Source organism: Halorhodospira sp. 9621 (genome assembly GCF_022228055.1).
Taxonomy (GTDB): domain Bacteria; phylum Pseudomonadota; class Gammaproteobacteria; order Nitrococcales; family Halorhodospiraceae; genus Halorhodospira; species Halorhodospira halophila_A.
Genome location: NZ_JAJNRD010000016.1, coordinates 1 through 56,434, shown reverse-complemented (window position 1 = coordinate 56,434; position 56,434 = coordinate 1). Strand labels below are relative to the sequence as shown.

The following is a 56,434-nucleotide window of genomic DNA, read 5'->3' as shown; positions in this document are numbered from 1 at the left end:
CGTCGCCCCGGCCGACGGCGACTCGGGCATCGGCAGCGGCAGCCACAACCTTGGTCTCGGCTTGCACCTGAGCGACGACCTGGGCGCCACGCGGCTGCACAGCAGTGTGGCGGTGGAGCGGGCCGATGTGGCGGAGATCGACGGTCAGCCCGGCTACCGCGCCGTCAACCGGCTGCGCTACGGGGCCCGCGCCGAGCACCGCGTGGCCGCGTCCCTCGATCTCACCCTGGAGGCGGCCGCCGTCTACGGGGTCAGCGGCGACGAGGTGCAGAACCAATTCGGGCTCGCCCTGCGCCCCGGGGTGCGCCTCCACCTTGGTCCCACCATCGATCTTGCCCTCAGCGCCGGGCGTGATCTGCCGGACAGCGGGGTCGAGCCCACGAATACCGTGACGGCCCAGCTTACCCACCGCCCGCAGCCGGCGCCGTCGCGGCGCGAGCTGGCGGCACGGGTCGAGCACCTGGAAGCCGCCCACGCCAGCACCCGGGCCCGGGCCGCCATGGAGGCCGGCCGGGCCGACGAGCAGCGCGAGCGGATCGAGCTGCTGCGCCGCCGCGCCGGGCAGCTCGACGTCGAGGTCATCAACGCCTCCGGCGAGGTGGGAATGGGTCGGGCCATGGCGGATCGCGTACGGGAGGAAGGGCACTACGTGGTGCGCGTCCAGGACTCGGCGCACGGCCGTGATGGCCAGCAGACCACGCACATCCGCTACCGTCCCGGCCACGGTGAGCAGGCCGTCGCCCTGGGCGAGTCCCTAGAGCGGATTCAGGAGGTGACCGAAGGGGATCTGCCCCGCGGGGCCGATGTCCGCATCCTGGTGGGCCGGGATCAGCGCGAACCCCTGGGGCACGGTGCAGAGGAGGATGGATCGTGAGCCGCCGTCGCAGTCTGTATCTGGCCGGCGCCCTGGCGGTGGCCGCCGCGCCCGCCGCGGCGCTGGCGGCGGCCCCCGGCGCCGCGGTGAGCCCGGGGTTCACCCTGGGTGCCACCAGCCATCCCCACGCCTTGGGCAGTCTCGCCAACCCGGCCGGCGCCGCCGCCCGACCCGGGCAGCGGCACGTGGGGCTCGGCTCGGTGAGCGCCGGGGCGGAGCTGGGTCCGGTGGACGGTTTCATCGACCGACTGGACGATGCCCTAGCGGCGGATCTTGACGATGAGGACGAGTTCCTTGAGTTCATCGATTTCTTCGAGGCGGCCGTGGAGGACGGTTACCTCAAGCTCGGCGGCGCCGCCCAGCTCCCGCTGACGCCGGTGGTCGTTCCGCTGAGCGGGGAGCGCGGCGACGCCCTCACCGTGGAGGCCCGCGGCTCCGGGCAGGCGCGGCTGGGGCTGCTCTTCGACGACGGCGGTTTCCCGGACGCCAATTGGGATTCGGACGACGCCGAGGTGGCCTTCCAGATCCAGGATGCCACGATCCGGGAGCTACGCTTGGGGTATGCGCGCCCGCTGGTCGTCCGCGAGCAGGGGCGACTGGTGGGCGGTGCCCGGCTGAACATGATCCAGGGCGAGCTCTCCCAGGCGGTCATCCCCTTCGACGAGGTGGAGGATGACGACACCGCCGATGTCCTCGATGACGCCCTGCGCGACGACACCGAGGCCACCACGCGGCTCGGCGTCGACCTTGGCGCGCTGTGGGTGGCCGAGCGCTGGCAGGCCGGGGCGACGTTGCGCAACGTCAACGAGCCGAGCCTCGACTACCGGCGCATCGGCACGGACTGCGATGACTACGATACGGACAGCACCGCCCGGTCGCGCTGTGATGCCGCCGCGCAGTTCATCGACAGCGGTGAGCTGGAGGCCCGCCCGGACTACACCCTGGAGCGGCAGCTCGGTCTCGAGGGCGCCGTCTACACCCCGGACCGGAGCTGGGTGGTGGCCGGCTCGCTGGACGCCAACGGCGTGGAGGACGCCTTTGGCGACGACCACCAGTGGGCCACGGTGAGTGTTTCGGCCGCCCCGCCCCAGGGCTGGCTGCCCGGTGTGCGCTTCGGCTACCGCAAGAATCTCACCGGCTCCGAGCTCGAGTACATCACCACCGGCCTGACGCTGTTCTCGGTCATCGACCTGGACCTGGCCTACGCCCGGGATTCGGTGGAGCACGACGACGAGTCCTACCCGCGCTCACTGATGTTCAGCGTTGGTGCCGGGGTGACCTTCTGAGCCGGTGTTGCGGCGGGGGGTTCCTTGACACGCAGCGCTTCCGGGGCCAGATTGTGCAGTGCGACACGGCGCCCGCGGGCGCCGCGAGCGGCCCGTTGGCAACGTCGAGGAAGCCCCACCATGGTCCACCCCCTGATGCCCGAGTTCGAGGAAGGTGAGCGCGAAGCGCTGACCGTTGATCGCCTGTTCCACGCCGGCCTGGGCCGGATGACCCTCGGGCTGTCGCCGGCGGCGTTGTCGCTGGCCACCTTCGACTGGGCCGTGCATCTGGCCAGCCACCCGGGCAAGCAGTTCGCGCTCATGGACGAGGCGATGCGCAACACCCTGCGCTACAACGCCTACGTCTTTAGTCGCCTGACCGGCACCTGCCCGGAGCCCTGCACCAAGCCGTGGTCCGGGGACGACCGTTTCAGCGCCGAGCAGTGGCACCGTTTCCCCTACGACGTCCTCGAGCAGGGCTTCCTGCTGACCCAGCAGTGGTGGCACAGCGCCACGACGGGCATTCGTGGGGTGAGCCAGCACCACGAGGACGTGGTCAACTTCATGGGCCGGCAGGTGCTCGACTTCTACTCGCCGTCCAACTTCCTGCCCACCAACCCCGAGGTCCTCGACGAGACCCTCAGCCAGGGCGGTGCCAACCTGGTACAGGGCTTCGCCAACCTGCTCGAGGACAGCGAGCGCACGATCAGCGGCCGCGCGCCGGTGGGCGCCGAGCAGTGGAAGGTGGGCGAGAACCTGGCGGTGACACCGGGCAAGGTGGTTTACCGCAACCGGATCATGGAGCTGATCCAGTACGAACCCACCACCAAGACCGTCTACCCGGAGCCGATCCTCATCTGCCCGGCGTGGATCATGAAGTACTACATCCTCGATCTGCGTCCGGGCAAGTCGCTCATCGAGTACCTGGTGGGCAAGGGCCACACGGTCTTCGTCATCTCCTGGAAGAATCCGGGGCGCGAAGATCGCGACCTGGGCATGGACACCTACCGCCGGGACGGTGTCATGGACGCCCTGGATGCGGTCTCGACCATCGTGCCGGAGCGCCAGATCCACGCCGTCGGCTACTGTCTGGGGGGCACGCTGCTGATGCTGGCCGCGGCCACCATGGCCCGCGACGGTGACGACCGCCTAGCCACGATGACCCTGCTCGCCGCCCAGGCCGACTTCACCGAGCCGGGCGAGCTGGACCTATTCATCGACGAGAGCCAGGTCACCTTCCTCGAGGACATGATGTGGGAGGAGGGCTATCTAGACGGCGCCAAGATGGCCGGTGCGTTCCAGCTGCTGCGCTCCAAGGACCTGATCTACTCGCGGCTGATCCACGACTACCTCATGGGCCAGCGCAGCCCGGTCATCGACCTGATGGCCTGGAACGCCGATACCACCCGGCTGCCGTACCGCATGCACAGCGAGTACTTGCGGGATCTGTTCCTGAACAACGACTTCGTCGAGGATCGCTACGACGTCGGTGGTCAGCCGATCCACATCGGCGATATCCAGGTGCCGACCTTTGCCGTAGGCACCGAAAAGGACCACATCGCGCCCTGGCGCTCGGTCTACAAGATCAACCGCTTCCTGCCGCGCGCCGATGTCACCTTTGCCCTCACCCAGGGCGGGCACAACGCCGGCATCGTCACGCCGCCGGGGCATCCCCGCCGCATCTACCGCAGCTTGGCGCGGCGGGTCGGTGATCCCTACGTGCCTTCCCATGTCTTTCTCGAGAAGGCGACGGAGCAGCAGGGCTCGTGGTGGCCGGAGTGGGAGCAGTGGCTGCGCGAGCGTTCGGGCAACCGTGTGGCGCCGCCCGGCGTGGGGCAGAGCGAGGGCTCGTACCAGCCGCTGACCGACGCCCCCGGCACCTACGTGCTGCAGCAGTGAGCCGGGGTGTCTCGATGACGGTGCAGAATTTCCTCTTCGACGAGCTCCACCCCGGCCAGCAGGTGGAGACCACCAGCCGACTCAATCACCAGGATGTGCGCACCCTCGGCGAGGGCCTGTGGCCGGGGACGATGCTGGTCAACGCGGTTTGTACAGAGTTGCCTGGCCCCGGCACCCAGCCGGTGGCCCAGGATCTGATCTACCAGGGCAGTGTCGCCATCGGCGACGTGGTCACCATCACCCTGGAAGTGGTCGAGAAGGATGCCGAGACCGGGCAGGCGGTGATCGCCGCCCGCGCGGTCAAGGACACCGGCGACCCGGTGATCAGCGGACAGATCACCGTGCGCGTGCCCACTGAGCGCATCAACGGCGAGCCGGGCAGCCTGGCCGGGACCAGCAAGGGGCGGCGTCGGCAACTCCACCGCCTGCTGCGCATGGCCGACGACCTGACGGCGATGAGCGTCGCCGTGGTCCACCCGGTGGACGCCCTGGCTCTACAGGGCGCCATGCAGGCGGCAGAGCACGATCTGATGACGCTCACCCTGGTCGGGCCCGAGCACAAGATCCGCACCGCCGCCGACGAGGCGGGGCTGGAGCTGGGGGCAACGCCGATCATCGACGTCGAGCACTCCCACCACGCCGCCGAGACGGCGGTCGATCTGGCCCGCCGCGGCGAGGTCGAGGGGTTGATGAAGGGCTCGCTGCACACCGACGAGCTGATGGGCGCGGTCGTCAGCCGGCAGAAGGGGCTGCGCACCGAGCGGCGCATCAGCCACGTCTACGCCATGGATGTGCCCACCTATCCGCGCCCGCTGCTGATCTCCGACGCGGCCATCAACATCGCCCCCAACCTGGCCTGCAAGCGGGATATCTGCCAGAACGCCATCGAGCTGGCCCACGCCCTCGGCGTGGCCGAGCCCAAGGTGGCCATCCTCTCGGCCACCGAGTCGGTGAACCCGGAGATCCCCTCGACCCTCGACGCCGCGGCGCTGTGCAAGATGGCCGACCGGGGGCAGATCACCGGCGGTCTGCTCGACGGCCCGCTGGCCTTCGACAACGCCATCTCCGAGAGCGCGGCGCGGACCAAGCGCATCCACTCGCGGGTGGCCGGCAACCCGGATATCCTTATCGCGCCCGATCTCGAGTCCGGCAACATGATGGCCAAGCAGCTCTACTACCTGGCTGATGCCGAGGCGGCGGGGATCGTTCTCGGCGCCCGGGTGCCCATCGTGCTCACCTCCCGGGCCGATGACGTCATCGCCCGGCTGGCCTCCTGCGCCATTGCGCTGCTGGTGGCTGACCGCCAGCGCCGCGGTCTGGCTCACCTCTAGCCGGAGGCGGCCCGATGCCCGACGACGCCATCCTCGTCCTCAACGCCGGCTCTTCCAGCGTCAAGTACGCGGTCTACCGGCACGGGGATGAAGACGCCCTGACCCTGCACCTGCGTGGCCAGGTGGAGGGGATCGGGGCCGCGGCACGGCTGCACGTGGATGATCTGCAGGGGGCGGTCGCCACCCGCGAGCTGCGGGCCGGTGCCGACCACGATGCGGCGCTGTCGGCCGTGCTCGACGCGGTTCGCGCCCATCTGGGCGAGCTGAATCTGGTGGCCGCCGGGCACCGCATCGTCCACGGTGGCCAGGCGCACAGCGCGCCGGTGGTCATCGACGCGGCGGTGCTCGAGGCCCTGCACCAGCTCGAGCCCCTGGCGCCGCTGCACCAGCCGCACAACCTGGCCGCTGTCGAAGCGGTGCGCCGGGTGGCGCCAGAACTGCCCCAGGTGGCCTGCTTCGATACCGCCTTCCACCGCACCCAGCCGGCGGTCGCCCAGCGCTTCGCCCTGCCGCGTGCCTACGAGCAGCGTGGCGTGGTCCGCTACGGCTTCCACGGCCTCTCCTACGAGTACATCGCCGCCCGCCTGCCGGAATACGATCCGGCCGCCGCGGCAGGGCGCACCGTGGTCGCCCACCTGGGCGCCGGCGCCAGCCTCTGCGCCCTGGCCGGCGGGCGCAGCGTGGCCACGACGATGGGCTTTACCGCCTTGGACGGTCTGCCCATGGGGCAGCGCTGCGGCAACATCGACCCCGGGGTGATCCTGCACCTGCTCCAGCAGGAGGGGATGACGGCGGCGGAGGTCGAGCGCCTGCTCTACCGCGAGTCCGGGCTGCTGGGCGTCTCCGGGCTCTCCGCCGACATGCGCGTGCTCCTCGACAGCGACGACCCGGCCGCCGAAGAGGCGGTGGATCTCTTCTGCCACCGTACGCTGCGCGAGATCGGTGGCCTGGCTGCGGTCCTCGGCGGGCTGGACGCTGTGGTCTTCACCGCCGGGATCGGCGAGCACGCCACGCCGGTGCGCCGGCGCATCCTCGAGGGGCTGGCCTGGCTCGGCCTGGAGCTCGACGGCGCCGCCAACGAGGCCGGTGGACCCCGGCTGACCGCGGCGGGCAGCGCCCTTCGCGCCTGGGTTATCCCCACCGACGAGGAGCGGGTCATCGCCGCCCACACCGCCCGCCTGGCCGCCTGAGGCGGCGCTCGCCGCCGCCGGGTCGGGGGATGTACAATGGCCCGACGCGAAGAAAGGCAGGGCCGATGAGCGATCGCTACCCGGAGACGCTCCACCGCAGCACCGTTGCCCGCTCGCGGCTGTTTCGCATCGAGTCGGTGGGGCTGCGCTTTCGTAACGGCGTCGAGGTGGAGTACGAGCGACTGGGGGGCAGCGCAGCCGGGGCGGTGCTGGTGGTCCCGGTGAACACCCGTGGCGAGGTGCTGCTCATCCGCGAGTACGCCGCCGGCACCGAGTGCTACGAGCTGGGGCTGCCCAAAGGCCGCGTGGAGCCCGAGGAGGACCCGCTGCGCGCTGCCAACCGCGAGCTCATGGAGGAGGTCGGCTACGGCGCCGAGCGGCTCACCGTGCTGCGCAGCGTCACCCTGGCGCCCGCCTACTTCAGTCACCGCACGCAGCTCATCCTCGCCGAGGGGCTCTACGAGCATCCCCTGCCCGGTGATGAGCCGGAGCCGATCGAGGTGGTGCCCTGGCCGCTGGAAGAGCTGGAACGGCTCCTCGGGCAGGCCGATCTGACCGAGGCGCGCTCGATTACCGCGCTGTTCCTGGCGCGGGATCACCTGGCGGCGCGCACGGCGTAATGCGCGCCCGAACGACACGGAAGGGATGATGGCAGAGCAACAGTGGCAGCGCTGGCTGGCGCCGGTGCAGGAGATCGCCGAGCAGGCCGGTGAGCGCATCATGGCGGTGTACCGCACCGCCGACTTCGAGGTGGAGGCCAAGGCGGACGACAGCCCGTTGACCCGGGCCGACCAGGCGGCCCACGACGCCATCCGGGCCGGGTTGGGCGGCCTGACCCCCGATCTGCCGCAGCTTTCGGAGGAGGGCGAGGACATCGAGCCGGCCGAGCGCGCGGCGTGGGGGCAGTACTGGCTGATCGACCCGCTGGACGGCACCCGGGAGTTCATCAAGCGCAACGGTGAGTTCACCGTGAACATCGCGCTGGTCGACGGCGGTCGCCCGGTGCTCGGCGTGGTGCACGCCCCGGATCTGGGGGTGACGTGGGCGGCTGCGGCAGGCGCCGGTGCCTGGCGCGAGGCCGGCGGAGAGCGGCGCGGCATCCGCACCCGGGCGGCCGAGCCGCCGCTGACCGCCGTGGTCAGCCGCTCCCACCGCGAGGCGGCGGTGTCCGATATCCTCGCCCGGCTGGGCGATTACCGCGAACTCTCGGTGGGAAGCTCGCTGAAGATCTGCCGCATTGCCGAGGGCGAGGCCGACCTGTACCCGCGCTTCGGGCCCACCTGCGAGTGGGACACCGGTGCGGCGCAGTGCGTGCTGGAGGCCGCCGGCGGTCGCCTGATGGACGTCGGCGGGGACCCGCTGCGTTACAACACCGGGGCGTCGCTGCTCAATCCCGATTTCATCGCCGTGGGCGACCCGGCCTACGACTGGGCGCGCATTACCGACGGCCTGCCCTGGGAGGCGCGACGCTAGGCCGCCAGCGGGGTACTTGTGATTGTGGAGTCTCACCCGCATCATTAGAGGATCATAGCCTGTCCCGTAGCGGAGGTAACCGGAATTGGCCGAGTCCATGGCCCCCTTGGAAGAGGTGGAAGCGCAGCTGACCCGTATCAGCCACTGCGTCGCCGAGGCGGTGGCGGCGGTCTGCAGCGACCCGGGCGCCTCGCCGGTGCTGCGGGCGGTGTTCGAGGAGCTGCTGCGCAAGAGTGAGGCGACACTCAACTGCGTCGAGTGTCAGCGCTTGTGCTGTTTCCGCGCCCGGGTGATCGAACTCGAGCAGGCGGCGGATTCGGCACGCGCCGCAGCCATCGCCGACGAAGGCGCCGGCGAGCAGACCCAGGAGCGGATCCTCGCCGCCCACGACGCCCTGCGCGACCTCAAACAGGTGGCAGAGCGTGGTCTGCGCTGCTGCGAAGCGCTCGGCGCCTGCCAGCGCAGTTGACACGCTGGCCGAGGGCCGCTATTTTCCGTCCTACTACAACCGCGCGTCGCGCACCGGCTCTTTTGGCAGCGCAGCGCCCAATCCCGCATTCGGCCCCCTTGTCGGGATCCTCGGTTCCAATCAGCGAGCGGTTTCCAATTTTCCGAGCCTCGCGCAGCGGCTCCGCCCATATCGACGCAATCGAACCTGGAGGTCTTCTACCGTGAGCGACGCAATCGTGCACGCCACCGACCAGAATTTCGAGCAGGAAGTGCTTCAAGCCAGCGTGCCGGTGCTGGTGGATTACTGGGCCGAGTGGTGTGGCCCGTGCAAAATGATCGGCCCCATTCTCGAAGAGATCGCTGCCGATTACGGCGACCGCCTCAAGGTGGTCAAGCTGAACATCGACGAGAACCCGGAAACGCCGCCGAAGTACGGCATCCGCGGGATCCCCACGCTGATGCTGTTCAAGGGCGGGAACGTCGAGGCCACCAAGGTCGGCGCCCTGTCCAAGTCCCAGCTGACCGCGTTCATCGACAGCAACCTGTAGCGAAACCGCCGCGGCGCCGCCCCCGGATGCAGTCCCGCGCTACCGCGCCCCTGCGGACCTCCGGCGGGACGGCGCCCCCGTGACCCTCCCCACGCCGAAGCGAACCATGAATCTCACCGAGCTCAAGAGAAAGCCAGCCACCGAACTCCTGGAGATCGCCCAGTCCATGGGCATTGAGGGCACTGCCCGCTCCCGGAAGCAGGACATCATCTTTGCCATCCTCAAGGCCCACGCCAAGAACGGCGACTCCATCTACGGCGACGGCGTCCTCGAGATCCTCCAGGACGGCTTCGGCTTCCTGCGCTCCGCCGATGCCTCGTACATGGCCGGGCCCGACGATATCTACGTCTCGCCCAGCCAGATCCGGCGTTTTGCGCTGCGTACCGGGGACACCATCACCGGCAAGATCCGCCCGCCCAAGGATGGCGAGCGCTACTTCGCGCTGCTCAAGGTTGACCAGATCAACTTCGAGCCGCCGGAGGCGGCCAAGAACAAGGTCCTCTTCGAGAACCTGACGCCGCTCTTTACCCGCGACCGCATGCGCATGGAGCGGGGCAACGGCTCCACCGAGGACCTCACCGCCCGCGTCATCGATCTGGTCGCCCCCATCGGCAAGGGCCAGCGTGGCCTGATCGTCTCGCCGCCGAAGGCCGGCAAGACGATGATGCTCCAGAATGTCGCCCAGAGCATCACCTACAACTACCCCGAGTGCTACCTCATCGTCCTGCTCATCGACGAGCGGCCCGAGGAGGTCACCGAGTTCGCCCGCTCGGTGCTCAGCGCCGAGACCGTCTCCTCCACCTTCGACGAGCCGGCCTCGCGCCACGTCCAGGTCGCCGAGATGGTCATCGAGAAGGCCAAGCGCCTGGTCGAGCATAAGAAGGACGTGGTCATCCTGCTCGACTCCGTCACCCGCCTGGCGCGCGCCTATAATACGGTAGTGCCGTCCTCCGGCAAGGTGCTCACCGGCGGTGTCGACGCCAACGCCCTGCACCGGCCCAAGCGCTTCTTCGGCGCGGCGCGCAATGTCGAGGAGGGCGGCAGCCTGACCATCCTCGCCACCGCGCTGGTGGAGACCGGCTCGCGCATGGACGAGGTGATCTACGAGGAGTTCAAGGGCACCGGCAACATGGAGCTGCACATGGACCGGAAGATCGCCGAGAAGCGCATCTACCCGGCCATCCACCTCAACCGCTCCGGGACCCGCCGCGAGGAACTGCTGATGACGCCGGAGGAGCTGCAGAAGACCTGGATCCTGCGCAAGCTCCTGAACAACATGGACGAAGTCGCCGCCATCGAGTTCCTCCTCGACAAGCTCAAGGACACCAAGACCAACACCGAGTTCTTCGAGGCCATGAAGCGCACATGACCCTGCCGCGCCGCCGCGTCCGTGCCCCGCTGATCGCCGCCGTGGTGATGGCGGTGGCCGGCCCGGCGTCGGCGCACGGCTACCAGGGTGAGCGCGGATACGACGTGGATCTGCGCATCAGCGGTGCCCACGCCCAGACCGACCTCGACTACGGCAATCGCACCGTCGAGCACCGCACCAGCGGCGTCGGCTTCCAGCTCTTCGAGGTTGGCAACCCGCAGATCCAGCCCGGCCTGTTCGGCGGCTGGATGCGCTCCCGGGTGGACGACCCCGGCAGCCAGGTGGCCGATTCCACCCGCCTCAGCGGCTACTACATCGGCGCCGGCGTGCGCTCGCACCTGTTCCACCGCGAGCCGGTGAGCCTGCTCGGCGAGGTCCGCTACACCTGGCACGACGTCGACGGCAGCAGCAACGGCCGCGAGGTCGAGCGCGAGTGGACCGAGCTGCAGGCGCGGCTCGGGCCGGTGGTGCGCGTCGGCCCGGTGCGCTGGAGCGTGGGCGGCTACCTCAGTGCCATCGATGGCGATCAGTACGTGAATGGTGTACGCGACGGCTTCGAGCAGGAGCGGCTCACCGGCGCCTACACCCAGCTCGATCTGATGGTCGATCGCACCGGCTACGTCGGCCTGCACGCGGACACCGGCGGCAGCGCCGGCGTGCACATGGTCTTCGGCCGCATCTTCTAGCCTGGATACCCGGCGCGCAGCAGGGGTGATTGGGCTATAGTAGGGACTGGTGGAGACCATCCACGAAGCGGCTTTCACCCCGGAGGATCCATGCCCCTGAACCGTTTCCCCGCCCTGCTGGCGGCCAGCGCCTTGGCCGCGACCCTGATCGGTTGCGGCACCACCCCCGACGAGCCGCCCGAGACCGAGCCCGAGGCCGAGGAGCGCCTGGGGCTGCCCGGCTGGTACGTGCAGCGCGAGACGCCGGAGGAGTCCATGGTGGTCTACGGCTTCGGCGTCTCCCAGGCCGAGCCGGACTATCCGGATCAGATGCGCCGCCAGGCGCGCACCAACGCCGCCGCCGAGATCGCCGAGCAGCTGACCCAGACCATCCAGGCGCTCAACAGCGAATACTTCGACCGTCAGGACCTGGGCCGTGACGAGGAGGGCGCGCGCACCCGGCAGCAGCTGCAGCAGAGCACCGAGCAGTGGATCGACCAGACCCTGGTCGGCGTGCAGGTCAAACGCACCGACGTCACCGAGGACGGCCGCTGGGTGGTGATGTCGCAGTACGATCTGGAGCAGGACTTCGACGCCTACTTCCGCGCCATCGGCGCCGAGGACGACGATGGGCTGCGTTCGGATCTGCGCGGCGCCGCCGAGAACCACCTGGACCGGCTGCGCGAGCGGGTCAACCAGTAGGGGGCACCATGCGCCGTGGCCGGACGTTGTTGATCCCGCTGCTCGGCGCGCTGCTGCTCGGCGGCTGTGCCGAGCGGGTTGAGCGCAGCGCCAGCGAGCGGGCCGCCGAGCGCGCCCTGGAGGAGGCCGAGACCCGCGAGGAGCGGGAGCAGGCCGAGCAGGATCTGGAACGGGCCCGGGACGAGCATCGCGACCGCATGCAGCAGCGGTGACGGGGGCTCCCGTGCCGGGCCGCCTGCCACGTTTCGCCGCCGTCCTGCTGCTGGTTGGCGGGATGGTGCTCGGCGGCGGGTGTGCCTGGCTCGGCGATCGCCACCCCGATGCTGCGGAGTTGCGCGAGCAGGGGCGGGCGGCGGCGGAGCCGGGTTACACCTACGGGCACGGCACCGGCGAGACCCCCGAGGAGGCACGCCAGTCGGCCCTCTACGAGATCGCCGGTGAGGTGGTCACCGCCGTGCGCGGCGAGCAGCGCGAGGTCTTCCGCAGCCTGCAACGCCGGGGTGAGGTCGCCGGGGACGAGGTGGAGCGGGACACCGAGCTGGAACTTACCGCCACCGTGGCCTCGGTGAGCCACGTCGCCCTGGAGGGTGCAAGCGTAGTGGCCGAGCAGCGGGTGGCCGAAGGGTGGTACGTCCGGGTTCGCCTGCCCGATGGGCGCATGGATCGGCTGCGCGCCCAGGCCCGGCGCAACGCCCCGGCCATGGCGCAGTTCGAGCTCACCGAGGCGGTGCCCGAGGACCGCCCCGGGCAGCGCTTCGCCCGCGCGGCGCGGGGCCACCAGACGGTGGTGCGCACCGGCGTGGGCGATGAGCGACTCTACAGCCCCCGCCTGGGCGAGACCACCTTCGCCGCCTACTTCGAGGAGACCGCCCGGGAGGCCGCCGCGCAACTGCAGGTGATCCCGGTGGTGACCGACGGCGAGGTCCGCTTCGTGGCCGTGGACCGCCACTCCCTGCGCCCACAGCCCAACCTCAAGCTGCGCATCGGCGGCATGACCCTGCTCACCGACGACAACGGCCGGACAGCGGCGCGCAGTCTGCGCGGTCTCGGTGGCGAGATCCGCGTCCAGGTCCTCGGTGCCCCGGATCAGCCCGCCGGACTGCCCGCCCAATTCTGTTGCCTGGTGGCGTTGCAGCCGGAGGCGTGGGCGGACGCCGAGCAAGCCACCCTCTACCTGCACACCCAGCCCGCCGGGGCGGTGGTGCGCATCGACGGGCGCGACTACGTCACCCCGGCGCGGGTGCCGGTGCGTCCAGGGCAGCGCTACCGCATCCGGGTGCTGGACACCGCCGAGTACCGCGGCGAGACGGCCACGGTGGAAGTCGGAGAGCGGAGTCCGGCGGCCTACTTCTCGGCCCGCCTGACCGAGCGCCAGTACGGCCACCTGGACCTGCGTGCCGCCGGCCGGCACAGCGTCATCCGCCTGGACAGCCACGACCACCAGGAGCCCGGTGCCATCCGCCGCCCCGCCGAGGCGGGGGCGTACACGGTGCGCGTCACCCGGAATGACCCCGACTACCAGGACGTCGTCGATGAGCTGGTGCTGCGCCCGGACCAGCGCATCGAGCGCCGTTACAAGGAGCCGCGCTACCGCCACCCCTACCACTACGGCTGGCGCTGGGGCGTGAGCGTGGGCAGCCTTGGCGGCGAGCCCTACGACAGCTACCGCCTGCCGGGCAGCGACGGCGGGGTCGATTACAGCGACCGCCCGGACGGCTTCGATGGGCTTACCCGGGTGGAGCGCGACGGCGAACTCAACGTCCACTTCGGCGTTCAGGGGCAGTACTTCGCCGATCGCCTGCCGGTTACCGCCAGCGGCAGTCTCGGTCTGCGCAGTGTGAGCTACCGGGTCGAGGACGTTGCCGGTCAGCGTGCTGATGTCGATCTGGACACCGTGCAGCTGACCATCGGCGCCGGGTTGTGGCGGCCCCTGGGCGAGACGGGCGTGGGCTGGCTCACCGCCAACCAGGCGTGGGAACGCAGTCGCTGGGACGACGACGAGAGCGCGGTCCCCATGCCCGGCGGGCGCAGCTCCAATCGCTACCCCTTCCTCGAGCTGGGCGGGCAGTGGGGACCGTGGCTGGTCAGCGCGCGCATCGCCGCCGGCGGCGAGGGCCTGCGCCCGCTGCTGCTCGTCGGTCTGGGCGGCACGGCCATGGAGCGCGGCTACCGCCTGCCCGCCGAGGTCGAGGCGCGCCCCGGCACCCACTTCGATTAGCAGCCCGATCTCGAGACAAAAAAAGGGCGCCCGAGGGCGCCCTGGAGTCAGACAAGGCCCCGGTTGCACCCGGGGCTTCTTGTTGTGCGGGTGAGGACCGCTTTAGAAGTGGTGATGGACACCGAAGGAGGTTACCGTACCGTCCTCGCCAAGCCCCACATCGGTAGTCGTCGCACTAGTGGCGTAGGAGTGCGGCGCCACATTAGCTTGGTCGTCGTTGTCGAACCAAACCAGGTTGGCGTAGAGCTTGGTCTGCTCGGCCAGCTGGAAGTCGTACCCGACGGCCATCATCAGGGTGTCGGAATCACTTGCATCGGCCAGGTGCTGGGCCAGCTGCGCCTTGACGGTGCCGCGGTTGGTTACATCCATGTCGCCGCCAAGCCACACCGCGTTGTTGTCTTGGTCGTCGGCATCGTTGCTTGCGGCCAACCCGCCGCCGCCAATCCGCATGCCACCAAAGTCGTACTCAGCGCTTCCGACGAGGGCACTCATATCGTCGTCTGCGGTGTAGTGCCACTGGAAGAAGGTGGCCTGCACGGACAGCGGCCCCTCGTTGTAGGTGCCGATAGCCATGAAGTTGTGTTCCTGGTCACCGGCATCGTTGATGTGCGATGGGTGGACGGTGAGGCTTGCACCGAAGGCGCCCAGATCCGGCGTGGTGTATTGCACCGCATCTTGGGTGTCGTTTACTGCATTATCTGGGTTGGCTTCATCGGTCTCGTATTCGGTAAAACCTGCGCGGCCAGGGTTGGCCGGGAAGCCATCTCCTGCCACAGGGTTCACAGCCGCGGAAATCACGTTGCCCGGATCACCCGCCTGCAACGGGAAGAAGTTACCCGGACCGTAGACCACGTTGTTCAGCCACGGCAGGCGACCGTAGCGGAGTTCGCCCAGCTGCTCGTCTCGGAGGCCGACAAAGGTGTCACGGAGGCCACGATCCGCATCGAGGATATCCTCTTGCAGGCTTTGGAAGTCGTGCCAATGGATCGCCTGCTCGAGTTGATAAAACGCCTCGACGCCGGTATCGAGCCCTTTCTCGCCCCGGATGCCGATCCGCGAACTGTGGTCGTGGAGGGTCAGGCTGCCGCTGTCGCCGTCCACGTTGTCGTAGCCCTCGTTGTCCAGCGAGGTGTGAACCTGGCCGTAGAGGTCGAACCAGCCCATGCCGTCGTCGTGGCTGTCGGCAAGGACGGCCACCGGGGCGGCCATGGCGGTGGCCGTCGCCAGGGTGATGAGTTGCTTCTTCATAGGGGGTGCTCCTCGTCTTCTTCTGAGCTTCTGCTTTTGTCGTTCTGTCAGCCGGGGCCGCCGTTTCCGCGAGCCGGTCCCTCACCAATCGTTGTCGGCCGGTGCCGGCGATGCTTGAGTGCCCCCGCGTCACGGGCTCCGTTGAGCCTTCTCAAGCGGCTCAGCGGATACGCCACCTTTTACACGATGGCCGAGGATCGGCGCAATACGTCCGGTGGGGAGTGGCGCAACATTTTCAATAAGTTTCGCAGGCCTCTTGCAGTAGTGGTTGAAGGCGTGCGCGGCTTCGCGGCACCCAAGTCCCTGACGTCACTCCGCCTCGCCCCGGGCGGCGCGGTCCGTGGCCTGGTAGAACACCCCGCGCTCCTGCACCACGGCGGTGATTTGCCCCTCTGCCTCCAGGGTGGCCAGGCGTGCGGTCACCTCGTCGGTGGGGAGGCCGAGCAGGTGCGCCAGGTCGTCGGCGGTGCAGGGGCGGCGGGCCAGGGTCGCGAGTACGGTGTTGGAGCCGCCATCGCTGCGGTAGCCCGCCTCGTTGCCGGGGTCCGGGGCGGCGCCGACTACGTGGACGTTCCCCAGCCCCCATTCGGCGGCGATTCGCTCCAACTGCTCGCGCGGGGCGGGCTGTAGGTCGGTCTCGGTGCCGGGGCGGTCAAGGGTATTGAGCTGGATGCGGTCGGCGCGGATGCGCACCAGGGCCTCGCGCAGGGCGGCCAGGTCCTCGGGGTGGTCGTTGTGGCCGGGGAGGATCACCACCTCCAGCCAGATGGCCCCGCTGAAGCGGTCGCGGAAGGCCACCAGGCCGTCGAGCAGTGGCTGCAGGCGCACCCGCGGCGAGGGGCGGTCCATGCGCCGGAAGGTTCGCTCGGTGGCGGCATCCAGCGACGGCATGACGACATCGGCGGCGGCCAGCTCGGCGCGCACCTGCGGGTCGTCGATCAGGCTGGCGTTGGTGATCACCGCCGTGCGCGCCTGCGGCGCGCGCTCGCGGATGAAGGCCAGCACCTCGCCCAGGTGGCTGTTGAGGGTGGGTTCACCGGCGCCGGAGAAGGTGAAGAAATCCGGCGGGCGGTGGTGGGCCAGGTAGTGCTCGAGCTCGGCGGTCACCGCCGCCAGCGGCACGTAGGCGTCGCGGGCGACGGTCAGCCGGGTGGTGCGGCCGCACTCGCAGTAGACGCAGTTGAAGCTGCACACCTTGTGCGGGACCAGATCCACGCCCAAGGACATGCCCAGACGGCGGGAGGGGACGGGGCCGAACAGGTACTGGTACACGGCGCCTCCGGGTGTTAGCCGTCGCGGCGGGTCAGGGTGCGGAAGGTCAGGCGGTAGCCGTCTTCCTCGGCCTCGTCCCGGGCGGTCTCCCGCCAGTCGTCGCCCAGCGCCGGGAAGGTGGTGTCGCCGGGCGGGGCGTCATCCACCTCGGTCAGCTCCACCCGGTGGGCGCGGGGCAGGAAGAGCCGGTAGACCGCGCCGCCGCCGAGGATCATCACCTGCTCGCCGCCGGCCGCCGCCTGGGCGCGGGCCAGGGCGGTCTCGGCGTCGGCGGCCACCTCCACGCCTTCGGCGACGAAGGCCGGGTCGCGGCTGAGGATGATGTTGGTCCGCTGCGGCAGCGGGCGGCCGATGGCGGCGAAGGTGCGCCGGCCCATGATCACCGGGTGGCCGCGGGTGATCGCCTTGAAGTGCTGCAGGTCACAGCGGAAGTGCCACGGCTGGTCGCCGTCGGCGCCGATGACGCCGTTGCGGCCGACGATGGCGACAAGGACGATTTCCATGAATCCGTTCCCCGGTGGAAGAGGGTTAATGGTCGTGCAGGCCGAGTGCTCGCCCGAACACGTGCAGGTCGTTGCGGAAGGCGGTTAGTGCGTCGAGTGCGTCGCCTCCGGCCCGGCGCGTTTTCCGCCAGTCGAGTTCAGCGCCGTAGCCCTGGCGGGAGCGATGTCTGAAACCGCGTAGATCGTGGAGCCGCTCGGCGGTCTCCGATGAGAGCAATGGCGGCCGTTGGCTGTCGGCGCCTTCGTGGGCAAGGCGGTCAATCAGGCGCCGGTGCCAGTCGCGGCCGGCGGGCGCTTCTCCATCGCAGTGCTCGGCAACGATGTTCAGGACTCGTTCCATCCCGGTGTAGAGGGACTCAACGGCATCGGAGAGCGCCTTCTTATCCCGCCATTCAACATAAGAGTCCGACGGCGGGTCTTCGGGCATTTCCTGGAGCAAGCGTTGCGTGAACCCTTCCTCGCGCTCGAGACGTTCAAGTTCAATCTCGATATCACGCCAGATTGCTTCGGTCACGGGCGGCCTCAAGGAATCGTCGGCGGAGTTCGGGATGACTGACCTCATCGAGATAGACGACATCAAACGGGATGCCGGCCATCGTCTCCTCGATGACGCGCTCCAGCCGATACCGCAGCTCCTCGTCGGGCAATCGGATGATCAGGAAGTCGACATCCGAGCGCTCGTGGAATGTGCCCCGTGCCAGCGATCCCGTCACGCGGGCTTCCACTCCAAGCTTCTGAAGGCGTCCCAATGCCTCATGAGCAAGAGGGAGTACGCGATCCCGCGCAGCCTGCGCTCGCTGAGTGCGCAGTCGCCGGTAGTTGGAAGTGTGCTGCGGCTTCGCGGGTGTCTCGGCCATGCTGGCATCCTGAGGTCGCCGTGGGTCGCGCTTAAAACTGCGTCATATCACGCCTCATGATGGCATATCGGAGTTATTGGCTGCAGATTCACACCGCCACCGGGGCGGTCAGCTTGGGGTGGGGGTCGTAGCCCGTCAGCTGCAGGTGCTCGAAGCGCACCGCAAAGAGGTCGGTGACCGCCGGGTCGATGTGCAGGGTGGGCAGTGGCCGCGGCTCGCGGCCGAGCTGCTCGCGAGCCTGTTCCAGGTGGTTGAGGTAGAGGTGGCAGTCGCCGCCGGTCCAGATGAACTCGCCCACGTCCAGGCCCACGTGGCGGGCCACCAGGTGGGTGAGCAGGCTGTACGAGGCGATGTTGAACGGCACGCCCAGGAACAGGTCGGCGCTGCGCTGATAGAGCTGGCAGGAGAGCCGCCCGTCGGCCACATAGAACTGGAAGAGCAGGTGGCAGGGCGGCAGGTTCATGCGCTCAAGCTCGCCCACGTTCCAGGCGCTGACCAGGTGCCGGCGGGAGTCGGGGCGCTCGCGCAGCTGCTCGAGCACCTGGCGGAGCTGATCGATCTCGCCGCCGTCCGCCGCGCGCCAGCTGCGCCACTGGGCACCGTAGACCGGTCCCAGCTCGCCGTCCGGGTCGGCCCACGGCGACCAGATCCGCACCCCGCGCTCCTCCAGCTCGCGGGCGTTGGTGCTGCCGCGGATGAACCACAGCAGCTCTTCGGCCACGCCGCGCCAGAAGACCCGTTTGGTGGTCACCAGGGGGAAGCCGGCCTGCAGGTCGAAGCGCATCTGGTGGCCGAAGATCGACAGCGTGCCGGTGCCGGTCCGGTCGGCCTTGCGGTGGCCGTGCTCCATGACGTGGCGGACGAGATCGAGATAGGCGCGCATCAGCCCGAAGCACTCCTCAGGTTTGGCGGATCACGGAATGTCCCGGACCAGGACCTTCGAGCCCCGGGTCCGGTCGTAGAGCGCCCGCCGCGTGGCCGGTAGGGCCTCCGGGGCGGCGGGCTCGAAGCCGCGTTCGCGGAACCAGTGCTCGGCCCGGGTGGTGAGCACGAACAGCCGGTGCAGCCCGTGGCCGCGGGCCTGCTGCTCCAGGCGGCGGACCAGGGCGTCGGCGCGCCCGGCGCCGCGGTAGTCCGGGTCCACGGCCAGGCAGGCGATCTCGCCGGCATCCTCGGCCGGCCACGGCAGCAGGGCGCCCGTGGCGACTACGGCGCCGTCGCGCTCGGCCACGGTGAAGGCGCTGATCTGCTCTTCGAGCAGCTCCTGGGGGCGGTAGACCAGCGCGCCGCTCTCCTCCAGCGGGCGGATGAGGCCGAGGATGCCGGGGATGTCGTCGAGCCCGGCGGTGCGCAGGGACTCGAAGGGCTCCGGGGCGATCAGCGTGCCCACGCCGTCCCGGGTGAAGAGCTCCAGCAGTAGAGCACCGTCCTGGGTGCGGTCGAGCAGGTGGACCCGGCCGACGCCGCCCAGGCAGGCCTGGTGCGCGCTGTGCAGCAGGCGCCGGGCGTCGTCGGCGAGCCCGCCGGCGTCCAGGCGGGCCCGCGCCTCGCGCGGGGTCAGTTCGCGCACCGGGGCGCCGTCGGCATCGCGCAGCGGCGCGTGGCGGGTCAGGTGGATGAGTTTGTCCGCCGCCAGCGCCTCGCCCACGGCCCGGGCCACGGACTCGGCCGAGAGGTTGAACGCCTCGCCGGTGGGCGAGTAGCCCAGGGGCGAGACGAGGGCGACGTCGCCGTCGTCCAGGCGTCGGCGCAGCGCCTCGGCGTCCACCCGGCGTACCTCGCCGGTGTAGAGGTGATCGATGCCGTCGCGCACCCCCACCGGGCGGGCGGTAATGACGTTGCCCGAGGCTACGCGTAGGCGCAGGCCGGCCATCGGTGAGGTGGCCACGCCGGTGGAAAGGCGCGCCTCGAGCCGGGTGCGCACCTCGCCGATGGCATCGCGCACGCACTCCAGGGCGTCGCCGTCGGTGATGCGCAGGCCGGTGCTGCCCTGGGCGTAGCGCGGTTCCAGGCCGCGGCGGCGCAGGCGCTGCTCCACCTGGGGGCGGGCGCCGGGGACCAGCACCAGGCGCACGCCCAGGCTGGCCAGCACCGCCAGGTCGTGGACCAGGCCGTCGATGCGCGGGCCCTCGACGGCGGCGCCGGGGAAGGCGACGACGAAGGTTCGCCCGCGGTGGGCGTTGATGTACGGCGCCGCGTGGCGGAACCACTCCACGAACTGCTGCGGATCGAGGTCGGCGAGACGCATGGGGGCTCCGCGGCCTACAGGCAGAAGCGGTGGATGAAGCGGCGCAGCAGCGCCACGGTGGGCGCCAGACGCTCGATGGCGATGGACTCGTCGGGCTGGTGGGCCTGCTCGATCTCGCCGGGGCCGAGGACCACCACGTCCATGCCCAGCCGGGCCAGGTAGGGCGCCTCGGTGGCGAAGGCCACGGCACCGGCCGGGTGGCCGGTGACCGACTCGGCGAAGCGCACCACCTCGGCGTCCGCTGGCGTGGCCATGGGCGGATGGGCCGGGAACAGGGGGCGGCGGGTTAGGTGTACGGCGTCGTCGCCGAGGGCCTCGGCCAGGCGCCGGTCGAGTTCCTGCTGCAGTGCCGCCGGATCCATGCCGGGCAGGGGGCGCAGGTCGATGTGCAGCTCCGCCTCGCCGCAGATGCGGTTGGGGTTGTCGCCGCCGCGGATGTGCCCGAGGTTGAGGGTCGGGTGGGCCACGGCGAAGCGCTCGTCCCGGTGGGTGGCGGCCAGTTCCTCGCGCCAGGCGATCAGGGCGTTGAGCACCCGGGTCATGGCGTCCAGGGCGTTGCGCCCCAGGCGCGGGTCGCTGGAGTGCCCGGCCCGCCCCTCGATGTGGAGCGCCTCCATCATCATGCCCTTGTGCACGTGCACCGGGTGGTTGCGGGTCGGCTCGCCGACCACTGCATGGCGTGGGCCCAGGCCCTCCGGGTGGGCGTCGAGCAGGGCGCGCACGCCGTCCATGCCGCTCTCCTCGTCCGCCGTGAACAGCAGGGTCAGCGGTGCCTGTAGCTGCGCCGGGTTCACCTCGCGGGCCGCCTCGACGGCCAGGGCCAGGAACGCCTTCATGTCGGTCACGCCCAGCCCGTAGAGGCGGCCGTCCACCTCGCGCAGGCGCCACGGGTCGCCGGACCAGCGCTGCGGATCGCAGGGGACGGTGTCGGTGTGCCCGCACAGGGCCAGTCCGCCCCGCTCCGGTGCCCGCGCTGGGGCCAGGGTGGCGGTGAGGTTGGTCTTCTCCGGACGGCCGGGCAGGGCCTCGATGCGGCAGTCGAAGCCCAGATCCTCGAGCCAGCCGGCCAGCCGCTCGGTGATGCCACGGTTGCCCTGGTCGTGCTCCGCCTCGACGCTGCTCACCGACGGCTCGGCGACCAGCTCGGCGATCATCTCGTGCAGGGCCGGCAGCGGGGCGGTCACGGCGTTACAGCCCGCCGCCCCAGCTGTCCCGGCGGCGCGGGCGCAGGTGCGGCAGGATCAGTCCGAGGATCAGCCCGCCCACCAGCACGCCGGCGCCGGCCAGGAACCACTCCTGGCGGCTGCGCTCGGCGAGGGCGGAGTTCTGCTCCTCCAGCTGCTCGTTGCGCTCGAGCAGCCGCTCCACCCGCTCCTGGAGCTGTTCGTTGGCCTCGACCAGCTCGTAGCCGTCGCTGGCGGCCTCCAGGTCGGCCTCCAGCTCCTCGATGCGCGCCTCGGCCTCGGCCAGCTCCTCGCTCAGGGCGTCCTTCTCTTCCGCCTGCCCGGTCAGTTCGTCCTCCAGCTCTGCGATCCGCTCCAGGGCGGCGTCGCGCTCTTCCTCAACCCGGCCGATGCGCACCCGGGCCGGCGCCTCGGCCATCAGGAAGCGCTCCTGCACCCAGCCCTCGTCGCCGCGGTTGTCGCGGACGTAGATCCAGTCCTCCAGGGCCGCCTCGCCGAAGCGCTCCTCGGCATCCTCGGGGGGGTCGAGGACCTCCAGGGGGGCGCCAGTGCTCAGGAAGCGCTCGATGGCGTACTGCGAGCCGGCACCGGTGCGGAAGGAGATGCTGATCTCGTCGCCGACATAGGCGGTCTGCGCCGTGACGGAGGTCGCCGGCAGGGCGGTGACCAGCGCGGCGGAGAGGATGACGACGGGGGCGGACTTGATGCGCACGGATGTCGCTCCAGCTTGGCCAATACGATGGCGTCAGTTTAACAAGAAGCAATCGCCGGATGGTGATGGGCATCGGCGCCGCTCCGGACCGGGTGCGATTGCGTGCCGCGCGACAGCACCGCAGAATACCGGGCTTCCTTTCAGGAGGCCCCATGGAGCAGCGACCCGTACTGCGCCTGAAATCCGGCGAGGAGCGGCGGCTGCGCGCCGGTCATCTGTGGATCTTCAGCAACGAGGTAGACACCCACCGTACCCCCGTGCGCGGCTTCGCCCCCGGCGAGCAGGTGGTGGTGGAGGATGCCCGCGGCAAGGCCCTCGGCTGCGCCTACGTCAATCCCAACTCGCTGATCTGCGCCCGGCTGGTCAGCCGCGACGCCAAGGTGTCGCTGGATCGTTCCACCCTGGTCCACCGCCTGCAGGTGGCCCTGTCCATGCGCCAGCGCCTCTTCGCCGAGCCGTGGTATCGGCTGGTCCACGGCGAGGCCGACGGCCTGCCCGGGCTGGTCGTCGATCGCTTCGGCGACTGTTGCGTGGTTCAGCCCAACACCGCGGGCATCGAGCGGCTCCAGGCCGAGGTCCTGGATGCCCTGGCGAAGGTGGTCGGCCCGACGCATGTGCTCTGGCGGGCGGATAACAACGTGCGCGAGCGCGAGGGGCTCGACCGGCGGGTGGAGTGGCTCGGCGCGCCCGGTCCGGAGGAGCTGGAGGTCCGCGAGGCGGGCCTGCGTTTCCAGGTGCCGGCGGTGAGCGGGCAGAAGACCGGCTGGTTCTACGATCAGCGGGGCAATCGCCAGCGCCTGGCGGCCTATGCCGAAGACGCCCGGGTGCTGGACGCCTATGCCTACGCCGGCGGCTTCGCCATCGCCGCCGCTGTGGCCGGGGCGCGCGAGGCGGTGGCCGTGGAGCGCTCCGCCGAGGCCTGTGATCGGATCGCCACCAACGCCGAGCGCAACGGCGTCGCCGACCGGGTGACGGTGGTCGAGGGCGAGGTGAACGACTACCTGGCGGTGGCCCGGCAGGAGGGGGAGCGCTACGACGTGGCGGTGGTGGACCCACCGGCGTTCATCAAGCGCCGCCGCGACCGCAAGGCCGGCGAGCGCGGCTACCGCAGCGTCAACGAGGCCGCGCTGCGTCTGCTCGGCCGCGACGGCGTACTGCTCAGTTGCTCCTGCTCGGCCCACCTGCCCGAGGAGCGGCTGTCGGGGATCCTGCTGGCCGCCGGGCGGCATCTGGATCGCTCGGTGCGCATCCTCGAGCGCGGCGGGCTCCCCGCCGACCACCCGATCCATCCGGCCATCCCCGAAACCGACTACCTCAAGGCGCTGTTCCTGCGCGCCGTGATCGCCACCAGCTTGCCCTGACCCCGGGTACGCTGCACCCTGTGAATCGTGCCCACGGAACCCTGATCAAGCATGCCCATCCCGCTCCCTCCCCGTGAAACCATCCGTGACGACGTCGCCCGCGCCCTGGCCGAGGACGTCGGCGGCGGTGATCTCACCGCCGCCCTGGTGCCGGCCAGCCGGCAGGCCGAAGGCCACGTCGTCGCCCGCGAGGCGGCGGTGCTATGCGGCAGCGCCTGGTTCGATGAGGTCTTCCGGCAGCTCGACCGGGCCGTGGGGGTGCGCTGGCTTCACGGCGACGGCGATTGGCTGGAGCCGGGCACCGAGGTCTGCCGGATCCAGGGGCCGAGCCGGGCGGTGCTCACCGGCGAGCGCACGGCGCTGAACTTCCTGCAGTTCCTCTCCGGGACCGCCACCACGGCGCGGCGCTACGCCGATGCCCTGGCCGGCACCGGGGCGCGGGTGCTCGATACCCGCAAGACGGTGCCCGGGTTGCGAGCCGCTCAGAAGTACGCCGTGCGCGCCGGCGGGGCCGACAATCACCGCTTCGGGCTGTTCGACGCCTACCTGATCAAGGAGAACCACATCGCCGCCTGCGGCGGGCTCACCCCGGCCGTTGAGGTGGCGCGCCTGCGCGCCGCGGGGACGCCGATCACCGTAGAGATCGAGGACCTGGCGCAGCTCGACGAGGCCATCGCCGCCGGCGCCGACGTGGTGATGCTCGATAATTTCGATGCCGACGGCATCCGTCAGGCGGTGGAGCAGGCCGCCGGGCGGGTGGCCCTGGAGGTCTCCGGCGGGGTGGATCTGGACGCCGTGCGCGGTCTGGCCGCCACCGGCGTGGACCGTATCTCCGTCGGTGCCCTGACCAAGCACGTCCACGCCCTGGATCTTTCGCTGCGTCTCGACGCGGCCGGCTGAGCGGGCGCCCGCGGCGTCACCGGGGTGCCCCGGCGTGCGGTTTTCTGTCCGTTGAGCGTATTCCGGCCCGTTGCTAACCTGCGATTAACGGCGGTGCGCAGGAGGCGCGCCCGTGTTCCCGGGGACGTCCTTGATAAGGAGATCCCATGTCGTCGATCCCGGCCTTGAATCCCTCCTGTCTGACCCGATCCCCGGCGGGCCGCCATGCGGCTATCCGAGCGCACTGCGGCCGCGCGCCTCTGCACCCCTATTCCGCGCTGGCGCCCGCCCGGGCTGCGCCCGATCCGGCAGGCGGCGGCGCCTTCCGGCAACAACACCTTTGAGCAAGGAGGTCTACATGCGCAAAGCTTCCCCACGCATTATCGGCGGCTGTGCCCTGGTCGCCGCCGGCGCCCTGGCAGCGAGCCCGGCGGTGGCCGAGCACGGCTTCTTCTTCAACTACAGCCATACGCCGGTCTACACCGCGCTCGACTCGGACGTGGAGGACAGCGATCTCTCCGCCAACGCCTTCGAGTTCGGCACCAGTGTGACCGACGAGCTGCGCGCCGGCGTCTACCACGAGCGCCTGGATGGTGAGGGCGGTAACACCGCCAACATCCAGGGCATCAGTGCCGAATACGGCATGCTCGAGACCGGCGATTTCATGGGCAGTGTCGGCTTCATGGTCGGCAATGGCCGCTCCGACAACGGCAACAGCCTGGTGGCGGACATCTACGGCCGCGCGGCGCTGCTGGCCAACGACCACGCCAACCTGAACGCCAAGCTGGCGTATCGCACCGTGCCGGACAGCGATTTTGCTCAGGATTTCGACGGTGTACCAGCGGGCGACGCCAGTGACATGCACGGCTTCACGCTGAGTGTCGGCTTCGGCGTCCACTTCTAAGACGATCGCCCAAACGCCGCCCCCGAACCGCGGGGCGCGGGTGCGAATGCAGCAGCACAGGCAACAGGGGAGGTTGACCATGCACAAGCATGCCAGGCACACCATCGCCGGCGTGGCCCTGCTCTCGGCCACGGCCTTCGCCGCCTCGGCCAGCGCCGAGACGTTCTTCTTCAAGTACGGCCACACGCCGGTCTACACCGCCTTCGACTCCGACGTCGAGGACAGTGATATCTCCGCCAACACCTTCGACTTCGGCGTCCATCTCAACGAAGACTTCCGCATGGGCGTCTACTACGAGCGGCTGGATGGCGAAGGGGCCGCCAATGAGGATATTCGTGGTCTGACCGCCGAGTACGATCTGGTTGGTGGTGTGGGCTTCGCCACCAGCGTCGGCATGATGTTCGGCCAGGCAGCGGCCGACGCCACGGCTACCGACATCTACGGCCGCTTCGCGCTCGACACCGGCGACACCTCGGAAATGTTCGCCAAGGTCGCCTACCGGGGGACCAATGCCGGCGGCTGGGATGATTTCGGCGACGACGCCGGCGACGACCCGGACGACCTGGACGGCCTCTACTTGAATGTTGGCTTCGGCTTCGGCTTCTGAGGTCGCCCGTGGGTGCTCCACTTCCTTCGCGCTGATTCGGGCGCGCTGATCCCGTGGCCCTGCGGCCACCCCGGCTGCGGGGCCACGGGATCCTTTCTCGCTTCCTGGCTGTCTGCCTGCTTGGCCCGCTTCCTACCGCGGATGTCGGCGCCGCGCTTGCCTTGCCGCGTCGCTCTCCACTAGTCTCCGCCCATGCTCGTCTATCCCGATATCGACCCGGTCGCCATCCAGCTCGGGCCGGTGGCCATCCACTGGTACGGCCTGATGTACGTCGTCGGCTTCCTCGCCGCCTGGGGGCTGGGGCGCTGGCGGGCGCGTCGGCCGGACAGCCCGGTGACCGGGCAGCAGGTGGACGACTTGGTCTTCTTCGGCGCCCTGGGGGTGATTGTCGGCGCCAAGCTCGGCTACCACCTCTTCTACAACCTGGATGGCCTCGCCGCCGACCCGCTCGCCTTGCTGAGGCTCTGGGAAGGCGGCATGTCCTTCCACGGCGGGCTCCTCGGGGTCACCGCCGCGCTGGGGGTCTACGCCTGGCGCTACCGGATCCCGCTGCTGGGTCTGACCGATTTCGCCGCGCCGCTGGTGCCCATCGGCCTCGGCGCCGGGCGGCTGGGCAACTTCATCAACGGCGAGCTGTGGGGCCGGCCCTCCGAGGTCCCCTGGGCCATGGTCTATCCGCCCCTGGGCGACGAGGCGCGCCACCCCTCGCAGCTCTATCAGATGGGGCTGGAGGGGATCGCCCTGTTCGTGCTGCTTTGGTGGTTCTCCGCCCGACCGCGGGCCCGCGGGGCGGTCACCGGTCTCTTCCTGACGGCGTACGGGGGCTTCCGCGCCTTCGTCGAGTTCTTCCGCATGCCGGATGCGCACATCGGCTACCTCGCCTTTGGCTGGCTGACCCTGGGCCAGGTCCTCACCCTGCCCATGATCCTCGGCGGGGTGGCGCTGCTGCTCTGGGCCTGGCGGCGCCCGGGCGCGGCCGCCTGATCCGCCGCCCAGCGCCGGGTTACAATCCCGCCCGGTTGCAACCATCGGTTCCGGCGCGCCGGAGGGGCGCACGGCGCCGGTCCCTACCAACGGTCTTCAAGGAGCACTGCATGGGAGTGATCCGCACGGGGCGTCGGCGCCCCGCATTCGGCTGGCGTCTGCTCGCCGCGCTGCCCCTGCTGGCGCCGGCGGCGCCGTGTATCGCCGGCAATCCGGTGGCGGCCGCAGAGATCGATTGGTCGGTCTACGGCCGTGCCGACGTCAGCGTTGATTACTACAGCGGCGGCGGTTACGCCGCCGGCGACTTGGCTAGCAACTCCTCCCGGTTGGGGCTGCGCGTTGGTCACACCCTGGAGACCGGACTGACGGTCTACGGCCGCCTGGAGCGCACCCTGGACTACAATCGCGGCGACGGCGCCGACCTGGCTCCCCGGGATACCTACTTGGGGCTGACCGGGGCGTGGGGGACGCTGCGGCTGGGCTACATGGACACGGCGGTTAAGGACATCCGCAGCCGCGTGGATCTCTTCGGCAGTCAGTTGGGCAATGCCCGCAACGTGCTGCGCGCTGGCCATAGGCCCCACTTTGATCAGCGCTTTCCCAATGCGGTCCGCTACAGCTCGCCGGAGCAGCCCGGCTGGGGCGTCGACCTGCAGGGGAGCTTCGATTGGGACGAAGAAGAAGACGACGATGAGGCCTTCCCGGCGGACGACAACGAACGCACCGCCGTCAGCAGTGCCCTGCGCTACAGCGGCGAGCGCGTCTGGGTCGCGGTGGGCTACGAGCGGGTGGCCGGCCGCGCGGGAGCGGTGCGCAGTGCTGATGCCCTCCGGCTGGGTCTGGATTGGCAGGCCACCGAGGCCCTGCGGGTGACCGCGCTGGGGCAGGCGACCCGGGATGCCTACGCGGTTGATGACGCTGATTACAGTGACGCCGCTGCCTACGGCGCGGGGCTGCTCTATGCCCTTGAGGACGACCTGGACCTGCGCCTGCAGTACTACACCCTGGACGTGGATGCCTCCGGTCACGGGGCCCGACTGGTCTCCGTCGGCCCGATTTTCCACGCAAGCGAGCGGCTGCGCCTCTACGCCACCGCTACCTATCTGAGCAACGACGACGACTCGCGGTTGGTTCCCTGGGAGGTCGGCCGGACCGCCGGCCCTAGCGGCGAGGATGCGAAAATCGGATCAGGCCGCTCGGCTTGGGCGGTGGGCTCCGGCGTACGCATGGATTTCTAGAGCGGGTCCCGTGGCGGAGCCGCCGCGCGAGGCCAAGCCGCCGGCCCCAACTAGTGTTCGCCGTTGGCCGGTGTCCGCCCGAGCAGGGGCAGCCCCGCCCGATCGGCGATCCGTTTGCGCGCCTCGTCGGCCAGCTGCCGGCGGTCCCGCTGCGCGGCCGGGATGGGGTCCAGGAAGTGGATGTGGACCTCCACCCCGTGTCCGGCCGCCCACCAGGCGCTGTCCAGCATGCGACGCTCCGGCACCAGTTCCCCCAGATCGTCACCGCGGTGGCGCGGACGGTAGCCGATGGCCACCGGCTGCACTGCGGAGTCGGCCTCGTGGGCGGCACGGAACAGCCGCGGGCGGAACGGCTGGATGCCGAATTCGGTGCTGATCCGGCCCTCGGGGAAGAAGATCACGGCATCGCCCCGGCGCAGCCGCTCGGCCATCTCGCCGGCGGCCCGCTGCGCTGCGCCGCTGTGGCCGCGGCCGATGAACAGGGTGCCGAGGTTGCGGGCCACGCGGCCGACAATCGGCCAGTCGCGCAGCTCCGCCTTGCTCAGGAAGGTGTCCGGCACCAGGGCGAACAGGGCAACGATGTCCAGCCAGGAGAGGTGGTTGGCCACCAGGAGGGCGCCGCGCTGCGGGCGACCGTGCCGGTGAAGGCGGACGCGCATCAGGGCCATGAGGATCCGGTTCCACAGGGCCGCCGCGTGGCGCCCGAGCCGCCGCGAGAGCAGGCTGGCCCCGGTGACCCACAGCCCGCCGAGGAGCAGGTGGACGAGGGCCAAGGCGAGGATCAGGGCCGCCCGTACGCGGCGGGCCAAGCTCATTCGCCGTGCCCCGCACGCCGCTCCACGAGCCGGCGGATGACCCGCGAGAGCCCGTCGTTGAGCAGCTCATGGTCGTCGAGCAGCTTGGCCTGCCCGTCGGCCACGGCCGCGGCGAGCGCCTCGGTGCTGCGCTCGAGGACCTTGAAGCCGGCCCGGTTGGCGAAGATCAGCCGACCATCGGCGGTGTGCCCGGCCAGCCGGACGCGCAGGCGCTCGCCCTGTGCCCCGCCGATCTCCATCCAGGTCCCTTCGGGCAGGGCGGCCACCCGGCGCACGTCCCCCTCGCGGTGGCTCGCCGCGGCGGTATCGTCGTTCCTGGCGCTGAATTGGGCCAGCCCCGGATCGCCGCGGGTCAGGCAGTTCAGGTACTCGGCCTCCAGGGCGCGGAGCACCTTGCTGACCTCGAAGGGGTCATGGAGGACCTCGCGCAGGCCGTCGGCCACCTCGTGGAGGAGCAGGGGGATCTCCAAGACCAGCCGTCGGCGCGAGGTGGCATCCGGCGGGGTGTCGACGCTCCAGACCAGGCGCTCCATCACCGCGCAGTGGCGGACCCAGTTCTCAGAGTCCGCGCCGTCGCTCAGGTGGATCAGCAGCAGCAGCCGTGCCCAGGCGTCCCGGATCAGCTGCTCGATGAGTGCCGGCGGCCGGCGCCACTCCAGGCAGCGCTCGATCTCCTCGCTGACCCGCTGCCGGGCCGCCTCCACACGGTCGCGGCTGCGCACGGCGCGTGCTGCGAATCGGGTCTCGTCGGCGACGCTGGTCGCCGCCGACGGCCCGGCGGGGTCCGCCGCGCCGTCGCCGGTGAGCTGCGCCACCGCCTCGCGGTGTAGATCCGGCAGCATGCGGCCCACGGCGTCCCCGAGCGTTTCGAGCACCACCTCCTGTGCCGGGGCGGCGAGCGGCGGGCGTTGCTGGACACGCAGCAGCAGGTCGGCCACCTGCGCTGCGGCCAGCGGGTTGAGCGGCTCGCGCACGCGCACCGTGGGGAGGGCGGCGTCCAGGGCGCGGGTGGTCGGCTCGGTCGTCGCTGCGGTGCGGCTGCGCAGATCGGTCAGAATGCGCGCCGCCGCGCTGTGGTGCGCCGGGGTGGGTGGCGGGTCAACGGCCGCCGGGTCGATGAGCCCGGCGAAGCGGTACTCGAGACCGGCGCGCAAGACCTCTTCCATGTCGTGGCGGTGCAGTCGGACCATCTGCATGTCTTGGCGGTAGGCGTCACCCTGCTCGCCGCCGCCGGCCAGCTCGTGGAGCCGCTCCTGCGCCTCGTGCAGGCCCTGACGCAGCGATCCCACCAGACGGCCCTCGACGTGGCGGCGCAGCCGCTCGATCCGACCGGGGATCGCCCGACCCTGACCGCGTTCGGTGCGGGCGAGGTAGACGACATTGTCCGGGGGGTGCTCGGTCATATCGGCTTCGCTCATGGGTCGGGAGGATACCCGCGACGGGCAGATGTGAGAAGGCGACTCAAGGGGTTACCGGCGCCCCTGCAGCTGCGCCAACTTGTCAGCCCCCGGAGCATCGGGTATCTTCCACAACCGTTGTCTGCCGACGAGACCGTCAGGAGATCGGCCTCGCATGCTTGCTGCAGTACTTTCCGGATTCGTGCTCGCCGCCCTCGTGCCGTGGCTGCAGCCCGTCCTGGGCCGCCGCGCCGGCTGGGCCTTCGCCGCGCTGCCCGCGGTGCTCACCCTCTATTTTGCCACCTTCCTGCCGCAGATTGTCGGCGGCGAGACGGTGTGGATGGAGTACACCTGGGTGCCCGGGCTCGACGTCAACCTGTCCTTTTACGTGGACGGGCTGTCGCTGCTCTTCGCCCTGCTGATCTCGGGGATCGGCACCTTCGTCCTGCTCTACGCCAGCGACTACCTGGATGGCGACGAGCGTCAGCCGCGCTTCTACGTCCACATCCTCGCCTTCATGGCGTCGATGCTGGGCCTGGTGCTCTCCGATAACCTCATCACCCTGTTCATCTTCTGGGAGCTGACCAGCATTACCTCGTACATGCTGATCGGCTACGACAACGAGGATGCCAAGGCGCGGCGCTACGCCCTGCAGGGTCTGCTGGTGACCGTTGGCGGTGGCTTGGCGCTGCTCGCCGGTTTCATCATGCTGGGGATCGTCGGCGACACCTACACGATCTCCGAGCTCCTGAAGCAGGGCGATGTGATCCGCGAGCACGAGTGGTACGTGCCGCTGACCCTGCTGATCCTCCTCGGCGCCTTCACCAAGTCGGCCCAGGTGCCGTTCCACTTCTGGTTGCCGCGGGCCATGGCCGCGCCGACCCCGGTGTCGGCCTACCTGCACTCGGCCACCATGGTGAAGGCCGGCGTCTTCCTGCTGGCCAAGCTGCACCCGGCACTGGGTGACACCACGCTGTGGATGACGCTGCTGCCGCTGGTCGGCGCCATCACCATGTTCACCGGCGCCTACTTCGCCGTGCGCAGCACCGGGATCAAGGGGGTGCTGGCCAACTCCACGGTGATGGCCCTGGGTACGCTGACCATGCTCGCCGGTATCGGTACCGAAGGGGCGATGATCGCCTTCGGCGCCTTCCTGCTGGCGCACTCGCTCTACAAGGGCGCCCTGTTCCTGGTCGCCGGCGCCCTCGACCACGAGACCGGCACCAAGGACGTCCTCAAGATGGGCGGCCTGCGCCACGCCATGCCGAAGACGGCGGTGCTGGCCGCGGTCTCGGCCCTGTCACTGGCCGGCATCCCGCCGCTGTTCGGCTTCCTCGGCAAGGAGCTGATGCTTGAGTCGGTGCTGGAGGCGCCCTACCTCTCGGCGGTGCTGGCGCTGCTGGCCCTGGGCACCGCCGTGCTCGTGGTCATTGTCGCCGGCATCGTGGCCATCCGGCCGTTCTTCGGCGAGCGCACCGAGACCCCGAAGGAGCCCCACGAGGCGCCGCCGGGGATGCTCGCCGGGCCGGCGGTCCTCGGTGTCCTGAGCCTGCTCTTCGGGGTGTTCCCGTTCATTCCCGAGGGACTGATCGGTGCCGTGGCCTCATCGCTGGCCGGTGAGCAGATCTCGGTGAGCCTCTCGCTCTGGCACGGGGTCAATCTGCCGCTGGTCATGTCGCTGTTCGCCATTGCCGCCGGCGCCTTCCTGTTCACCCGCTGGGATCAGGTGCGCGAGGCGATGGCCCGGTACGACTGGCTCTATGAGCGCGGCCCGGAGGCCGGTTACTTCCGCACCCTCGACGCCCTGGTCTGGAGTGCGGACTGGCAGACCCGCGTGCTGCAGAACGGTTACCTGCGCCACTACATCACCACCACGGTGCTGACCACTGTACTTCTGGTCGGTTACACCCTCGCCACCCGCTACGACGGGGGCTTCGGCGCCGGCCTTGAGGTCTACTTCTACGAGTGGATCATCGCCGGTGTGCTGATCGCCTCGGTGCTCTTCGCCTGCGTGACCAACTCGCGGCTGGGGGCGGTGGCGTCGCTGGGCGTGATGGGCTTCACCGTGGCGCTGATTTTCATCCTGTTCAGCGCCCCGGATCTGGGCATCACGCAGATCCTGGTGGAGACCCTGACGGTGATCCTGCTGGTCCTGGTGCTCTTCCGGCTGCCCGGCTTCATGAACTTCTCCACGCCGCAGCAGCGGGTGCGCGACGGCGTGGTGGCCGCGGTGATGGGCGTGCTGGTGACCTCGCTGCTGCTGATCACCATCGATGTCCAGTTCGCCGAGCCGATCTCGGCCTACCACCTGGATGAGAGTGTGCCGCTGGCCCACGGCCGCAACGTGGTCAACGTGATCCTGGTGGACTATCGGGCGCTGGACACCCTGGGCGAGATCTTCGTCGTCGCTCTGGCCGCCATCGGCGTCTACGCCATGGTCAAGTACCGGGTGACCGGTGAGAGCAGTCCCGCCGAGAAGGAGGACAACCAATGATCCAGCCCGGGTCCCTGATCCTCTCGACGATGGCGCGGCTGTTGCTGCCGCTGCAGCTGCTGTTCTCCATCTTCATGCTGCTGCGCGGTCACGACCTGCCCGGCGGCGGTTTCATCGCCGGGCTGGTGGCCTCCTCGGCGTTCATCCTCTACCTGTTCGCCTTCGGCGTGCCGGCCACGCAGCAGGTGCTGCGGGTGGATGCACGGACCATCGCCGGGGTCGGCCTGGTCATCGGCACCCTCGCCGCCGTACCGCCGATCTTCATCGGCGAGCCCTTCTTCAAGGCGCTGTGGTGGTATCCGGAGATCCCGCTGATCGGGGAGGTGAGCATCAACACGCCGCTGATCTTCGACGTCGGGGTCTACCTCACCGTGCTCGGCTCGGTGCTGGCCATCGTGGTGAGCCTGGCGGAGGCGGAGGAGTAAGGCTATGGAACCGTTAATGGCCGTCCTGGTGGGCATCATGTTCGCCGCCGCCATCTACATGATGCTGCGCCGTTCCATCGTCAAGCTGGTCATCGGCCTGATCCTGCTCTCCAACGCGGCGAACCTGCTGTTCTTCACCGCCGCGGGGATGACGCGGGGAGCGCCGCCGCTGATCCCCGAGGGCGCCGACGGGCCGGTGGGCGCGGTGGGTGATCCGCTGCCCATGGCCCTCATCTTGACCGCCATCGTGATCGCCTTCGGCGTGCTGGCCTTTGCGCTGGTGCTGATCAACAAGGCGTATCAGGTGGTGCAGGCCGACGATCTGGATCAGATGAAGGATACGGACACGTGAGTCTGCAAGTCGCCATACCGGTACTGCTGCCCCTGCTGCTGGGCGCCGTCTCGCTGGCGGTCCACCGCCACCTGACCGTGCAGCGCTGGCTGGGGGTGCTCGGCACCGGCGCGCTGCTGGCCAGCACCCTGTGGCTGCTGCACACGGTCTGGCACGAGGGCGTGGTGGTGATGCACATGGGCGACTGGAAGGCGCCCTTCGGCATCACCCTAGTCGCCGACCTGTTGGGCGCCATCATGGCGGTGCTCACCGGCATCATGGGCTTCGCCACCGCCGTGTACTCTACGGCCACCACGCCGCGCGGGCACGAGCACTACGGCCACTGGCCGCTGCTGCACCTGCTGCTCGCCGGTGTGGCCGGCGCCTTCCTGACCGGCGACGTCTTCAACCTCTACGTCTGGTTCGAGGTGATGCTCGTCGCCTCGTTCGCGCTGCTGATCCTCGGCGGCGAGCGGGCGCAGATGGAGGGGGCGATCAAGTACGTCACCCTCAACCTGCTCTCGTCGATGATCTTCCTCTCGGCGGTGGGCATTACCTACGGCCTGGTCGGCACCCTGAACATGGCCGACATGGCGGTGAAGCTCGCCGAGGTGGATCAGCCCGGGCTGGTCACCGTGCTGGCGGCCATGTACATGGTCTCCTTCGGCATCAAGGCCGGTGCCTTCCCGCTCTTCTTCTGGCTGCCGGCGAGTTACCACACCCCGCCGATCGCCATTTCGGCGCTGTTCGCCGGCCTGCTGACCAAGGTCGGTGTCTACGCCCTGTACCGGGTGTTTACGCTGATCTTCACGCAGGAGGTCGCCTACACCCACGAGATCCTGCTTTGGGCGGCCGGCTTCACGATGATCACCGGCGTGCTGGGTGCCGCGTACCACTACGAGGTGCGCCGCATCCTCTCGTTCCACATCATCAGCCAGATCGGCTACATGATCATGGGCCTGGCGCTGTTCACGCCGTTGGCCCTGATCGGCGGTGTCTTCTACATCGCGCACCACATCATCGTGAAGACCAACCTCTTCCTGGTCGCCGGCGTGGCCTACCGGATGCTGGGCAGCTACGAGCTGCGCGACCTGGGCGGGCTCTACAAGCACCGGCCGTTCCTGGGGCTGCTCTTCGCCGTGCCGGCGCTGTCGCTGGCCGGCCTGCCGCCGCTGTCCGGGTTCATCGCCAAGCTGATCGTCATCTGGGCCGGCGTCGAGCAGGCTTCCTGGGGGATCGTCTTTGTGGCCCTGCTCACCGGCCTGCTGACCCTCTACTCGATGACCAAGATCTGGCAGGAGGCGTTCTGGCACGGGGTGCCCGAGCATGTGCAGGACACCTCGGTGCTCACCGGCGAGCGGCGCGACCCGGGCCTGTGGGCCATGTATCTGCCGATCGCCGGGCTGGCGCTGCTGACCCTGTTCATCGGTCTTTACGCGCAGCCGCTCTACGAGCTGGCCGAGGCCTCCGCCAAGCAGCTGCTTGATCCGCAGGTCTACATCGACGCCGTGCTGGAGGAGGGTGCGCAGTGATCCCATTCGCCTGGAACGTCGTCCTGGCCATGGTCTGGGTGGTGCTGACCGCCAACTTCAGTGCGGTCAATGCCCTGTTCGGCTTCCTGCTCGGCTATGGCGCCATCGCCGCGATGCAGAACCAGCTGCCGGCGTTCGCCGGCTACGGCCAGCGGGTGCCGCGGTTCATCCGTTTCGTGTTCTTTTACATCTGGGAGCTGATCAAGGCCAACGCCCGGGTCGCCTACGATGTGGTCACGCCGGAGTGGGGCATGCGGCCGGGGGTGATCGGTGTCCCGCTGGAGGCTCGCACGGACGGCGAGATTACGGTGGTTGCCAACCTGATCAGCCTGACCCCGGGGACGCTGTCGCTGGACGTCTCCACCGACCGGCGGGTGCTCTACATCCACGCCATGTACATCGAGGATGAGGAGGCGCTGCTGGATGAGGTCAAGGAGCTGGAGCGCCGGGTTCTGGAGGTGATGCGCTGATGCTCGGGATTGCCGCAACCCTCGTCTTTGCCATGCTCTCGGCGTCGCTGGTGCTGGCCTTCGTGCGCCTGGCCAAGGGACCGATGCTGCCCAATCGGGTCGTGGCGCTGGAGCTGATCGCCTCGATCCTGGTCGGGTTCATCGGCGTCTACGCCATCCACACCGGTGTTGACCACTTCATCGACGTGGCCATCGTCTTGGCCCTGCTCGCCTTCATGGCCGCGGTGGGGTTCGCCCGGTATCTGGAGAAAGGGGGGCCGCGGGATGACTGATTTCCTGCAGGAGCTGATCGCCTCGGTCCTGTTGTTGCTCGGCGGCGGGTTGATGCTCATCGCTGCGGTGGGCCTGTACCGCCTGCCGGATCTGCTCACCCGGATGCACGCCACGACCAAGGCCGGCGCCCTGGGGGCGGCGCTGATCATCGCCGGGGTGGCGGTGCACTTCGCCGACGCCTCGGTGACGGCACGGGCGGTGGCGATCATCGTCTTCATCGTGCTCACCGCCCCGGTGGCCGCCCACGTCATCGGCCGGGCCGGCTACTTCGTCGGTGTGCCGCTGTGGGACGGGACGATCAAGGATGAACTGCGCCACCACTACGACCCCGAGACCCACGTCCTGCGCAGTGGGCTCGAGGATCGGGACGAGCACTAGTCCTCGTCGCGCCGCCGTGAGGCGAGCCGTTCCAGGGCCTCGCGCAGCGCCGGGTCGCTGCTGGTGGCGGCGGCCCGGCGCAGGGTGTTGGCGGCCTCCTCGCTGAGCGGCCCGGGTCCCTGGAGCTTGCGCGGGGCCGACGAGGCCGGGGCGACGCGCACGGTCACCCGCCGCGGCCGCTGCCCGGAGATCGCCTCGGCGGCGTCCTGGAGCTGGCGCGACAGGTAACGAAGCCGCGTTCCCCAGCCGCTGCCGTCGGCGATCAAGACCATCTCCTCCTCATCCAGTCGGGCTAGGCGCCAGTGGCCCTGCGTCTCCGGCGGCAGGTTCCGCTGCAGCCGCCGCCCGAGCCGCTCCAGCCCACGGGCGTGGTCGATGACGGCGCGCAACGGCCCGGGGCGCTGCGCCAGGCGCGGCGCGATCCGGTGCAGTTTGCCCTCACGGCGCGGAGGGCGGGCCGGGTTGAAGCGTTTCGGGTCGCTCATGTCGTCGGAGTCTCCGGTTCCCGCCGCCCGGATGCAAGGGGGACCGCGCCCCGGTGGGCTGAATCGGCGGCCGACGCCTTACCCTCCCGCACCGATTATCTGTATCCTGTTGGACTTGACTTCGCCGGAAATCTGTATCGAGTGCCCATGTTTTCAGCCATCGCCAAACGCGTCTTCGGAACCCGTAACGATCGTGCGCTGAAGCGTCTGCGCAAGCGGATCGAGGCCATCAACGCGCACGAGCCGGAGCTGCAGAAGCTATCCGACGAGCAGCTTCAGGCAAGGACCGAGGCGTTCAAGGCGCGGCTCGCGCAGGGCGAGACCCTGGACGATCTCCTCGAGGAGGCGTTTGCCGTCGTGCGCGAGGCCTCGCGCCGGGTGCTGGGCCTGCGCCACTTCGATGTTCAGCTGCTCGGCGGCATGGTCCTGCACGACGGCAACATCTCGGAGATGAAAACGGGCGAGGGCAAGACCCTCGTCGCCACGTTGCCGGTCTACCTCAACGCCCTGACCGGTCGCGGCGTCCACGTGGTGACTGTCAACGACTACCTGGCCCGCCGTGACGCCGAGTGGATGGGCCGGCTCTACCGGTTCCTCGGCATGGAGGTGGGCGTGGTGGTGCCGCGCCAGCCCCGCGAGGAGAAGATCGCCGCCTACCAGGCCGATATCACGTACGGCACCAACAACGAGTTCGGCTTCGACTACCTGCGCGACAACATGGCCTTCCGCAAGGAGGACAAGGTCCAGCGGGATCTCTACTACGCGCTGGTCGACGAGGTCGATTCCATCCTCATCGACGAGGCCCGCACGCCGCTGATCATCTCCGGCCCGGCGGAGCAGGCCGGCGAGCTCTACGAGGCGATGTCCCGGCTGGTGCCGCGCCTGCAGGCGCAGAAGCCCGAGGAGCGCCCCGAGGAGACCCCGGAGCTGGGACCGGGTGACTACTACGTAGATGAGAAGGCCCGCCAGGTGTATCTCACCGAAGGGGGCCATGACCGGGCCGAGGAGCTGCTGCGCGAGGAGGGGCTCATCGGCGAGAACGACTCGCTCTACGATGCGCGCAACATCAACGTGGTCCACCATCTCAATGCGGCGCTGCGGGCCCATACCCTCTACGAGCGCGACGTCCACTACCTGATCCGTGACAACCAGGTGGTCATCGTCGACGAGTTCACCGGGCGCGCCATGCCCGGCCGGCGCTGGTCCGAGGGTCTGCACCAGGCAGTGGAGGCCAAGGAGGGCCTGCCCGTCCAGGCCGAGAACCAGACCCTGGCGTCGATCACTTTCCAGAATTACTTCCGGCTCTACGACAAGCTGGCTGGTATGACCGGCACGGCGGATACCGAGGCCTTCGAGTTCCAGCATATTTACAGCCTGGAGGTGCTCTCCATCCCCACCCACCGGCCGATGGTCCGCGCCGATCATCACGACCTGGTCTACCGCACCGCCGACGAGAAGTACGAGGCGATCATTGCGGATATCAAGGACTGCGTGCAGCGCGACCAGCCCGTGCTCGTGGGCACCACCTCCATCGAGGCCTCGGAGCGCCTGTCCAAGGCGCTCAAGGAGGCCGGCGTGGAGCACAACGTGCTCAACGCCAAGCACAACGAGAGCGAGGCGCAGATCATCGCCGACGCCGGCCGGCCGGGTGCGGTGACCATCGCCACCAACATGGCCGGTCGCGGCACGGACATCGTCCTCGGCGGCAACCTGGACCAAGAGCTGGCCGAGCTCGGCGATGACCCCGACCCGGCCGAGGTGGAGCGGCGCAAGGCCGAGTGGCAGGACCGCCACGACCGGGTGGTGAATGCCGGTGGCCTGCACGTGATCGGTACCGAGCGCCACGAATCCCGCCGCATCGACAACCAGTTGCGTGGGCGCTCCGGGCGTCAGGGCGATCCGGGGTCGTCGCGCTTCTACCTGTCGCTGGAGGATTCGCTGCTGCGCATCTTCGCCTCGGAGCGCATGTCCGGCATGCTCCAGAAGCTTGGCATGGAGCACGGCGAGGCCATCGAGTCGGGCATGGTCTCGCGGGTGATCGAGAACGCCCAGCGCAAGGTCGAGGCGCACAACTTCGACATGCGCAAGCACCTGCTGGAGTTCGACGACGTCGCCAACGACCAGCGCAAGGTGGTCTACGAGCAGCGCAACGAGCTGCTCGAGGCCGATGACGTCTCCGAGACGGTGGACGCCATCCGCCAGGACGTGGTCGACAAGGTGATCTCCGAGTACATCCCGCCGGGGTCCATCGACGAGCAATGGGACGTCGCCGGGCTGGAGCGTACCCTCAAGGAGGAGTTCGGCCAGGAACTGCCCGTCCAGCGCTGGCTCGACGAGGACGACAGCCTCCACGAGGAGACCCTGCGCGAGCGCATCCAGTCCGAGATCGAGAAGGCCTACCGGGCCAAGGAGGCCGAGGCGGGTGCCAGCGTCGTGCGCCACTTCGAGAAGGCGGTGATGCTCCAGGTTCTGGACAAGCACTGGAAGGAGCACCTGGCCGCCATGGACTACCTGCGCCAGGGGGTGGGGCTGCGCGGCTATGCCCAGCGCAACCCGAAGCAGGAGTTCAAGAAGGACGCCTTCGCCATGTTCCAGGAGATGCTCGAGGGCCTGAAACGCGACGCCGTCGGCGTGCTGCTGCGCGTCCAGGTCCGCGCCGAGGAGGACGTGGAGGCCGTCGAGGAGCAGCGCCGTCAGGAGGCGGAGCGTATGCAGATGCGCCATGCCGCGCCGGCCTCCGCCGCCGCAGGCGCCGTGACTGCCGCCGGGGGGAGCGCCTCGGCGGCCGAGGGCGAGGGCGCGCGCGGCGGCGATAGCCGGCAGCAGGCCGCCGGGGGGCGGGGGCAGGAGACCGTGGCCCGCGAGGGCCCCAAGGTCGGGCGCAACGAGTCCTGCCCCTGTGGCTCCGGCAAGAAGTACAAGCACTGCTGCGGGAAGCTCTGAGATGTCGGGCGCAGATGCGGTGGTCCATCCAGTGCCCGGGTTCCGCCTTGGTACGGTCTCGGCCGGTATCCGCAAGCCCGGGCGGCCGGATCTGGTGGTCATGGCCTTGCCCGAGACGGGGCGTGCCGCGGCGGTGTTCACCCGCAACCGCTTCCGGGCTGCTCCGGTGCGCATCGCCGAGCGCCATCTGGCCGCCACCGCGCCGCGTTATCTGCTGATCAACACCGGCTACGCCAACGCCGGGACCGGCGAGCGTGGCGAGGCCGACGCCCTGGCCTGTTGCCGTGGCGTGGCCGAGCAGGCCGGATGCGCCGTCGAGGCCGTGGTCCCCTTTTCCACCGGCGTGATCGGTGAGCCGCTGCCCGTCGAGCGCATCACTGCCGGCATCCCCGGGGCGTTCGAGGCGCTGGAGGAAAACGGTTGGCAGGCGGCGGCGGTCGGTATCCAGACCACGGACACCCGGGAGAAGATCGCCAGCTACCAGGTGACGCTGGCCGGCGGTACCTGCACGGTGACCGGGATCGCCAAGGGGGCGGGGATGATCCGCCCGGACATGGCCACCATGCTCGCCTTCCTGGCCACCGATGCCGAGATCTCCGATGCGGCCCTGGCCGACTGCCTGCGCCGCGCCACCGAGCGATCGTTCAACCGGGTCACCGTCGACGGAGACACCTCCACCAACGACGCCTGCCTGTTGGCTGCCACCGGGCAGGGGCCCCGCGTGCCCGATGAGGGGGGCGACTTCGAGCGCTTCCAGGCCGCCGTCGAGGCGGTCTGCATCGATCTGGCCCGGGCCATCGCCGCCGACGGCGAGGGGGCAACGCGGCTGGTGGATGTCGCGGTCGAGGGGGCGCAAGATGCCGCCGAGGCCGAGCGGGTGGCCTTTACGGTGGCGGAGTCGCCGCTGGTCAAGACCGCCCTCGCCGCGGCCGACCCCAACTGGGGCCGGATCCTCGCGGCCGTCGGCCGGGCAGGCATCGACGACCTCGACGTCGATGCCGTGGTCCTGTCCATCGGCGACCAGGTGGTTGCCCAGCGCGGTGCGGTTGCCCCCGACTACGACGAGGCGGCCGCCGCCGCGTATCTGGCCGGCTCTGAGGTGCGCCTAGGGGTGGACCTCGGCCGCGGTGGGGCGGCCGCCACCGTGTGGACCTGCGACCTCACCGCGGAATACGTCCGCATCAACGCCGAGTACCGGACCTGAGCGAGACCCGGGTGGCAGGCGGCGTCGTCCCCGAACCGATCCACGTGGCCGCTGGGGTGCTTCGCGGCGGTGATGGCCGCGTGCTCGTCCAGTGTCGGCCGAAGCACCTAGATCACGGCGGTCTGTGGGAGTTCCCCGGGGGCAAGATCGAGCCGGGCGAGTCGGTGGCCGCGGCCCTGGTCCGCGAACTGGCCGAGGAGCTGGGCATCCGGATCCAACCGGGGGCCCTGCGCATCCGTGTCCCGTGGACGTACGGCCATCGACGGGTGGTGCTTCACGTCCTCGATGTTGCCGAGTGGTCCGGGCAGCCCCACGGCCGCGAGGGTCAGAGCCTGGACTGGCTCACCGCCGAGGAGATGGGCGGTCGGGCGTGGCCGGCTGCCAACTGGCCGATCATCCGCTCGCTGCAGCTCCCCGATCGCTACCTGATCACGCCCGCAGAGCCAACCGATGAGGCTGCCTGGCTGGACCGCGTGGACGCGGCCCTGGCGTTGGGCGTACGCCTGGTCCAGCTGCGTCGCCCGGATCTGGATCCGGCGGCCTGGGTGCGCCTGGGGCGCGCCCTGCGTGCGCGTTGTGACGCCCACGGGGCGAGGCTGCTGGCCAACGCGCCGGCGGAGCAGGCCCGGGCGGTCGGGGCCGACGGCGTGCACTGGAGCAGCCGCGCGCTGGAAGCTGGGCCAGAGCGCCCGCACTGGGCGCGCTGGGTCGGTGCCTCCTGCCACGATGCCGGCGAGCTGGAGCGCGCCGCCGCCTGCGGCGCCGATTTTGCCGTGCTTTCGCCCGTGCAGTGGACGGCCAGCCACCCCGAGCAGACCGGTATGGGATGGGCGTGTTTTGCCGAGTGGGTGGCCGGGGCGCGCCTGCCGGTCTACGCCCTCGGCGGCGTGGGGCCGGCCGATATCGCGCGGGCGCGTAGCTGCGGTGGGCAGGGTGTGGCGGCCATCCGTGGCCTGCTGGCGGATCACGCCGGGGCCGGCGTGTAAGGTGGGCGCCGGTCTAGAGCGTACAGCGCGCCATTCGGAAGGAGACGTCGGCACCCACCGGTTCCGGTCGGCTGCGGGTATCCGGCTGGCGCAGGAAGCGGATGGTGACCAGGTGGCGGTTGCCGCTGATCTCGGGGATGACGCCGTTCTCGATCGGAGCCTGGAGGCGCAGCATCTGGGTGACCCGGCTGTCGTAGGGGGTGCGCTGCTGCCAGGAGCCGCCCTCGGCCACCTCGTCGGCGAACGCGCCGGCATCGCGCTGGACACGTAGGGCAAAGGTGACCGCTGCGCGCAGGTCCGCGAAGCTGTCGTACCAGCGCTGCATGTCGGCCCGCCGCTCGTCGTAGGGGCGGCTCAGCCAGCGGTGGTAGCTGGGCAGGTCGAAGTTGCAGGTGCCGGCGCCGACGCCAAAGCGCTGGGTGATCAGCCCCAGCAGCTCGTCCTCGCGCAGCTCCTGGCCCAGGGCTGCGTCGGGCTCGCCGACGCGGCGCAGCAGTTGCCGGCAGCGGTCGGTCTCCTCCTGGACCCGGGAAGCGGACCAGACGCCACGGGCGCCCATGTAGGCGGTCTCGGTGGAGAGTCGGTCGAGTTCCTTGATGACCTCCGAGCGCACTTCGCCACGCTCGAGGACGTTGAGGGTGTGGATGAACGCCTCCACCGCCATGCGGCTGTCGATGATCTGCTCGCGCTCCATGGCGGCACTGGCGGTCTCCATGAGGAATTCCAGCCGCAGCAGCGTGCGCAGGCGTTCATTCAGCGGGTGCTCGTAGACGACCCAGTCCTGGTTCTTGTCACTCATCGCGGTGCGTCTCACTCCTGATCGGGGGGTGCGCGGCGGGCCCGGGCCAGCAGCTGGCGGTGCACCTCGGCCACCTGCCCGGCCAGTGAGCCGCGCGCACGGCTGTTGTCGATGACGTAATCGGCCACGGCCAGGCGCTGGCTGCGGCTCGCCTGGCTGGCCAGTCGTTGCTCGGCCGTTTCCTGCCCGAGGCCATCGCGGGCCATGAGTCGCTCGCGCTGTTGGGCCTCTGGCAGGTCGACCACCACCACCGCGTCCATGTCGCGGTCCATGCCAGTCTCAACCAATAAAGGTACCACTGCGACGGCATAAGGGGCACGCAGGCACGCCAGTCTGGCCCGCAACCGCTGCCGGATGCGTGGGTGGAGGATGGCCTCGAGGGTGCGTCGGGCCTCGTCGTCGGCGAAGATGCGCCGACCCAGGGCGGCGCGATCGAGCTGGCCGGCCTCCGTGAGCACAGCCGCGCCGAAGGTCGCGACGACGGCGGCGAGGCCCTCGGTGCCGGGCGCCACCACCTCGCGGGCCAGCAGGTCGGTGTCGATCACCGGCACGCCGCGGGCGGCGAAGAGTCCCGCCACCGTGCTCTTGCCGCTGGCGATGCCGCCGGTCAGTCCGATGCACCGGGTCTTCGCGCGCGTTGTCATACCAGCTGCCAGGCCACGCCGGCGGGCGACAGCACCAGCAGCAGCCAGCCGGCCACGGCCAGCGCCGGGCCGAAGGGCAGGGGCTGGCCGAGGGGGCGGCTGCGCACGGCGAGCAGCACCGCCACTGCCAGCCCGGTCAGGGCGGCGAAGAGCACCAGGGCCGGTAGGGCCTGCCAGCCCAGCCAGGCCCCGAGGGCGGCGGTCAGCTTGAAGTCGCCGTAGCCCATGCCCTCGCGCCCGGTGACCAGGCGGTGACCGTGGAAGATGGCCCACAGCGCCAGGTAGCCCGCCACGGCACCGAGGATGGCATCGGTGGGTGTCGGTGAGCCGGGGTCGACGATGCTCCAGATCAGGCCGAGCCAGAGCACCGGCAGGGTCAGCGCGTCCGGGAGGAGGTAGTGTTCATAGTCGATGGCCGCCGCAGCGATCAGGACCCAGGTCAGTAGCAGCGGGCCGATGATCAGCGGGGAGAGCCCGTGGCTGGCCACGACCGTCGCCGTGGCAATGCCGGTGAGCGCCTCGATGATCGGGTAGCGCGCCGGGATGCGAGCCCGGCAGCCGCGGCAGCACCCGCGCTGGAGCAGGTAGCTCAGCAGCGGGATGTTCTCCCACGCCCGCAGGCGGCGCTGGCATTGGGGGCAGTGCGACGGCGGCCAGCCCAGGTGGTAGGTCGTCTCTGCGGCGCCCTCCGACTCGGTACCGAGGATGTCCCGGGCCTCGTGGCTCCAGCGCCGCTCGAGCATAGCCGGCAGGCGGTGGACAACCACATTGAGGAAGCTGCCCACCAGCAGGCCGAGCAGGCCGGCACCGCCCCAGATGATCCATTCGGGTAACTGATTCCACGTCTCCATGGCTCTCCGCGCCTGTGCCGGGTAACGGGCGCCCATTGTAGGGGGGGGCGGATCACAGTGTCGTGCCCATGCGAAAGATCGGCAGGTAGAGTGCGCCGACCACCCCGGCGGTGATGACACCGAGCAGGACGATCAGGGCCGGCTCGAGCAGGGCGCCGGCGCGCTGAAGGCGCTCCTCCAGCCGCTGCTGATGCAGTGTCGCGGCGTCGTGGAGCATCTCCTCGAGGCGTCCGCTGTTCTCGCCGATGGCCACCAGCTGGCTGATCTCCCGCGCCTCGGGAAGGTGCTCGCGCAGGGCCGCGGCCAGTGGCTCGCCCGCCTCGATGCGTTTGTGCAGTCGGCTCAGGCGCGGCCCCAGGCCGGCGCCCCCGGCCGCATCGGCCGCGCGCGGCAGGGCTTCGAGCAGGGGTACACCGGCACCGTACAGGCGCGCCAGGGTGGCTGCCCAGCGGGCCAGTGCCGCCTCGAGCAGGAGGCCGCCGAGCCAGGGCAGGCGGGCAACGAGTGCGGCGAGTCGCTGCCGTCGGACCGGATGACGGCGCACCGCCATTGTGAGGGCCATGCCTGCTGCCAGGCCGCCGAGCACCACCACTGGTGCCGTCACGGCGAAAAGCTCGGAAGCGGTCAGCACGGCCCGTGTTGGGGCCGGCAGGGGCTCGCCCCCCTGTTGGAACAAGCCCTCGAAGCGGGGGACCACCGCCGTCAGCAGCAGGCTGATCAAGGCCAGGGCGGCTGTCGCCACCACCGCCGGGTAGCTCAGGGCGCGGCGCAGCAGTGCGACGATGGCCGCCTCGCGCTCGATCTCGGTGGCGACGCTGCCGAGGGCTGCGGGTAGGTCGCCGGTCCACGTGCCGGCGGCGAGCAGGGCGCCATGGACCGGGCGCAGCCCCGGAAACTGACTGCGGAAGGCGGTGGCCGGATCGGTGCCACGCTCGACCGCGTGGCGCACCCCGCGCAACCCCTGGCGCAGCGCCGGTGTGGGGGCCTGGGCCGCCGCCACGCGCAGGGCCTCGCTGAACGGCGCCCCGGCCTCCAGCACCGAGGCCAGCCGGCGGAGGGCGGCGGCGCGCTCGACGCTGCGCGTGCGGCGCCGCCGGGGTCGGGCCGGTTGGCGCCGCACGTCGGTCACCGCCACCCCCCACTCGGCCAGGGCGTAACGCAGGGCGGCCGGTGAATCGGCGTGGCAGCTTCCGCCCAGGCGACGCCCGCCGCGGTCGAGGCCACGCCAGCTCAGGCGGGCCAAGAGTCGGCCTCGTGGGTGACCCGACGCAGCTCGGTGGCGCTGGTCTCGCCGGCCTCCACCAGCGGCCAACCGGCGTCGTGCAGGTCCGGGATGCCGTCCGCCCGGGCGCGTGTCTCGATCTCGCGGGCCGAGGCCCCGGCGAGTACGGCATCGGCCACCGTCCGCGTGAGTGGCATGACCTGGAAGATACCGCGTCGCCCGCAGTAGCCGTCCTGACACTGTGGACAGCCGCGGCGGGCGTAGTCGCCGGGCGGCTCTGCCGCCATCGGCTGCGGCGCCGTCTCGGTGGTGTCCCGGCACGCCGGGCAGAGGCGGCGGACCAGCCGCTGGGCCACGACCAGGGAGAGGCTGGAGGCCAGATCGTGGCCAGGCAAGCCCATCTGTGCCAGGCGCTCTACCGCCCCGGGGGCGCTGCGCGTGTGCAGGGTGGAGAGGACCAGGTGACCGGTCTGCGCCGCCTTGACGGCGATGGCTGCGGTCTCGGCGTCGCGGATCTCGCCGACCATGATCACGTCCGGGTCCTGGCGCAGGAAGGCGCGCAAGGCCCGGGCGAAGTCGATGCCGGCGCGGCGGTTGACGGCCACGTGGGTCACCCCGGGGGTGTCCAGTTCCACGGGATCCTCGACGGCGCAGATGTTGCGCTCGGGGGTGTTCAGCCGGCGCAGCGCAGCGTGCAGCGTCGCCGTCTTGCCGGAGCCGGTGGGTCCGGTGACCAGGATCAGGCCGTCGGGGCGGTCAAGGGCCGCCTCCAGGGCCTGCCGGGCGGGATCGGGCAGGCCCAGGGCCTCGAGGGTGGTCGGGGCGTCCTGCTCGATCAGGCGCAAGACCAGCTTTTCGCCGTGGACCCCGGGGCAGCTGGCGACGCGGAACTGCACGCGGTGGCCGTCACCGTCGCGGGCTTCCAGGCGACCGTCCTGCGGCAGGCGCTGCTCGGCGACGTCCATCCCAGCGAGCAGTTTGATGCGCGCGGCGATGCGCCCGTGCAGGGCGGCCGGCGGGGCCTCGGCTTCGCGCAGCAGGCCGTCGATACGCAGCCGCACGCGGATCCGGTCGGCTTCCGGCTGAAGGTGGATGTCCGAGGCCCGACGCCGCACGGCGTCGGCCAGGAGACGGTCCACGAGGCGGACCGTGGCACGATCGTCGTCCATGATGCGTTCTCCTTCGGCTTCGTCCCTGAAGCGAAGCTCCAGCGTAGACCGGTCGGCCCCGACGGGGGAAGGGGCCTACCAGTGGAAGCGCTGGTACCGCGGTTTGATCGGCAGCTTGCCGCGCCAGTACTGGATCAGCAGGAAGCCGACCACCATGCCGCCGAGGTGGGCGAAGTGGGCGATGCCGGCCACCGTGCCGGTGATGCCGGCGAACAACTCGAACGCGCCGTAGCCGATGACGAAGTACTTCGCCTTGATCGGGATTGGCGGGATGAGCAGCATCAGCCGGTAGTTGGGGAACATCATGCCGAAGGCCAGGAGGATGCCGAACACCCCGCCCGAGGCGCCGACGGTCGGGTAGATCTGGCCATCCGCCGCTGCCTGGGTGGCGACGAACAGCTGGACCAGACCGGCGCCGATGACGCAGATGAAGAAGTAGAGCGCGAAGGTCCGTGAGCCCCACGCGTACTCCAGGTGGACGCCGAGGATCCACATGGCGAAGAGGTTCACGAACAGGTGCAGCAGCCCGCCGTGCAGGAAGCCGTAGGTGAGCAGCTGCCAGATTTGGAAATCGGGTAGCGGCCCCATGGTCGGGGGTAGGTCCAGCCCCCCGGTCAGCGGCCAGAGTCCGAAGACGGTGATCAGCAGTTGCGGCCCGATCACGATCTGCAGCAGGAAGATGAGGATGTTCGCCGTCAGCAGGAAGCCGATGACCGGCGGAAAGTTCGACAGGGTGGGCGGGCCAGCGTTGTCCATCTCGGGGCTCGGGTCTCCAGTCGGTCTCCAGGGGTCAGTATCGCCGGTGCCCGGCTGCTTGCCTACGGCAGCGGCAGATCTTCCGGCGGGCTATCGGTGCCGAAGTGCAGGGTGATCTCCACCCGGCGGTTTTCGGCGCGCCCCTCGGCGGTCTCGTTGTCGGCGATCGGGCGGATGTCGCCGTAGCCGATGGCGCGCATCCGTCGCGGGTCCAGGCCCTGTTGCTCGAGGTAGCGCAGAACGGCACTGGCCCGCGCCGAGGAGAGCTCCCAGTTCGACGGGAACTGCTCGGTGGCGATGGGGATGTTGTCGGTATGCCCCTCCACCGACAGGCGCACCCCGGTGGCCTCGAGGATCGGGACCAGCTCGTCGATGGCGTCCTGGCCTTCAGCCTGGAGTTCGGCCCGTCCGGTCTCGAAGAGTACGGCGTCGTCGAGCCGGAAGGTGAGGGTCTCCTCCTCGCCCACGGCCTGGATGCCGGCCTCCTCGAGTTCCGCGGGGACTTCAACGGGGTCGGGCTCATCCAGCGGGGCCGGCAGCCCCTCGAGCACGCTGGGGTCACCCTCGAGGATATGCTCGCGCCCCTCCAGGACGCCGTCGCCGAGGCCCTCGCGGTCATCGTCCTCCTCCGGCTCGAGCAGTGCGAGGAGGATGACGAAAACGATCAGCAGGAGGGTGATGACGTCGAGGTAGACCAGCAGCCAGCTGTTGTCCTCCTCCTTGTCGCCCTCCGGTTGGACCTGCCGGTTGAACTGTCGGGTGCGGCGGTTGCTGGGGGTCTGCTCGGCCACGATTTGCCCCCGGGGTCAGCGCTCGGCGCCGGCGGGGCGGTCGCCGCCGCGCGCCTCCGGCCTGCCACCGCCCTGGCCGCCAGTCGGGGAGTTGGCGGCGGCCGCGGCGCGCTGGCTGGTCTCCTCGAGCTGCTGGATCAGGTCCGGGTCCCGGATCTCGTCCTTGTACTGGGCGATGAACGAGTGCAGCGTCTCGCGCATGAGGGTCGGGTTGCGCTTCTGGCACATCAGCGAGATGCCCTGGAGGATCATGTTCAGGGTCACCAGCCGCTGCTCGGTGCGCCGCTCGAGCTTCACCGCGATGGGCTTGAGGACGAGGTTGGCGAGGAGGATGCCATAGAACGTGGTCAGCAGTGCCACGCCCATCTGCTGGCCGATCTGGGCGATGTCGCCGTCGTCGAGGATGAACATCATGTTGATCAGCCCCACCAGGGTGCCGATCATGCCGAACGCCGGCGCAAAGGAGGCCATGACCCGGAAGATCTGCGCCTCGGCGTGTTCCTTGGCGCGCAGCCGCTGGATGCGCCACTGCAGCAGGTCGAGGATGTCCTCCTCCGGTGTCAGGTCGATGAGCAGCTGCACCCCGGTGCGCAGGAAGGGGTTGGCCACGTTCTCCAGCGCGTCCTCCACCGCCCGCACGTCACCCTTGAACCAGAGCTGCGAGATGCGGATCAGCTCCTCCATGTCGTCGCGGGTGTAGACGCGCTCGTTGCGGATGACGATCCACACCAGGCGGAAGACCCGCAGGACCTCGTCCATGGGGTAGGCGAGGAAGGTGGCGGCCAGGGTGCCGCCGATGACGATCGCCAAGCCGGGGAAGTTGAGGAAGACCAGCGCCTCTTCCGCGGCGATGAACAGCACGGAGCCGACCAGGATCAACCCGCCGATGATGCCGACCAGGGTAGACGGGTTCATGGGGGTGCGGCCCTCTGCTGCCTAGCCGGTGCTGCTGGTGGCGTCCCGCAGGGCGCCAAGCAGATCCTCGCGGGCGATCACGCCGACCACGCGACCTTCGTCATCGACCACCGGGAACCCCTTGGTGCGCATGTCCACCATGCGCTGCAGGACGCGGGTCAGGGGCAGGTCCGGTGGCACCGTGATGGGCTCGCGGGTCATGACCTCGTGGACCGGACGCTCCATGATGGCGTCGTAGCGCGGCACCATGGCGTCCGGGGTGAAGGTGAACGCCTTGAGCAGGTCGAGCTTGGTGGCCAGCCCGAGCAGCCGCTGCTGCTCGTCCACCACGGGCACGCCGTTGAAGTCGTGGGCGTCGAACAGGCGCTGGAGCTCGCGCAGCGGGGTCTCGTGGCCCACCGTCTTCGGCGCCGTGGTCATGTAATCGCTTACGCGGTAGCTGAGGAAGTCGTACATGGTCTCCCGTTCGCCTTGTCTGCCCCGGCGGTCGCGCCCCTCGCCTCCGACTATGACACGCCCGCGCGGGGCGAGACCAGACGCCTCAGCGCGAACTCCGCGCCCCGCTGCTGCGCCGGCGCGAAGACGGTCCACGTCCGCTCTGCCCCCCGGAACGGCGCGGGCCTCCGCCGTTGCGCGGCTTGCGCGGCATCTTCGGCGGCGCCAGCTCGGCGAAATACTCCTGCGGCGGCGGCGCCGAGGGGATCTTCTCGGTCAGGTACGCCTCGATGTCCGGCAGCGAGAAGACGTATTCATCGCAGGCCAGGGAGATGGCATCGCCGCTCTCGCCGGCACGCGCCGTGCGCCCGATGCGGTGGACGTAGTCCTCCGGATCGTTGGGCAGGTCGAAGTTGATGACGTGGCTGACGGCGTCGATGTGCAGCCCGCGAGCGGCCACGTCGGTGCCGACCAGCACCGGCAGATCGCCGCTGCGGAAGCGTTCAAGCAGCTGTTCGCGCTTGTTCTGCGGGATGTCGCCGGAGATGACCGCCGCCTCGATGCCGTTGCCCTTGAGGTAGCCCACCAGGCGCTCGGCGGCGCGCTTGGTGTTGGCGAAGATCAGGGTACGCCGTGGGTCGATGTGCTGCAGCAGCCCGACCACGAAGGAGGTCTTGTCCTCCTTGGCCACGTGGTAGAGCGTCTGGCGGACGTGATCGGCGGTGCGCTGCTCGCTCTCTACCGCCACCCGGGGTGGGTCGCCCATGTGCTCCCAGGCCAGCTCCATGACCCGGTAGGAGAGGGTGGCGGAGAATAGCAGGTTGAGCCGCTGCTCGGCCCGGGGCATGCGCCGGAGCAGGAAGCGGATGTCCGAGATGAAGCCGAGGTCGAACATGCGATCGGCCTCGTCAAGGACCACCACCTCGATGTTGCGCAGGCTGAAGACCTTCTGCTTGTAAAAGTCGATGATCCGCCCGGGTGTGCCGATGATGACATCGACCCCGTCCTGGAGCTGCTGGCGCTGCGAATCGTAGCCGGTGCCACCGTAGACGGCGGCGAACTTCAGGCCGGTGTAGGCACCGATCTGCTCGGCGTCGTGGTAGATCTGCAGGGCCAGCTCGCGGGTCGGGGCGAGCATGATCGCCCAGGGGCCGACGGCGTCCTCGTCCACCGGATGGCTCATCAGATGGTGGAGGGTGGCGATGACAAAGGCGGCGGTCTTGCCGGTTCCGGTCTGCGCCTCGCCGGCGATGTTGCCGCCGGCCAGCGTCCGGGGCAGGGTCTCCGCCTGGATCGGGGTGCAGTGGGTCAGGCCCGCGTCATCGAGTCCGTCGAGCACCGCGTCGTGGATGGGTAGGTCGGTAAAACGCTGATCGGTCAGGTGAGTTTCGCTCATGCCGTTCAGGGTACCGGACTCCGCCGCCGCCCGCTAGCCGCCGGGCGGCTCTCCCTGTACGGTGTCCGGCGTAAGGTGGCCGATTGGCGGGAGGTCCCGTGGTCTGGGCAACGAGCAGGGCGCCGCGGCGCGAGGTGTTCGGCTGGGCGATGTTCGATTTCGCCAATCAGGCCTACACCCTGCTGATCATCACCGTCATCTACGGCGACCTGTTCACACGGGTGATCGTCGGCGACGGCGGCGACGACTACCGGCTGGGCAACCTGCTGTGGAGCACGGCGCTGGCGCTGAGCTATCTGGGCGTGGTGGCCACCGCGCCGATCTTCGGCGCGGTCATGGATTACGCGGCGGCCAAGCGCCGCTTCCTTTTCCTCAGCTATATCACCACCGTCGCCGCCACCGCGGCGCTCTACTGGGTGGAGCCGGGATACGTCGTCCTCGGTTTCGTGCTGATCGTGATCTCCAGTTACGCCTACTCCATGGGCGAGGCGTTCATCGCCGGTTTCCTGCCGGATATCGCCGGGCCGCGGGAGATGGGCCGGGTCTCGGGGCTGGGCTGGTCGCTGGGCTACATCGGCGGGCTGTTCGCCACCGCGTTCACGGTGCTGGTCCTCGGCGAGGTCAGTGAGGAGAACTTCGACCGCATCCGCTGGGTGGGGCCCTTCGCCGCCGCGTTCTTCCTGATCTGTGCCATCCCCACCTTCCTGTGGCTGCGCGAGCGCGGCCAGGCGCGCCGGCTGCCGGCCGGGCGGGGCTATATCCGGCTCGGTGCCGAGCGTGTCGGGCGCACCCTGCGCAGCCTCGGCTACCTGCGCGATCTGGCCGTGTTTATGGTCTCACTGCTGATGGCCATGTCGGGGCTGGCCATCGTCATCGCCTACGCCTTCATCTACGGGGCCCAGGTGATCGGCTGGGACGAGCGGGCCCGGCTGATCATGTTCGTGGTGACCCAGTTCTCGGCGGCGGCCGGTGCCATCGGCTTCGGCCTGACCCAGGATCGTTTCGGTGCCAAGCGCACCTACATGGTGACCCTGGTGATGTGGGTGGTGGCGATCCTGCTGATCTGGCTCACGCCGGAGCTGACCGAAGCGCTCAACCGCTGGCTGGGCACGCAGTGGCAGGCACAGTACGTGTTCCTCGCCGCCGGGGTGGCTGCCGGCCTGGCCTTGGGCTCGTGCCAGTCCGCCGGGCGGACGCTGGTGGGCCTGTTCGCACCGCCGGGGCGTGCCGCGGAGTTCTTCGGGTTCTGGGGGTTGGCGACCAAGCTGGCCGCCGCCGGCGGCTTGGTCGGCGTTGGTGCGCTGCAGGCGGCCGTCGGCCTGCAGTCGGCGATCCTGCTGTGTGCGGTGCTGTTCGCCGGTGCCTTCCTGGTCGCCCTGGGGGTCGACGAGGCGCGGGGTCGGGCACGGGGACAGGCTTTGGTAGAGTGAGGCGGGTCGGAATCGATACAGGGAGGGGCCGTCGTGGCCGAGCGTGTCTGGGTTTGTACCGTGTGTGGCTGGATGTACGACGAGAGTCAGGGGGTCCCGGACGAGGGGATCGAGCCGGGAACTGCCTTTGAGGATCTGCCGGAGGGCTTCCTCTGCCCGGAGTGCAGCGCCGGCAAGGAGGCCTTCGAGCCGATGGAGGTGTGAGGTCGACGTGGAGAAGCGAGCAAGTCAACTGACGGGGGTCTACGCGGTGACCCAGCCCCGCCCCGATCTCGAGGATGCCGTGGCGGCCGTGCTGCGCGGCGGGGTGGGGATCGTCCAGTACCGCGATAAGGGTGACGACGGCGAGCGTCGGCGGCGTGAGGCGACGGCGCTGCGTCGGCTCTGCGCGGACGCGGATGCCCTGTTCCTGGTCAATGATGACGTGGCCCTGGCCGAGGCCGTCGGGGCCCACGGGGTCCACCTGGGCCGCGACGACGGCTCCGTGACAGCGGCCCGGCAGCGGCTGGGCGATGCCGCCTGGATCGGCGTATCGTGCTACGACGACCTGGAGCGGGCCCGCCGGCTGGTGGCCGAGGGGGCGGACTACGTGGCCTTCGGCAGTGTCTTCCCCTCGCCGACTAAGCCGGAGTCCGGCCTGGCGCCCATGGAGCTGCTGCGCACCGGGCGCGAGGCCACGGGCTGTCCGACCGTCGCCATCGGCGGGATCGACGCCGGGAACCTCCACGAGGTGGCCGCCGCAGGGGCCGACGCCGCTGCCGTGGTCAGCGCGCTATTCGCCGCCGAGGATGCGGAGGCGGCGGCCCGGCAGCTCGTCGCCCAGTGGCAGCGCAGTCGGTAGAATCCCGTCCCGAGACCGAATCACAAGACAAGAGGAGTACCCATGCAGCGCACCCATCAGTTGTTCCAGCAGGCCCGGGAGCTGATCCCCGGCGGTGTCAACTCCCCGGTGCGCGCGTTCAAGGGGGTCGGCGGCGAACCGATCTTCTTCGAGCGCGGCGAGGGGCCGTACATGTGGGACGTGGACGGCAAGCGCTACGTCGACTACGTCTGCTCTTGGGGGCCGCTGGTCGCCGGTCACGCGGATCCCGAGATCGTCCGGCGCGTGCAGGAGACCGCCGCGCGTGGGCTGTCCTTCGGGACCCCGGTGGAACTTGAGGTGGAGATGGCCCGCACCCTCTGCCAGCACGTGCCGTCGCTGGAGATGGTGCGCCTGGTCAACTCCGGCACGGAGGCGACCATGAGCGCCCTGCGCCTGGCTCGTGGCTTCACCGGGCGCGACAAGATCGTCAAGTTCCAGGGCAATTACCACGGCCACGTCGACGCGCTGCTGGCCCAGGCCGGTTCCGGGGCCCTGACCCTGGGCGTGCCCGGGTGCCCCGGCGTCCCGGAGGCTGTGGTCGCCGAGACCCTGACCGTGCCCTACAACGACATCGAGGCGGTGGAGCAGTGCTTCAACGAGCATGGTAGCGAGATCGCCGCGGTGATCGTCGAGCCGGTGGCCGGCAACATGAACTGCGTGCCGCCGGTGCCCGGTTTCCTGGAGAAGCTGCGCGAGGTCTGCGACCGCACCGACGCCCTGCTGATCTTCGATGAGGTCATGACCGGCTTCCGCGTCGGGCCGCAGTGCGCCCAGGGGCGCTACGGCATCACCCCGGACCTGACCTGCCTGGGTAAGGTGGTCGGCGGCGGCATGCCGGTGGGCGCCTTCGGCGGCCGGCGCGAGATCATGGAAGGGTTGGCCCCCACCGGTGGCGTCTACCAAGCCGGGACGCTCTCCGGCAATCCGGTGACCATGGCCGCCGGGCTGGCGACCCTGGAGCGGATCACCGCCCCGGGGGCGTTCGAGGGTCTGGAGCAGACCACCACGCGCGTGGTCGACGGCATCAAGGAGCGGGCCGATGCCGCCGGCATCCCGCTGGCCACGAACCAGGCCGGGAGCATGTTCGGCCTGTTCTTCACGGAAGACGCGCCGGTCACCCGCTTCGACCAGGTCAAGGCCTGCGACCTCGAGGCGTTCAACCGCTTCTTCCACGCCATGCTGGAAGAGGGCGTCTACCTGGCGCCGGCGGCCTTCGAGGCCGGCTTCGTCTCGCTGGCCCACGACGACACGGCGGTGCAGGAGACCCTGGACGCCGCCGAGCGTGCCTTCGCCCGCGTCTAGGCGGGTGCGGGCGCGCGCGGGTGGGCCGCTGCCGGCCCGGACCTGCGCATCCACGGATCCGGCGGGGCTGCGGCCCCTCCGGATCTTTTTATCTGCGGGCAGGTCTGTCCCGAGCGGGGACCGACAGCCTGGAGCAGCGAACTGATGGATCTCTCCTGGATCGCCGGTCTGCTCGACTGGGTGGCGGCCCACCCGGGCTGGGCCACCTTGGTCATCTTCCTCATCGCCCTCTGCGAGGGGGTGGTGGTGGCCGGTCTGATCGTCCCCGGTGCCACGCTGCTGTTCTTCGCGGGGGCCCTGGTGGGCACCGGGCATCTGGAGCTATGGCCGAGTCTGGTCGCCGCCTTTTCCGGGGCTTTCGTCGGCGACTCCATCAGCTATTGGCTCGGTCGCCACTTCGGCGATCGGCTGCGCACCTACTGGCCGCTGCGCCGCTACCCCGGTGCCCTCGCCAAGGGGGACGCCTTCTTCGCTGCTCACGGTGGCAAGAGCCTCTTCTTTGGACGTTTCGTGGGCCCGGTGCGGGGGATCATCCCGGCCATCGCCGGCATGATGAACATGCCGCCGCGGCCCTTCCTGCTCGTGAACCTGGTCTCGGCGGTGCTCTGGGCGCCGGCCTACCTGCTGCCAGGGATGGTCTTCGGCGCCTCGCTGGCCGTGGCCGCATCGGTGTCGCTGCGCCTTGGGGCGCTGCTGCTGATCGCCCTGATCGCTGTTTGGGCCGGCTGGTGGCTGGCGCGCCACCTGATCGCGCCGCGCCTGCGCCGGGCGGCGGCCCTGATCGCCTGGCGGGCCCGGGCCTGGGGAAGGGTTCATCCGGTGGCCGCCCAGGTGCTTAGTGGTCCGCGCCACGCCCTGCGCGCATTCAGTTATGGCGCCGGGTGGATCTGGTGGGCGGCGCTGCTCGCCCTGATGGTGCTGACCCTGTACCAGGGGTGGTGGGGCGGGCCAACGCTGGTGGACGAGGCGCTGCTGGCGGTGCTGATGAGCGAACTGGATACCGGCCTGCGCGCGGCTTTCGTCATGCCGGCCCTGCTCCTCGAGCCGCAGGCCTGGGTGCCGGCCTGGCTGGCCGGGGTGGCCTGGGTGGCCTGGGGCGGTCGCCTGCGGGTGGCCGCCGTGCTCGGCCTGATCGTCCCTGCAGCGGCCCTGTTGGCGGTGCTGCTGGGGGTGGTCAGTGGCAACTTGAGCACCGCCACGCTCTACCGCGGCGCCCCACCGCTGGCCTTCCCGTCGCCGGCGCTGGCCGGCTTCACGACGCTGGTCCTGGCCTCAGGGGTCCTGGCCACGGTGGCCTACGGGCCGCTGCGCCGCCCGGTGCAGGTGGTGGGGGTGGGGATCCCGCTGCTGGCCGCAATCGGCGGTGTGGTGGTCGGGGATTTGTGGCTGGCGGATGCGGTGGGCGGCCTGCTGCTGGGCGTGGTCATCGCCGGGCTGGTGGTGCTGGCGCGCACGGCTTCACAGCGGCGCCTTCCGGAGCGAACCTTGCCGGCCATCGTGGCCCTGGTCCTGGTGGCTGGGGTGGTGGTGAAGGCGGCGTTGATCCTCCCCGAGGAGCGCCAGCGCTTCGTCGCCCAGGCCGATCCGCCGGAGCTGACGGTTGCCGAGTGGCTGGAGGTGGGGCCGGCGCACGCGTTCGGACGGGAACTGCGTTGGCTTGACGGCGGCCGCCGTGCGGTGGACCTGCAGTGGTTGGCGGAGCCGGAGACACTGGTTGCCCGGCTCGATGAAGCCGGCTGGCAGGAGCCCCAGCGCCGCCTCTACGGGGCGTTGCGCTGGTTGCAGCCGGAGCCGGATCTGTACCGAATGGCGCCGCTGCCGCGCTGGTACCGGGGGCGTCTGCCGGCGCTGATTCGGGTGATACCGGCCGATTCGGAGCGACGGTTGGTACTGCGCCTGTGGCCGGCGCCGATGAGCGTCACGGGCGAGGCGGCATCGGTGTGGCTGGTCAGCCTGGAGGTGGAGCGCATCCAGAGCGGCTGGCCGGTGGCGGCGATCCAGTCTCGGCCGGTGACACCCGGTGAGCGCATCCGTGTGGTGGATCGGCTGTTGACCACGGGGGATCTACGCATCCTGGAGCCGGCACAGCCGATCCGCATCTTGCCCGCCCGGGCCCTGTCCGGCGACGCTGGTCGCTGACCCCCCCCG

57 protein-coding genes (1 of these 57 cut by a window edge) are annotated in these 56,434 nt (G+C 70.0%); 35 read left to right on the top strand and 22 right to left on the bottom strand.

The window, feature by feature from the left end; translation table 11 throughout:
• The 14 genes from LRF89_RS08795 to LRF89_RS08730 all read left to right on the top strand — a co-directional run.
• Positions 1-874, top strand: partial view of a LytR C-terminal domain-containing protein gene (locus LRF89_RS08795; RefSeq protein ID WP_238636928.1) — the 3' portion only. The gene continues 236 nt to the left of window position 1, outside the view; 874 of the gene's 1,110 nt are visible here — the last part of the coding sequence; the start codon falls outside the window, past its left edge; its stop codon occupies positions 872-874.
• A complete protein-coding gene (gene traF / locus LRF89_RS08790; protein WP_238636927.1) occupies positions 871-2,160 on the top strand; it encodes a conjugal transfer protein TraF in 1,290 nt (429 codons plus the stop codon). The genes LRF89_RS08795 and traF overlap by 4 nt, the downstream gene beginning before the upstream one ends.
• Before the next feature lie 120 nt (positions 2,161-2,280).
• On the top strand, positions 2,281-4,038 hold the full coding sequence (locus LRF89_RS08785; RefSeq protein WP_201241675.1) for a PHA/PHB synthase family protein: 1,758 nt from the start codon (positions 2,281-2,283) through the stop codon (positions 4,036-4,038).
• A 14-nt stretch (positions 4,039-4,052) separates the two neighbouring features.
• Positions 4,053-5,369 (top strand): bifunctional enoyl-CoA hydratase/phosphate acetyltransferase, encoded by a 1,317-nt coding sequence (locus tag LRF89_RS08780; RefSeq protein WP_238636926.1) that lies wholly within the window; start codon positions 4,053-4,055, stop codon positions 5,367-5,369.
• A gap of 14 nt (positions 5,370-5,383) precedes the next feature.
• Positions 5,384-6,559 (top strand): acetate/propionate family kinase, encoded by a 1,176-nt coding sequence (locus LRF89_RS08775; protein ID WP_201172332.1) that lies wholly within the window; start codon positions 5,384-5,386, stop codon positions 6,557-6,559.
• Positions 6,560-6,624: 65 nt separating this feature from the next.
• Positions 6,625-7,179, top strand: coding sequence for an ADP compounds hydrolase NudE (nudE, locus tag LRF89_RS08770; protein WP_201172330.1), 555 nt, complete (start codon positions 6,625-6,627; stop codon positions 7,177-7,179).
• A 28-nt stretch (positions 7,180-7,207) separates the two neighbouring features.
• Complete coding sequence (cysQ, locus tag LRF89_RS08765) at positions 7,208-8,032, top strand: 3'(2'),5'-bisphosphate nucleotidase CysQ (protein WP_201172328.1); 825 nt, start codon at positions 7,208-7,210, stop codon at positions 8,030-8,032.
• A gap of 85 nt (positions 8,033-8,117) precedes the next feature.
• Positions 8,118-8,501, top strand: coding sequence for a hypothetical protein (locus tag LRF89_RS08760; RefSeq protein ID WP_201241672.1), 384 nt, complete (start codon positions 8,118-8,120; stop codon positions 8,499-8,501).
• Between the two features lie 202 nt (positions 8,502-8,703).
• Positions 8,704-9,030, top strand: coding sequence for a thioredoxin TrxA (gene trxA, locus LRF89_RS08755; RefSeq protein WP_011814842.1), 327 nt, complete (start codon positions 8,704-8,706; stop codon positions 9,028-9,030).
• Positions 9,031-9,136: 106 nt separating this feature from the next.
• Positions 9,137-10,399 (top strand): transcription termination factor Rho, encoded by a 1,263-nt coding sequence (gene rho / locus LRF89_RS08750; RefSeq protein ID WP_201172324.1) that lies wholly within the window; start codon positions 9,137-9,139, stop codon positions 10,397-10,399.
• A complete protein-coding gene (locus tag LRF89_RS08745; RefSeq protein ID WP_238636925.1) occupies positions 10,396-11,085 on the top strand; it encodes a hypothetical protein in 690 nt (229 codons plus the stop codon). The genes rho and LRF89_RS08745 overlap by 4 nt, the downstream gene beginning before the upstream one ends.
• Before the next feature lie 90 nt (positions 11,086-11,175).
• A complete protein-coding gene (locus LRF89_RS08740; protein WP_201172310.1) occupies positions 11,176-11,766 on the top strand; it encodes an LPP20 family lipoprotein in 591 nt (196 codons plus the stop codon).
• 8 nt (positions 11,767-11,774) lie between these two features.
• A complete protein-coding gene (locus tag LRF89_RS08735; protein ID WP_201172308.1) occupies positions 11,775-11,978 on the top strand; it encodes a hypothetical protein in 204 nt (67 codons plus the stop codon).
• A complete protein-coding gene (locus LRF89_RS08730; protein WP_238636924.1) occupies positions 11,975-13,984 on the top strand; it encodes a hypothetical protein in 2,010 nt (669 codons plus the stop codon). Before LRF89_RS08735 ends, LRF89_RS08730 begins: the two co-directional genes overlap by 4 nt.
• Before the next feature lie 102 nt (positions 13,985-14,086).
• On the opposite strand, the gene LRF89_RS08725 is transcribed toward LRF89_RS08730, so the two are convergent.
• The 9 genes from LRF89_RS08725 to LRF89_RS08685 form a co-directional block, all read right to left on the bottom strand.
• A complete protein-coding gene (locus tag LRF89_RS08725; protein ID WP_238636923.1) occupies positions 14,087-15,232 on the bottom strand; it encodes a porin in 1,146 nt (381 codons plus the stop codon).
• Positions 15,233-15,541: 309 nt separating this feature from the next.
• Entirely contained in the window at positions 15,542-16,504 is a 963-nt protein-coding gene (locus LRF89_RS08720; protein ID WP_238636922.1) for a radical SAM protein, read from the bottom strand.
• Positions 16,505-16,518: 14 nt separating this feature from the next.
• Entirely contained in the window at positions 16,519-17,007 is a 489-nt protein-coding gene (locus tag LRF89_RS08715; RefSeq protein WP_238636921.1) for a dihydrofolate reductase, read from the bottom strand.
• A 25-nt stretch (positions 17,008-17,032) separates the two neighbouring features.
• Positions 17,033-17,521 (bottom strand): hypothetical protein, encoded by a 489-nt coding sequence (locus LRF89_RS08710; protein ID WP_201172287.1) that lies wholly within the window; start codon positions 17,519-17,521, stop codon positions 17,033-17,035.
• Complete coding sequence (locus tag LRF89_RS13530; protein ID WP_201241444.1) at positions 17,499-17,864, bottom strand: nucleotidyltransferase domain-containing protein; 366 nt, start codon at positions 17,862-17,864, stop codon at positions 17,499-17,501. Before LRF89_RS13530 ends, LRF89_RS08710 begins: the two co-directional genes overlap by 23 nt.
• Before the next feature lie 88 nt (positions 17,865-17,952).
• Complete coding sequence (locus LRF89_RS08700) at positions 17,953-18,747, bottom strand: thymidylate synthase (RefSeq protein ID WP_201241443.1); 795 nt, start codon at positions 18,745-18,747, stop codon at positions 17,953-17,955.
• A 30-nt stretch (positions 18,748-18,777) separates the two neighbouring features.
• Positions 18,778-20,112 carry an amino-acid N-acetyltransferase gene (gene argA, locus LRF89_RS08695; protein ID WP_238635654.1) on the bottom strand — a complete coding sequence of 445 codons (1,335 nt, stop codon included), beginning with the start codon at positions 20,110-20,112 and terminating at the stop codon, positions 18,778-18,780.
• Between the two features lie 14 nt (positions 20,113-20,126).
• On the bottom strand, positions 20,127-21,296 hold the full coding sequence (gene argE / locus LRF89_RS08690; RefSeq protein ID WP_238636919.1) for an acetylornithine deacetylase: 1,170 nt from the start codon (positions 21,294-21,296) through the stop codon (positions 20,127-20,129).
• A gap of 4 nt (positions 21,297-21,300) precedes the next feature.
• Positions 21,301-22,008 (bottom strand): TIGR04211 family SH3 domain-containing protein, encoded by a 708-nt coding sequence (locus LRF89_RS08685; protein ID WP_238636918.1) that lies wholly within the window; start codon positions 22,006-22,008, stop codon positions 21,301-21,303.
• Between the two features lie 152 nt (positions 22,009-22,160).
• Here LRF89_RS08685 and LRF89_RS08680 point away from each other — a divergent pair, with 152 nt between their 5' ends.
• The 6 genes from LRF89_RS08680 (at position 22,161) to LRF89_RS08655 (ending at position 27,981) form a co-directional block, all read left to right on the top strand.
• On the top strand, positions 22,161-23,369 hold the full coding sequence (locus LRF89_RS08680) for a class I SAM-dependent rRNA methyltransferase (RefSeq protein ID WP_238636917.1): 1,209 nt from the start codon (positions 22,161-22,163) through the stop codon (positions 23,367-23,369).
• A 51-nt stretch (positions 23,370-23,420) separates the two neighbouring features.
• Complete coding sequence (gene nadC / locus LRF89_RS08675; protein ID WP_238636916.1) at positions 23,421-24,269, top strand: carboxylating nicotinate-nucleotide diphosphorylase; 849 nt, start codon at positions 23,421-23,423, stop codon at positions 24,267-24,269.
• Positions 24,270-24,606: 337 nt separating this feature from the next.
• On the top strand, positions 24,607-25,152 hold the full coding sequence (locus LRF89_RS08670; protein WP_238636915.1) for a hypothetical protein: 546 nt from the start codon (positions 24,607-24,609) through the stop codon (positions 25,150-25,152).
• A gap of 79 nt (positions 25,153-25,231) precedes the next feature.
• Complete coding sequence (locus LRF89_RS08665; protein ID WP_238636914.1) at positions 25,232-25,759, top strand: hypothetical protein; 528 nt, start codon at positions 25,232-25,234, stop codon at positions 25,757-25,759.
• A 192-nt stretch (positions 25,760-25,951) separates the two neighbouring features.
• The gene (lgt, locus tag LRF89_RS08660; RefSeq protein ID WP_201172263.1) at positions 25,952-26,743 is read left to right on the top strand and encodes a prolipoprotein diacylglyceryl transferase; all 792 of its coding nucleotides are present in this window, start codon (positions 25,952-25,954) and stop codon (positions 26,741-26,743) included.
• 110 nt (positions 26,744-26,853) lie between these two features.
• On the top strand, positions 26,854-27,981 hold the full coding sequence (locus LRF89_RS08655; protein WP_238636913.1) for a porin: 1,128 nt from the start codon (positions 26,854-26,856) through the stop codon (positions 27,979-27,981).
• Positions 27,982-28,031: 50 nt separating this feature from the next.
• Here LRF89_RS08655 and LRF89_RS08650 read toward each other — a convergent pair whose 3' ends face one another.
• On the bottom strand, positions 28,032-28,796 hold the full coding sequence (locus tag LRF89_RS08650; protein WP_238636912.1) for a lysophospholipid acyltransferase family protein: 765 nt from the start codon (positions 28,794-28,796) through the stop codon (positions 28,032-28,034).
• The gene (locus LRF89_RS08645; RefSeq protein ID WP_238636911.1) at positions 28,793-30,214 is read right to left on the bottom strand and encodes a DUF1631 family protein; all 1,422 of its coding nucleotides are present in this window, start codon (positions 30,212-30,214) and stop codon (positions 28,793-28,795) included. The genes LRF89_RS08650 and LRF89_RS08645 overlap by 4 nt, the downstream gene beginning before the upstream one ends.
• A 154-nt stretch (positions 30,215-30,368) precedes the next feature.
• Here LRF89_RS08645 and LRF89_RS08640 point away from each other — a divergent pair, with 154 nt between their 5' ends.
• The 7 genes from LRF89_RS08640 to mnhG are packed head-to-tail and all read left to right on the top strand — an operon-like array spanning position 30,369 to position 36,096.
• Positions 30,369-32,687 carry a putative monovalent cation/H+ antiporter subunit A gene (locus LRF89_RS08640; protein ID WP_238635666.1) on the top strand — a complete coding sequence of 773 codons (2,319 nt, stop codon included), beginning with the start codon at positions 30,369-30,371 and terminating at the stop codon, positions 32,685-32,687.
• Entirely contained in the window at positions 32,687-33,112 is a 426-nt protein-coding gene (locus tag LRF89_RS08635; protein WP_201172589.1) for a Na+/H+ antiporter subunit B, read from the top strand. Before LRF89_RS08640 ends, LRF89_RS08635 begins: the two co-directional genes overlap by 1 nt.
• 4 nt (positions 33,113-33,116) lie before the next feature.
• Complete coding sequence (locus tag LRF89_RS08630) at positions 33,117-33,464, top strand: Na+/H+ antiporter subunit C (RefSeq protein WP_201172237.1); 348 nt, start codon at positions 33,117-33,119, stop codon at positions 33,462-33,464.
• On the top strand, positions 33,461-34,975 hold the full coding sequence (locus tag LRF89_RS08625) for a Na+/H+ antiporter subunit D (RefSeq protein WP_201172235.1): 1,515 nt from the start codon (positions 33,461-33,463) through the stop codon (positions 34,973-34,975). Before LRF89_RS08630 ends, LRF89_RS08625 begins: the two co-directional genes overlap by 4 nt.
• A complete protein-coding gene (locus LRF89_RS08620) occupies positions 34,972-35,445 on the top strand; it encodes a Na+/H+ antiporter subunit E (RefSeq protein ID WP_238636910.1) in 474 nt (157 codons plus the stop codon). Before LRF89_RS08625 ends, LRF89_RS08620 begins: the two co-directional genes overlap by 4 nt.
• Positions 35,445-35,717: a monovalent cation/H+ antiporter complex subunit F gene (locus LRF89_RS08615; protein WP_201172231.1), complete on the top strand. Its 273-nt coding sequence runs from the start codon at positions 35,445-35,447 to the stop codon at positions 35,715-35,717. Before LRF89_RS08620 ends, LRF89_RS08615 begins: the two co-directional genes overlap by 1 nt.
• Positions 35,710-36,096: a monovalent cation/H(+) antiporter subunit G gene (mnhG, locus tag LRF89_RS08610; RefSeq protein WP_238635668.1), complete on the top strand. Its 387-nt coding sequence runs from the start codon at positions 35,710-35,712 to the stop codon at positions 36,094-36,096. The genes LRF89_RS08615 and mnhG overlap by 8 nt, the downstream gene beginning before the upstream one ends.
• Here the strand turns inward: mnhG and LRF89_RS08605 are convergent.
• Positions 36,093-36,581, bottom strand: coding sequence for a DciA family protein (locus tag LRF89_RS08605; RefSeq protein WP_238636909.1), 489 nt, complete (start codon positions 36,579-36,581; stop codon positions 36,093-36,095). The two genes, mnhG and LRF89_RS08605, sit on opposite strands and share 4 nt — an antisense overlap.
• A gap of 147 nt (positions 36,582-36,728) precedes the next feature.
• Between LRF89_RS08605 and secA the strand changes: the two genes are divergently transcribed.
• The 3 genes from secA to LRF89_RS08590 are packed head-to-tail and all read left to right on the top strand — an operon-like array spanning position 36,729 to position 41,714.
• Positions 36,729-39,524 (top strand): preprotein translocase subunit SecA, encoded by a 2,796-nt coding sequence (gene secA / locus LRF89_RS08600; RefSeq protein WP_238635669.1) that lies wholly within the window; start codon positions 36,729-36,731, stop codon positions 39,522-39,524.
• Between the two features lies 1 nt (position 39,525).
• Entirely contained in the window at positions 39,526-40,728 is a 1,203-nt protein-coding gene (gene argJ / locus LRF89_RS08595; protein ID WP_238636908.1) for a bifunctional glutamate N-acetyltransferase/amino-acid acetyltransferase ArgJ, read from the top strand.
• Positions 40,729-40,739: 11 nt separating this feature from the next.
• The gene (locus tag LRF89_RS08590; RefSeq protein WP_338018516.1) at positions 40,740-41,714 is read left to right on the top strand and encodes a Nudix family hydrolase; all 975 of its coding nucleotides are present in this window, start codon (positions 40,740-40,742) and stop codon (positions 41,712-41,714) included.
• 13 nt (positions 41,715-41,727) lie between these two features.
• Here LRF89_RS08590 and zapD read toward each other — a convergent pair whose 3' ends face one another.
• The 10 genes from zapD to LRF89_RS08540 form a co-directional block, all read right to left on the bottom strand.
• Positions 41,728-42,513, bottom strand: coding sequence for a cell division protein ZapD (zapD, locus tag LRF89_RS08585; RefSeq protein ID WP_201172209.1), 786 nt, complete (start codon positions 42,511-42,513; stop codon positions 41,728-41,730).
• Between the two features lie 11 nt (positions 42,514-42,524).
• Positions 42,525-43,157, bottom strand: a complete 633-nt coding sequence (gene coaE / locus LRF89_RS08580; RefSeq protein ID WP_201172208.1) for a dephospho-CoA kinase — start codon at positions 43,155-43,157, stop codon at positions 42,525-42,527.
• Positions 43,154-44,008, bottom strand: coding sequence for a prepilin peptidase (locus LRF89_RS08575; RefSeq protein ID WP_238636907.1), 855 nt, complete (start codon positions 44,006-44,008; stop codon positions 43,154-43,156). The genes coaE and LRF89_RS08575 overlap by 4 nt, the downstream gene beginning before the upstream one ends.
• A 52-nt stretch (positions 44,009-44,060) precedes the next feature.
• The gene (locus LRF89_RS08570; RefSeq protein ID WP_201172204.1) at positions 44,061-45,251 is read right to left on the bottom strand and encodes a type II secretion system F family protein; all 1,191 of its coding nucleotides are present in this window, start codon (positions 45,249-45,251) and stop codon (positions 44,061-44,063) included.
• Complete coding sequence (locus tag LRF89_RS08565) at positions 45,239-46,399, bottom strand: GspE/PulE family protein (RefSeq protein WP_201172202.1); 1,161 nt, start codon at positions 46,397-46,399, stop codon at positions 45,239-45,241. Before LRF89_RS08565 ends, LRF89_RS08570 begins: the two co-directional genes overlap by 13 nt.
• Before the next feature lie 75 nt (positions 46,400-46,474).
• On the bottom strand, positions 46,475-47,155 hold the full coding sequence (locus LRF89_RS08560) for a rhomboid family intramembrane serine protease (protein ID WP_201172200.1): 681 nt from the start codon (positions 47,153-47,155) through the stop codon (positions 46,475-46,477).
• Positions 47,156-47,217: 62 nt separating this feature from the next.
• Positions 47,218-47,946, bottom strand: coding sequence for an OmpA family protein (locus LRF89_RS13600; protein ID WP_201172198.1), 729 nt, complete (start codon positions 47,944-47,946; stop codon positions 47,218-47,220).
• Positions 47,947-47,961: 15 nt separating this feature from the next.
• Positions 47,962-48,861, bottom strand: coding sequence for a motility protein A (locus LRF89_RS08550; RefSeq protein WP_238634023.1), 900 nt, complete (start codon positions 48,859-48,861; stop codon positions 47,962-47,964).
• Positions 48,862-48,882: 21 nt separating this feature from the next.
• Positions 48,883-49,317 (bottom strand): CBS domain-containing protein, encoded by a 435-nt coding sequence (locus tag LRF89_RS08545; RefSeq protein ID WP_201172183.1) that lies wholly within the window; start codon positions 49,315-49,317, stop codon positions 48,883-48,885.
• Positions 49,318-49,402: 85 nt separating this feature from the next.
• Entirely contained in the window at positions 49,403-50,692 is a 1,290-nt protein-coding gene (locus tag LRF89_RS08540) for a DEAD/DEAH box helicase (RefSeq protein ID WP_238634024.1), read from the bottom strand.
• A gap of 149 nt (positions 50,693-50,841) precedes the next feature.
• Between LRF89_RS08540 and LRF89_RS08535 the strand changes: the two genes are divergently transcribed.
• From LRF89_RS08535 to LRF89_RS08515, 5 genes are all read left to right on the top strand, one after another.
• Positions 50,842-52,122, top strand: a complete 1,281-nt coding sequence (locus tag LRF89_RS08535) for an MFS transporter (protein WP_201172562.1) — start codon at positions 50,842-50,844, stop codon at positions 52,120-52,122.
• A 33-nt stretch (positions 52,123-52,155) separates the two neighbouring features.
• Positions 52,156-52,326 (top strand): rubredoxin, encoded by a 171-nt coding sequence (locus LRF89_RS08530; RefSeq protein ID WP_201172163.1) that lies wholly within the window; start codon positions 52,156-52,158, stop codon positions 52,324-52,326.
• Between the two features lie 7 nt (positions 52,327-52,333).
• A complete protein-coding gene (gene thiE, locus LRF89_RS08525; protein WP_201172160.1) occupies positions 52,334-52,963 on the top strand; it encodes a thiamine phosphate synthase in 630 nt (209 codons plus the stop codon).
• A 42-nt stretch (positions 52,964-53,005) separates the two neighbouring features.
• Entirely contained in the window at positions 53,006-54,286 is a 1,281-nt protein-coding gene (gene hemL, locus LRF89_RS08520; RefSeq protein ID WP_201172158.1) for a glutamate-1-semialdehyde 2,1-aminomutase, read from the top strand.
• A 144-nt stretch (positions 54,287-54,430) separates the two neighbouring features.
• Positions 54,431-56,425 (top strand): DedA family protein, encoded by a 1,995-nt coding sequence (locus tag LRF89_RS08515; protein ID WP_201172156.1) that lies wholly within the window; start codon positions 54,431-54,433, stop codon positions 56,423-56,425.
• Positions 56,426-56,434 lie beyond the last annotated feature (9 nt).

Coding starts and splice junctions, on each gene's coding strand:
- LRF89_RS08575 (WP_238636907.1), bottom strand. CDS start 44,008: ATGGAGACGTGGAATCAGTTACCCGAATGGATCATCTGGGGCGGTGCC.
- hemL (WP_201172158.1), top strand. CDS start 53,006: ATGCAGCGCACCCATCAGTTGTTCCAGCAGGCCCGGGAGCTGATCCCC.
- LRF89_RS08670 (WP_238636915.1), top strand. CDS start 24,607: ATGCGCAAAGCTTCCCCACGCATTATCGGCGGCTGTGCCCTGGTCGCC.
- LRF89_RS08700 (WP_201241443.1), bottom strand. CDS start 18,747: ATGCGCGCCTATCTCGATCTCGTCCGCCACGTCATGGAGCACGGCCAC.
- LRF89_RS08665 (WP_238636914.1), top strand. CDS start 25,232: ATGCACAAGCATGCCAGGCACACCATCGCCGGCGTGGCCCTGCTCTCG.
- zapD (WP_201172209.1), bottom strand. CDS start 42,513: ATGAGTGACAAGAACCAGGACTGGGTCGTCTACGAGCACCCGCTGAAT.
- rho (WP_201172324.1), top strand. CDS start 9,137: ATGAATCTCACCGAGCTCAAGAGAAAGCCAGCCACCGAACTCCTGGAG.
- LRF89_RS08640 (WP_238635666.1), top strand. CDS start 30,369: ATGCTTGCTGCAGTACTTTCCGGATTCGTGCTCGCCGCCCTCGTGCCG.
- LRF89_RS08540 (WP_238634024.1), bottom strand. CDS start 50,692: ATGAGCGAAACTCACCTGACCGATCAGCGTTTTACCGACCTACCCATC.
- argJ (WP_238636908.1), top strand. CDS start 39,526: ATGTCGGGCGCAGATGCGGTGGTCCATCCAGTGCCCGGGTTCCGCCTT.
- LRF89_RS08560 (WP_201172200.1), bottom strand. CDS start 47,155: ATGGACAACGCTGGCCCGCCCACCCTGTCGAACTTTCCGCCGGTCATC.
- LRF89_RS08745 (WP_238636925.1), top strand. CDS start 10,396: ATGACCCTGCCGCGCCGCCGCGTCCGTGCCCCGCTGATCGCCGCCGTG.
- LRF89_RS13530 (WP_201241444.1), bottom strand. CDS start 17,864: ATGGCCGAGACACCCGCGAAGCCGCAGCACACTTCCAACTACCGGCGA.
- nudE (WP_201172330.1), top strand. CDS start 6,625: ATGAGCGATCGCTACCCGGAGACGCTCCACCGCAGCACCGTTGCCCGC.
- nadC (WP_238636916.1), top strand. CDS start 23,421: ATGCCCATCCCGCTCCCTCCCCGTGAAACCATCCGTGACGACGTCGCC.
- LRF89_RS08735 (WP_201172308.1), top strand. CDS start 11,775: ATGCGCCGTGGCCGGACGTTGTTGATCCCGCTGCTCGGCGCGCTGCTG.
- mnhG (WP_238635668.1), top strand. CDS start 35,710: ATGACTGATTTCCTGCAGGAGCTGATCGCCTCGGTCCTGTTGTTGCTC.
- secA (WP_238635669.1), top strand. CDS start 36,729: ATGTTTTCAGCCATCGCCAAACGCGTCTTCGGAACCCGTAACGATCGT.
- lgt (WP_201172263.1), top strand. CDS start 25,952: ATGCTCGTCTATCCCGATATCGACCCGGTCGCCATCCAGCTCGGGCCG.
- LRF89_RS08650 (WP_238636912.1), bottom strand. CDS start 28,796: ATGAGCTTGGCCCGCCGCGTACGGGCGGCCCTGATCCTCGCCTTGGCC.
- LRF89_RS08775 (WP_201172332.1), top strand. CDS start 5,384: ATGCCCGACGACGCCATCCTCGTCCTCAACGCCGGCTCTTCCAGCGTC.
- LRF89_RS08725 (WP_238636923.1), bottom strand. CDS start 15,232: ATGAAGAAGCAACTCATCACCCTGGCGACGGCCACCGCCATGGCCGCC.
- LRF89_RS08680 (WP_238636917.1), top strand. CDS start 22,161: ATGGAGCAGCGACCCGTACTGCGCCTGAAATCCGGCGAGGAGCGGCGG.
- LRF89_RS08715 (WP_238636921.1), bottom strand. CDS start 17,007: ATGGAAATCGTCCTTGTCGCCATCGTCGGCCGCAACGGCGTCATCGGC.
- LRF89_RS08550 (WP_238634023.1), bottom strand. CDS start 48,861: ATGAACCCGTCTACCCTGGTCGGCATCATCGGCGGGTTGATCCTGGTC.
- LRF89_RS08545 (WP_201172183.1), bottom strand. CDS start 49,317: ATGTACGACTTCCTCAGCTACCGCGTAAGCGATTACATGACCACGGCG.
- LRF89_RS08630 (WP_201172237.1), top strand. CDS start 33,117: ATGGAACCGTTAATGGCCGTCCTGGTGGGCATCATGTTCGCCGCCGCC.
- LRF89_RS08515 (WP_201172156.1), top strand. CDS start 54,431: ATGGATCTCTCCTGGATCGCCGGTCTGCTCGACTGGGTGGCGGCCCAC.
- LRF89_RS08605 (WP_238636909.1), bottom strand. CDS start 36,581: ATGAGCGACCCGAAACGCTTCAACCCGGCCCGCCCTCCGCGCCGTGAG.
- LRF89_RS08615 (WP_201172231.1), top strand. CDS start 35,445: ATGCTCGGGATTGCCGCAACCCTCGTCTTTGCCATGCTCTCGGCGTCG.
- coaE (WP_201172208.1), bottom strand. CDS start 43,157: ATGACAACGCGCGCGAAGACCCGGTGCATCGGACTGACCGGCGGCATC.
- LRF89_RS08645 (WP_238636911.1), bottom strand. CDS start 30,214: ATGAGCGAAGCCGATATGACCGAGCACCCCCCGGACAATGTCGTCTAC.
- LRF89_RS08535 (WP_201172562.1), top strand. CDS start 50,842: ATGTTCGATTTCGCCAATCAGGCCTACACCCTGCTGATCATCACCGTC.
- cysQ (WP_201172328.1), top strand. CDS start 7,208: ATGGCAGAGCAACAGTGGCAGCGCTGGCTGGCGCCGGTGCAGGAGATC.
- argA (WP_238635654.1), bottom strand. CDS start 20,112: ATGCGTCTCGCCGACCTCGATCCGCAGCAGTTCGTGGAGTGGTTCCGC.
- LRF89_RS08565 (WP_201172202.1), bottom strand. CDS start 46,399: ATGGACGACGATCGTGCCACGGTCCGCCTCGTGGACCGTCTCCTGGCC.
- LRF89_RS08655 (WP_238636913.1), top strand. CDS start 26,854: ATGGGAGTGATCCGCACGGGGCGTCGGCGCCCCGCATTCGGCTGGCGT.
- LRF89_RS08780 (WP_238636926.1), top strand. CDS start 4,053: ATGACGGTGCAGAATTTCCTCTTCGACGAGCTCCACCCCGGCCAGCAG.
- LRF89_RS08740 (WP_201172310.1), top strand. CDS start 11,176: ATGCCCCTGAACCGTTTCCCCGCCCTGCTGGCGGCCAGCGCCTTGGCC.
- LRF89_RS08785 (WP_201241675.1), top strand. CDS start 2,281: ATGGTCCACCCCCTGATGCCCGAGTTCGAGGAAGGTGAGCGCGAAGCG.